This is a genomic window from Paenibacillus sp. J22P277, assembly GCF_059383675.1.
In genome coordinates this window covers 171,478-228,889 of sequence record NZ_JBXENS010000010.1, presented here as the reverse complement: position 1 = coordinate 228,889, position 57,412 = coordinate 171,478, and the positions used below count along the sequence as shown (strand labels likewise).

At 60.9% G+C, this 57,412-nt stretch carries 51 protein-coding genes, 1 other RNA gene and 1 riboswitch (1 of these 53 cut by a window edge); of the genes, 15 read left to right on the top strand and 37 right to left on the bottom strand.

Translation table 11 applies throughout. The annotated features are described in order from the left end of the window. Positions 1–11: 11 nt before the first annotated feature. The 13 genes from recR to rpoE all read right to left on the bottom strand — a co-directional run bounded on the left by recR (position 12) and on the right by rpoE (position 12,466). Positions 12–611: a recombination mediator RecR gene (recR, locus tag AC50YL_RS32050; RefSeq protein WP_494837428.1), complete on the bottom strand. Its 600-nt coding sequence runs from the start codon at positions 609–611 to the stop codon at positions 12–14. A 29-nt stretch (positions 612–640) separates the two neighbouring features. Next, positions 641–952 (bottom strand): YbaB/EbfC family nucleoid-associated protein, encoded by a 312-nt coding sequence (locus AC50YL_RS32045; RefSeq protein WP_161746056.1) that lies wholly within the window; start codon positions 950–952, stop codon positions 641–643. A 45-nt stretch (positions 953–997) separates the two neighbouring features. Continuing rightward, positions 998–2,782 carry a DNA polymerase III subunit gamma/tau gene (gene dnaX, locus AC50YL_RS32040; RefSeq protein WP_494837426.1) on the bottom strand — a complete coding sequence of 595 codons (1,785 nt, stop codon included), beginning with the start codon at positions 2,780–2,782 and terminating at the stop codon, positions 998–1,000. 235 nt (positions 2,783–3,017) lie between these two features. Next, an RNA gene (ffs, locus tag AC50YL_RS32035) (signal recognition particle sRNA large type) lies at positions 3,018–3,282 on the bottom strand. 61 nt (positions 3,283–3,343) lie between these two features. Further along, positions 3,344–3,733: a hypothetical protein gene (locus AC50YL_RS32030; protein WP_494837425.1), complete on the bottom strand. Its 390-nt coding sequence runs from the start codon at positions 3,731–3,733 to the stop codon at positions 3,344–3,346. Positions 3,734–3,816: 83 nt separating this feature from the next. Continuing rightward, a complete protein-coding gene (gene rpmE / locus AC50YL_RS32025) occupies positions 3,817–4,014 on the bottom strand; it encodes a 50S ribosomal protein L31 (RefSeq protein ID WP_161746059.1) in 198 nt (65 codons plus the stop codon). A gap of 131 nt (positions 4,015–4,145) precedes the next feature. Continuing rightward, positions 4,146–5,405, bottom strand: coding sequence for a radical SAM family protein (locus tag AC50YL_RS32020; protein WP_494837423.1), 1,260 nt, complete (start codon positions 5,403–5,405; stop codon positions 4,146–4,148). A 38-nt stretch (positions 5,406–5,443) separates the two neighbouring features. Next, positions 5,444–6,805, bottom strand: coding sequence for a transcription termination factor Rho (gene rho, locus AC50YL_RS32015; protein WP_494837422.1), 1,362 nt, complete (start codon positions 6,803–6,805; stop codon positions 5,444–5,446). 208 nt (positions 6,806–7,013) lie between these two features. After that, positions 7,014–8,261, bottom strand: coding sequence for a UDP-N-acetylglucosamine 1-carboxyvinyltransferase (gene murA, locus AC50YL_RS32010; protein WP_494837420.1), 1,248 nt, complete (start codon positions 8,259–8,261; stop codon positions 7,014–7,016). 166 nt (positions 8,262–8,427) lie between these two features. After that, complete coding sequence (fba, locus tag AC50YL_RS32005) at positions 8,428–9,282, bottom strand: class II fructose-1,6-bisphosphate aldolase (protein WP_494837419.1); 855 nt, start codon at positions 9,280–9,282, stop codon at positions 8,428–8,430. A 252-nt stretch (positions 9,283–9,534) separates the two neighbouring features. After that, positions 9,535–9,933: a response regulator gene (locus AC50YL_RS32000; protein ID WP_161746064.1), complete on the bottom strand. Its 399-nt coding sequence runs from the start codon at positions 9,931–9,933 to the stop codon at positions 9,535–9,537. Between the two features lie 131 nt (positions 9,934–10,064). Continuing rightward, complete coding sequence (gene pyrG / locus AC50YL_RS31995; RefSeq protein ID WP_161746065.1) at positions 10,065–11,669, bottom strand: CTP synthase; 1,605 nt, start codon at positions 11,667–11,669, stop codon at positions 10,065–10,067. A gap of 215 nt (positions 11,670–11,884) precedes the next feature. Further along, complete coding sequence (gene rpoE / locus AC50YL_RS31990; protein WP_494837418.1) at positions 11,885–12,466, bottom strand: DNA-directed RNA polymerase subunit delta; 582 nt, start codon at positions 12,464–12,466, stop codon at positions 11,885–11,887. Between the two features lie 384 nt (positions 12,467–12,850). Here rpoE and AC50YL_RS31985 point away from each other — a divergent pair, with 384 nt between their 5' ends. Next, on the top strand, positions 12,851–13,987 hold the full coding sequence (locus AC50YL_RS31985) for a S8 family peptidase (RefSeq protein ID WP_494837416.1): 1,137 nt from the start codon (positions 12,851–12,853) through the stop codon (positions 13,985–13,987). A gap of 106 nt (positions 13,988–14,093) precedes the next feature. Here the strand turns inward: AC50YL_RS31985 and argS are convergent, their stop codons facing one another. From argS to AC50YL_RS31940, 9 genes are all read right to left on the bottom strand, one after another. Then, positions 14,094–15,773, bottom strand: a complete 1,680-nt coding sequence (gene argS / locus AC50YL_RS31980; RefSeq protein ID WP_494837415.1) for an arginine--tRNA ligase — start codon at positions 15,771–15,773, stop codon at positions 14,094–14,096. A 225-nt stretch (positions 15,774–15,998) separates the two neighbouring features. After that, the gene (locus AC50YL_RS31975) at positions 15,999–16,457 is read right to left on the bottom strand and encodes a YwiB family protein (protein WP_494837414.1); all 459 of its coding nucleotides are present in this window, start codon (positions 16,455–16,457) and stop codon (positions 15,999–16,001) included. Between the two features lie 412 nt (positions 16,458–16,869). After that, on the bottom strand, positions 16,870–17,373 hold the full coding sequence (locus AC50YL_RS31970) for a DNA-deoxyinosine glycosylase (RefSeq protein WP_494837413.1): 504 nt from the start codon (positions 17,371–17,373) through the stop codon (positions 16,870–16,872). Positions 17,374–17,534: 161 nt separating this feature from the next. Further along, positions 17,535–17,786 carry a DUF7667 family protein gene (locus AC50YL_RS31965; RefSeq protein WP_201755576.1) on the bottom strand — a complete coding sequence of 84 codons (252 nt, stop codon included), beginning with the start codon at positions 17,784–17,786 and terminating at the stop codon, positions 17,535–17,537. Positions 17,787–18,141: 355 nt separating this feature from the next. Beyond that, a complete protein-coding gene (locus AC50YL_RS31960; protein ID WP_494837410.1) occupies positions 18,142–19,623 on the bottom strand; it encodes a CehA/McbA family metallohydrolase in 1,482 nt (493 codons plus the stop codon). An 8-nt stretch (positions 19,624–19,631) separates the two neighbouring features. Beyond that, entirely contained in the window at positions 19,632–20,501 is an 870-nt protein-coding gene (locus tag AC50YL_RS31955; RefSeq protein ID WP_494837409.1) for a carbohydrate ABC transporter permease, read from the bottom strand. Between the two features lie 5 nt (positions 20,502–20,506). After that, positions 20,507–21,382: an ABC transporter permease subunit gene (locus AC50YL_RS31950; protein WP_494837407.1), complete on the bottom strand. Its 876-nt coding sequence runs from the start codon at positions 21,380–21,382 to the stop codon at positions 20,507–20,509. A gap of 112 nt (positions 21,383–21,494) precedes the next feature. Next, complete coding sequence (locus AC50YL_RS31945) at positions 21,495–22,964, bottom strand: extracellular solute-binding protein (protein ID WP_494837405.1); 1,470 nt, start codon at positions 22,962–22,964, stop codon at positions 21,495–21,497. A gap of 119 nt (positions 22,965–23,083) precedes the next feature. Next, on the bottom strand, positions 23,084–24,118 hold the full coding sequence (locus tag AC50YL_RS31940) for a LacI family DNA-binding transcriptional regulator (protein ID WP_494837403.1): 1,035 nt from the start codon (positions 24,116–24,118) through the stop codon (positions 23,084–23,086). Between the two features lie 281 nt (positions 24,119–24,399). On the opposite strand from AC50YL_RS31940, the gene AC50YL_RS31935 reads away from it, so the two are divergent. Next, on the top strand, positions 24,400–25,200 hold the full coding sequence (locus AC50YL_RS31935; RefSeq protein WP_494837402.1) for a glycerophosphodiester phosphodiesterase: 801 nt from the start codon (positions 24,400–24,402) through the stop codon (positions 25,198–25,200). Positions 25,201–25,288: 88 nt separating this feature from the next. Here AC50YL_RS31935 and speB read toward each other — a convergent pair whose 3' ends face one another. Then, positions 25,289–26,158 carry an agmatinase gene (gene speB, locus AC50YL_RS31930; protein ID WP_494837400.1) on the bottom strand — a complete coding sequence of 290 codons (870 nt, stop codon included), beginning with the start codon at positions 26,156–26,158 and terminating at the stop codon, positions 25,289–25,291. Between the two features lie 83 nt (positions 26,159–26,241). After that, positions 26,242–27,069, bottom strand: a complete 828-nt coding sequence (gene speE / locus AC50YL_RS31925) for a polyamine aminopropyltransferase (RefSeq protein ID WP_494837398.1) — start codon at positions 27,067–27,069, stop codon at positions 26,242–26,244. A 212-nt stretch (positions 27,070–27,281) separates the two neighbouring features. On the opposite strand from speE, the gene AC50YL_RS31920 reads away from it, so the two are divergent. After that, positions 27,282–29,381: a transglycosylase domain-containing protein gene (locus tag AC50YL_RS31920; protein ID WP_494837397.1), complete on the top strand. Its 2,100-nt coding sequence runs from the start codon at positions 27,282–27,284 to the stop codon at positions 29,379–29,381. Between the two features lie 161 nt (positions 29,382–29,542). Here the strand turns inward: AC50YL_RS31920 and AC50YL_RS31915 are convergent, their stop codons facing one another. Both AC50YL_RS31915 and AC50YL_RS31910 read right to left on the bottom strand, forming a co-directional pair. Next, positions 29,543–31,342, bottom strand: a complete 1,800-nt coding sequence (locus AC50YL_RS31915) for an ABC transporter transmembrane domain-containing protein (RefSeq protein ID WP_494837396.1) — start codon at positions 31,340–31,342, stop codon at positions 29,543–29,545. Then, positions 31,339–33,099 carry an ABC transporter ATP-binding protein gene (locus AC50YL_RS31910; protein WP_494837394.1) on the bottom strand — a complete coding sequence of 587 codons (1,761 nt, stop codon included), beginning with the start codon at positions 33,097–33,099 and terminating at the stop codon, positions 31,339–31,341. The genes AC50YL_RS31915 and AC50YL_RS31910 overlap by 4 nt, the downstream gene beginning before the upstream one ends. 278 nt (positions 33,100–33,377) lie before the next feature. Here AC50YL_RS31910 and AC50YL_RS31905 point away from each other — a divergent pair, with 278 nt between their 5' ends. Next, positions 33,378–33,872 (top strand): C40 family peptidase, encoded by a 495-nt coding sequence (locus AC50YL_RS31905; protein WP_494837392.1) that lies wholly within the window; start codon positions 33,378–33,380, stop codon positions 33,870–33,872. A 112-nt stretch (positions 33,873–33,984) separates the two neighbouring features. On the opposite strand, the gene AC50YL_RS31900 is transcribed toward AC50YL_RS31905, so the two are convergent. Together AC50YL_RS31900 and AC50YL_RS31895 are read right to left on the bottom strand one after the other, a co-directional pair. Then, positions 33,985–34,446 (bottom strand): flavodoxin, encoded by a 462-nt coding sequence (locus AC50YL_RS31900; RefSeq protein WP_494837391.1) that lies wholly within the window; start codon positions 34,444–34,446, stop codon positions 33,985–33,987. 224 nt (positions 34,447–34,670) lie between these two features. Beyond that, positions 34,671–35,195: a YwhD family protein gene (locus AC50YL_RS31895; protein WP_494837390.1), complete on the bottom strand. Its 525-nt coding sequence runs from the start codon at positions 35,193–35,195 to the stop codon at positions 34,671–34,673. A 239-nt stretch (positions 35,196–35,434) separates the two neighbouring features. On the opposite strand from AC50YL_RS31895, the gene AC50YL_RS31890 reads away from it, so the two are divergent. From AC50YL_RS31890 to AC50YL_RS31880, 3 genes are all read left to right on the top strand, one after another. Then, positions 35,435–37,432 carry a M1 family metallopeptidase gene (locus AC50YL_RS31890; protein ID WP_494837388.1) on the top strand — a complete coding sequence of 666 codons (1,998 nt, stop codon included), beginning with the start codon at positions 35,435–35,437 and terminating at the stop codon, positions 37,430–37,432. Positions 37,433–37,466: 34 nt separating this feature from the next. After that, entirely contained in the window at positions 37,467–38,285 is an 819-nt protein-coding gene (locus tag AC50YL_RS31885; RefSeq protein WP_494837387.1) for a hypothetical protein, read from the top strand. Between the two features lie 323 nt (positions 38,286–38,608). After that, positions 38,609–38,769, top strand: a riboswitch (cyclic di-AMP (ydaO/yuaA leader). 4 nt (positions 38,770–38,773) lie between these two features. After that, positions 38,774–39,274, top strand: a complete 501-nt coding sequence (locus AC50YL_RS31880; RefSeq protein WP_161746086.1) for a C40 family peptidase — start codon at positions 38,774–38,776, stop codon at positions 39,272–39,274. A 152-nt stretch (positions 39,275–39,426) separates the two neighbouring features. On the opposite strand, the gene AC50YL_RS31875 is transcribed toward AC50YL_RS31880, so the two are convergent. Further along, positions 39,427–39,846: a hypothetical protein gene (locus tag AC50YL_RS31875; RefSeq protein WP_494837386.1), complete on the bottom strand. Its 420-nt coding sequence runs from the start codon at positions 39,844–39,846 to the stop codon at positions 39,427–39,429. Between the two features lie 205 nt (positions 39,847–40,051). Here AC50YL_RS31875 and AC50YL_RS31870 point away from each other — a divergent pair, with 205 nt between their 5' ends. The 3 genes from AC50YL_RS31870 to AC50YL_RS31860 all read left to right on the top strand — a co-directional run bounded on the left by AC50YL_RS31870 (position 40,052) and on the right by AC50YL_RS31860 (position 47,031). Beyond that, entirely contained in the window at positions 40,052–44,662 is a 4,611-nt protein-coding gene (locus AC50YL_RS31870; RefSeq protein WP_494837385.1) for a DEAD/DEAH box helicase, read from the top strand. A gap of 139 nt (positions 44,663–44,801) precedes the next feature. Beyond that, entirely contained in the window at positions 44,802–46,037 is a 1,236-nt protein-coding gene (locus tag AC50YL_RS31865; RefSeq protein ID WP_494837384.1) for an MFS transporter, read from the top strand. Between the two features lie 13 nt (positions 46,038–46,050). Beyond that, complete coding sequence (locus AC50YL_RS31860) at positions 46,051–47,031, top strand: acetylxylan esterase (RefSeq protein WP_494837383.1); 981 nt, start codon at positions 46,051–46,053, stop codon at positions 47,029–47,031. A gap of 151 nt (positions 47,032–47,182) precedes the next feature. On the opposite strand, the gene AC50YL_RS31855 is transcribed toward AC50YL_RS31860, so the two are convergent. Beyond that, on the bottom strand, positions 47,183–48,022 hold the full coding sequence (locus tag AC50YL_RS31855; RefSeq protein WP_494837381.1) for an alpha/beta fold hydrolase: 840 nt from the start codon (positions 48,020–48,022) through the stop codon (positions 47,183–47,185). A gap of 143 nt (positions 48,023–48,165) precedes the next feature. Here AC50YL_RS31855 and AC50YL_RS31850 point away from each other — a divergent pair, with 143 nt between their 5' ends. After that, the gene (locus AC50YL_RS31850) at positions 48,166–49,341 is read left to right on the top strand and encodes a winged helix DNA-binding domain-containing protein (RefSeq protein ID WP_494837380.1); all 1,176 of its coding nucleotides are present in this window, start codon (positions 48,166–48,168) and stop codon (positions 49,339–49,341) included. Positions 49,342–49,362: 21 nt separating this feature from the next. Beyond that, entirely contained in the window at positions 49,363–49,863 is a 501-nt protein-coding gene (locus AC50YL_RS31845; protein WP_494837378.1) for a DUF5946 family protein, read from the top strand. 414 nt (positions 49,864–50,277) lie between these two features. Here AC50YL_RS31845 and AC50YL_RS31840 read toward each other — a convergent pair whose 3' ends face one another. Then, a complete protein-coding gene (locus AC50YL_RS31840) occupies positions 50,278–51,258 on the bottom strand; it encodes an MBL fold metallo-hydrolase (protein WP_494837377.1) in 981 nt (326 codons plus the stop codon). Between the two features lie 199 nt (positions 51,259–51,457). On the opposite strand from AC50YL_RS31840, the gene AC50YL_RS31835 reads away from it, so the two are divergent. Then, a complete protein-coding gene (locus AC50YL_RS31835; RefSeq protein ID WP_494837376.1) occupies positions 51,458–52,237 on the top strand; it encodes an exodeoxyribonuclease III in 780 nt (259 codons plus the stop codon). A gap of 236 nt (positions 52,238–52,473) precedes the next feature. On the opposite strand, the gene AC50YL_RS31830 is transcribed toward AC50YL_RS31835, so the two are convergent. After that, a complete protein-coding gene (locus AC50YL_RS31830) occupies positions 52,474–53,136 on the bottom strand; it encodes an HD domain-containing protein (RefSeq protein ID WP_494837375.1) in 663 nt (220 codons plus the stop codon). A gap of 99 nt (positions 53,137–53,235) precedes the next feature. Continuing rightward, positions 53,236–53,736 (bottom strand): CYTH domain-containing protein, encoded by a 501-nt coding sequence (locus AC50YL_RS31825; protein WP_494837374.1) that lies wholly within the window; start codon positions 53,734–53,736, stop codon positions 53,236–53,238. 248 nt (positions 53,737–53,984) lie between these two features. Here AC50YL_RS31825 and AC50YL_RS31820 point away from each other — a divergent pair, with 248 nt between their 5' ends. Then, on the top strand, positions 53,985–54,683 hold the full coding sequence (locus AC50YL_RS31820; RefSeq protein ID WP_494837373.1) for a hypothetical protein: 699 nt from the start codon (positions 53,985–53,987) through the stop codon (positions 54,681–54,683). Positions 54,684–54,800: 117 nt separating this feature from the next. Here the strand turns inward: AC50YL_RS31820 and AC50YL_RS31815 are convergent, their stop codons facing one another. Next, positions 54,801–55,184, bottom strand: coding sequence for a VOC family protein (locus AC50YL_RS31815; RefSeq protein ID WP_494837371.1), 384 nt, complete (start codon positions 55,182–55,184; stop codon positions 54,801–54,803). 226 nt (positions 55,185–55,410) lie between these two features. Here AC50YL_RS31815 and AC50YL_RS31810 point away from each other — a divergent pair, with 226 nt between their 5' ends. Then, complete coding sequence (locus AC50YL_RS31810) at positions 55,411–55,746, top strand: hypothetical protein (RefSeq protein ID WP_494837370.1); 336 nt, start codon at positions 55,411–55,413, stop codon at positions 55,744–55,746. A gap of 152 nt (positions 55,747–55,898) precedes the next feature. Here the strand turns inward: AC50YL_RS31810 and AC50YL_RS31805 are convergent, their stop codons facing one another. From AC50YL_RS31805 to AC50YL_RS31795, 3 genes are all read right to left on the bottom strand, one after another. Continuing rightward, positions 55,899–56,285: an ankyrin repeat domain-containing protein gene (locus tag AC50YL_RS31805; protein ID WP_494837368.1), complete on the bottom strand. Its 387-nt coding sequence runs from the start codon at positions 56,283–56,285 to the stop codon at positions 55,899–55,901. Positions 56,286–56,310: 25 nt separating this feature from the next. Continuing rightward, a complete protein-coding gene (locus AC50YL_RS31800) occupies positions 56,311–57,168 on the bottom strand; it encodes an ankyrin repeat domain-containing protein (RefSeq protein WP_494837367.1) in 858 nt (285 codons plus the stop codon). Between the two features lie 201 nt (positions 57,169–57,369). After that, a protein-coding gene (locus tag AC50YL_RS31795) for a universal stress protein (RefSeq protein WP_494837365.1) crosses the window boundary here: on the bottom strand, positions 57,370–57,412 show its end. It continues 389 nt past the right edge of the window; the window shows 43 of its 432 coding nt (coding positions 390–432); the start codon falls outside the window, past its right edge; the stop codon is at positions 57,370–57,372.

The following is a 57,412-nucleotide window of genomic DNA, read 5'->3' as shown; positions in this document are numbered from 1 at the left end:
TATTGTTCACGTTAACCTAGTTCTCTGCGACCTTCCAGCGCTTTGGACAAAGTGACCTCGTCCGCGTACTCCAGGTCGCCGCCAACCGGCAATCCATGGGCGATCCGCGTCACCTTGATGCCGAACGGCTTCACGAGCCGCGATAAATACATCGCGGTCGCTTCGCCTTCGATATTCGGATTGGTCGCCAGAATCAGCTCTTGAACGGTCTCATCGCTTAAACGGCGCAGCAGCTCGGCAATCCGGATCTCGTCAGGACCGACGCCCTCCATGGGAGATATCGCACCTTGCAGCACGTGATACTGGCCTTCGAACTCTTTCGTCCGCTCCATCGCGACCAAATCCCTCGACTCCTGAACGACGCAGATGATGGACTGATCCCTGCTCTTGTCCTGGCAAATCCGGCACGGATCGGTGTCGGTGATATTGCAGCATACCGAGCAATAATGAAGATTGCGCTTGACGCTGACGAGCGCCTTCGCGAAATCGATGACGTCGTCTTCCTTCATCTTGAGGGTATGAAAGGCCAATCTGGCCGCCGTCTTCGGACCGATGCCAGGCAATCGGCTGAAGGCATCTATAAGTTTGGCTATCGGTTCGGGATAATACAAAGCGCAGCTCCTCTACTCTTGGAACAAATTTAGAACAAGCCCGGGATTTTCATACCGCCCGTAAATTTGCCCATGTCTTTGTTTGCCAGCTCGTCGGCTTTGTTCAGCGCGTCGTTGACGGCCGTCATCACGAGATCCTGCAGCATCTCGATGTCGTCGGGATCTACCGCTTCCGGCTTGATCACGATGCTTTGCACGTTCTTATGGCCGTTAATGATAACCGTCACAACGCCGCCGCCTGCCGTGCCTTCGATCGTTTTAGTGCCGAGTTCTTCTTGCGCCTTCAGCATTTGCTCCTGCATCTTCTTCACTTGCTTCATCATTTGGTTCATGTTATTCATTGTCCTCATCACTCCTTGAGTTAGTTAATGTCATTCATAATAAGCCTAGTTATCCTCGATAACGACCAATTCCTCGCCGAAAAGCTTCACGGCTTCCTCGACCCATTCCGGCTCCGGCGGCGGTCCGCCTCCCTCGTCTTCTTGAAGAAGCGTCAGCTCCGCGGCCGGCGCCGGCCCGTTCTCGGCGGCTGCTTGCCATTCCTTGAGCATCACCGTCGCGAGCCGCACGGGGCGATTGTAAGCTTCGTTCAGCACCCGTTCGATCACGTCGCGGTTCGCCGGCTTCTCGGTCGTCTCGCGGTGGATGGAGTTCTTGAACGCCACCAAAATGGTGTTGTCCGCCGCAGCCACAGGTTCGCCGTTGACGAACCAAGCATGCGTCGAAATGTTGTTCCCCTTCACCCGCTGCAAGATGTCGGCCCATTTCATACGCACCTGGGTTGTCGCCTGACTCTCCGCCGCAGCCAGAAACGGATCGAGCTTCACGCGGGCTATCGAGCCTCCCGTGCCTCCTGTACCGCTTCTTCCGAAGTTGTTCGCGCCGCGATTGGCGCCGGCACGCGCCTGATCCGGAGAGACCGCGGCTCCGCCTTCCGGACGAACGCCGGATTGGAGCAGTTGTTCGATCTTGCGTTCCAACGCCTCGATGCGCTGCTGCAGTCTCTGCACTTCGCCGACGGAGGTCGCGGAGTCCGATGGTCTGGACGAAGCAGAAGCTTCGACAACGCTCGGCGCTCCCGCTTCCTGCAGCGTGCATATCTTCATCAGCGCGACTTCGAAGATCGTTTGCGGCAGCGAGGCATGGCGAATCTCCAGCTGGTATTGATTCAGCACGTCGATCATGCGGAACAATAATTCCGCGCTGAAGGACGAAGCCATGCTCCTGTATTTGTCCTGGTCGACGATTCGCTCAGTCGCGGCCGCCTTGCCCTGGGGAGCAAGCTTCAACACGAGCAAATCCCTGAAATAGTAAACAAGATTCTCTAGGCACTTGTCCGCACTCTTGCCGGCCTGCATCAATCCTTCGACCAGCGGCAGGATAGCGCCGGCATTTCTATCGCGCACCGCTTCGGCCAATTGCTCGAACTGCTCCGCGGCCAGACCGCCCGTGACGTCCACGGCGTCGTTCAACGTGATATACTCGCCGCCGTATGCCGAGACTTGTTCCAGCAGGCTGATGGCATCGCGCATCCCGCCGTCCGAGAGCCTCGCGATGTAAGCAAGCGCGTCCTCGTCCGCCGAAATGCCTTCTTCGGCGCAAATCTGCCGCAGCCGTTCCGTCTGCTCCGGCAACGACACCTGCCTGAAATCAAAGCGCTGGCAGCGCGAAATGATCGTTGCCGGCAGCTTATGCGGCTCCGTCGTCGCCAAGATAAAAATGACGTGCGCGGGCGGTTCCTCCAACGTCTTCAACAGCGCGTTGAACGCCTCGGACGTGAGCATGTGGACCTCATCTATAATATACACTTTATAGCGAACTTCCGACGGGGCGTAACGGACTTTGTCGCGAATGTCCCTGATCTCGTCGATGCCGCGGTTCGAAGCGGCGTCGATCTCCACGACGTCCATGACGGTACCCGCCGTGATTCCGCGGCACGCGTCGCAGACATTGCACGGCTCCGGCGAAGGACCGCGTTCGCAGTTGATCGCTTTCGCCAGCACTTTGGCCGTCGTCGTCTTGCCTGTCCCCCGGGGTCCGTTGAACAAATACGCATGGGAGACCCGATCCTCGCGAATCGCGTTCTGAAGCGTTTGAATGATATGCTGTTGGCCGACCATATCCTGGAACGTCTGCGGACGCCAAGCACGGTATAAGGCTATATGTGACATCGTCAAGTCCGTTCCTTTCGGCTGTATGACGTACTTGTCGGCGGCTAGCGCCAGTCTGTCTCTCTATTATACACGATGCCGTCAGCCAAAAAAACCGTTGGTTGCACGAGTTCGGCAACGTTTTCGTCGGGGGAATCCATATGTCGCGCCGTTCGCCGATATTCTAGCGAAAACGAAAAAACACCCTGCATGACTTAAGAAGTCAATTCGGATGTTATCATCTTATAAATCAGGACCGTGCACCTATCCTCGATTTAAGCGACATGAGCGGAAAGCTCACTCCCAGCTCTGGTCAAGCACTCCTCCGGCACATGAACTAACTTACTTATGGCTGCTTCCTTCCGGACCTGACCCGTTCACAAGCGTCCATTGCGGAGGACCCGGCCGTCAACACTGTTCATGAACACCAGCCCCACACTGCAAAAACCTACGAAAGGAATTCAACCCCGCTACAGCGGATTGCGAGTTACAGGGCACCGCTACCTCCCCGTCTAGCACGGCAGAGATAAGTATAGCTCGTTCAAACCAAAAGTGCAAGCCGATTCGCCGAAAGCCGGTCGATCAACGGGACATATTGACATGAACGTTGTAACGAGGCATGTTCGAGCGCAGCACGGCAATCGCTTTTGCTTTAACCTGCGCGCTGTCATAGCCTTTCTTGGGGGTCACCGTGACGAACATATCCGGCGCCTGAAAGATGATTCTCGCCTTATTCACGCCCGGGACTTGCCTAAGCTTCTCCTGCGCGAAATCGCCGTCCGAATCTTGATTCAAAAATTGTCCGTTGCGGTTCGGCAAATGCGGATTGCTGTTGGATAACCCCATATAGCCATCGTGTCCGTACGACTTGGCATTATAATTATTGGTGGCGTCCTTATTGCCTGCGCAGCCGGCAAGCGAAATGACAGCCGCAAGCACGAAGGTGCCGAGCACTATACGTTGGCTTGACATAAAAAAACCTCCCTTTAACCATTAGGATGGCTGAGGGAGGTTCTTGTATTCTGCTAATTTCCGGCAAAAGCGGACGTATAGGCTTAGATACCGTATTTCTTTTTGAATTTGTCGACGCGGCCGCCGGCATCCAGGAACTTTTGCTTACCCGTGAAGAATGGGTGGCAGTTGGAGCAAATCTCAACGCGCAGGTTCTGTTTGATCGAACCAGACTCGAAGCTATTGCCGCAAGCGCAAGTTACCGTCGTGACGTGGTATGTCGGATGAATACCTTGTTTCATCTCGTTCACCTTCTTTCTGCCCTGGATCAACAGGCGGACCCAGAGTTCTATAACAGACAAATTCGATTATAGCACGCCTATACCCGGGACGCAATGCTTTTCCGATTCGGGAATGGCTGGTTCGCCCACCGTCAAAAAGGCTGCTTCATCGGCGCCGGCGGCACGTGGGTGTAGGATCCGATGACGACATCGGGAAGCTCGTCCGCGAAAATCTCCAGCATTTGCTTCATGCCGTATATCTCGCCCTGCGCTTTCGGAATCAGCTCCAAATAGCTCTCGGGGTCGATATTCAGGTTGCGCATCTGGATCAGCTTGAGCCCCGTCCGCTTCACGAACCCGAGCATCGCTTCGATCTCCTCCTCGCGGTCGGTCACGCCCGGAAAGATCAAGTAGTTGATCGAGGTATAAACGCCTTTGTCCGCCGCGTAGCGAAGCGATTTCTCGACATTGGCCAGCGTATAGCCGCGCGGTTTGTAATACGCGTTGTAGTGATCGTCCAGCGCGCTGATCGTGCTCACGCGCATCAGATTGAGACCGGCGTCCACGATGCCGCGGATATGGTCGGTCAGGCCCGCGTTGGTATTGATGTTGATGTAGCCAAGCTGCGTGCGGCTGCGCACTTCGCGCATCGCGTCGATGATGATTCTGGCTTGCGTGGACGGCTCGCCCTCGCAGCCCTGGCCGAAGCTGATGATGGAATCCGGCGCGTTCAGATGCTCCAGCATGATGTCGACGAGTTCTTGCACCGTCGGCTTGAAATTCATGCGCGTCTGCGGCGCCGGAAACCCGCTGTCGTCCGGTTGTTCGGAGATACAGCCGTAACACCCGGCATTGCAGGAGAAGGAAACCGGGACGGCTCCTTCCCAGCGCTGTAAAAAGGTATTCGACGCGGTCAGGCATTCGTACCCGAGCGCGCAATTCGATAAGTGCTGATAAAGCCGATTCTCCGGGTACTTCGCCAGCAGCCGCTCGACGCCGACGTTCAGTTCGGTCGGGTCGCAATTGAGCGGGTTCCAACGTTCCGGATCATCGCTTTTCTGCGCGGCGACGTAAAAACCGCCGTCTTTCCAAACGACCGCGGAATAGCCGAACAGCGGAAGCTTCTGCGCCTTGTCCGTCTTCATGTAGCCCGGAATGCACAAGCGGGTGAAGCCCTGCGGCAGCAATGCGCCGACGGCTTGATAGTTGCCGGGAAGCGGCCGCATCTCGCCCGAAGCGGCATGAATGCCGATCGGCCGCGTATGCGGCAAACCCACCATCGTGGCGCCGTCCGGCAGCGGAATAAGCTCGTCTTCCATGAGCTCCACGACCATGTCGCCGCTGCGGCCGAGCCCGATCCAATCGGGGTGATCGAACAAGTTGCCTTGTTCGTCTGCATATACGAGATTCATGATGTACCTCCTAAAAGCCAAACTGCTTAACCTTCAAATTAAGTGACCGGCGTCGAACGCGTCGTCGGACGTCTGGATGCGCCCGTCGCACTGCCGCTGCCCGAACCGCTGCCGGAGCTTGCGTTCTGCCTGCGCGGCGAGGGAGTCGAAACCTCCGATGTATCCAGGGAAGCCAGGAATTCCTCGTTATCCTTTGTATTCGCCAGCTTCTTCAGGAAGCCGTCGACGAATTCCATGGAATCGTTCATGTTTTTGCGGATCGCCCATACTTTGTCCAGCTGTTCCTTGGTCAGCAGCATCTCTTCGCGGCGCGTACCCGAACGCCGGATATCGAGCGCAGGGAAAATACGGCGTTCCGCGAGCTTCCGGTCGAGGTGAAGCTCCATATTGCCGGTACCTTTAAACTCTTCATAAATGATGTCGTCCATACGGGAACCCGTCTCGATAAGCGCCGTAGCCAGAATCGTCAAGCTTCCGCCTTCTTCCACGTTGCGCGCGGAGCCGAAGAAACGCTTCGGACGATGAAAAGCAGCCGGATCGATACCGCCGCTCAGCGTCCGTCCGGATGCCGGGACGACAAGATTGTACGCGCGGGCTAGCCGCGTGATGCTGTCCAGCAGAATGACGACGTCCTTCTTGTGCTCGACCAGGCGCAGCGCGCGCTCCAGCACCAATTCCGCCACTTTGATATGATTTTCGGGCAGCTCGTCGAACGTGGATGCTACGACTTCGCCCTTGACCGAGCGCGACATATCCGTCACTTCCTCGGGACGTTCGTCGATCAGCAGCACGAACAGCTCGATCTCCGGGTTGTTGGTCGAAATGCTATTGGCGATTTCCTTGAGCAGCAGCGTTTTGCCTGCTTTCGGCGGCGCCACGATCAATCCGCGCTGACCGAGACCGACGGGCGCAAGCACATCCATAATACGCGTTGAGAGTTTGGACTGGGCGGTTTCGAGAACGAGTTTCTTCTCGGGGTAGAGAGGAGTCAAGGCTGGAAAATGAAGACGTTCTGCAGCATGTTCGGGGCTTTCTCCGTTGACGGCATTGACCTGAAGGAGTCCAAAATAGCGTTCGTTTTCTTTGGGAGCCCGGCACTTGCCGGATACCAGATCACCGGTGCGAAGGTCGAACTTGCGAATCTGCGAGGCTGAAATGTAGATATCCTCGGTGCTCGGCAAGTAGTTGATCGGTCTAAGAAACCCGAAGCCTTCCGGTAAAATTTCCAATACGCCTTGCATGAACATGAGACCGCTTTGTTCCGCTTGCGCGCGTAAAATCGCAAAAATCAATTCCCTCTTCTTCAGTTGGCCATAGCCCTGAATCTGGTGCTGTTTGGCCAGCTTGTAAAGCTCCGTGAGCTTCATCACTTCAAGATCCGTGATCTGAAGTTCAGACATAGTATCACCACTTCTTATCAAGGTTCAAGAAGAACCGGCTATCGCCGTCCTGCGGCGGAGCGCGCCTCTTCCCATGGAATTATAAGCAATGAATGCCGATAAATCCGATTCTTTCGCAGATTCCGTAAAATGCGGAGCTTCTTCCATCATTGCCGGAATCGGTCCGCTCTATTCGAAGACCGACTCCAAATTTAATAGAGAACTAGAACTACTCGCGCCAGACGTCCGCGCCGAGCATGCGCAGATTCTCGACCAGGTTGTCGTACCCGCGGTCGATGTATTCCACGCCGGTGATTTCCGTTACGCCTTCATCGACGGTGAGCGCGGCCACGACGAGCGCGGCACCCGCGCGCAGGTCGGAGGCGCGGACTTTCGCGGCGTTCAACTTGCCGCCTTCGATGATGGCCGATCGACCTTCGACCCGAATATTGGCGCCCATCCGCGTCAATTCCGGGACATGCTTAAAGCGGCTGCTATAGACGTAGTCGCTCAAAATGCTGACGCCCGCCGTTTGCGTGAGCAGGCTGGTCATGGGAGATTGCAGATCCGTGGCGAAACCGGGATACACGAGGGCTTTGACGTCAATGGCTTCGTAAGCGGGCTGGCCGACAATGCGGATGGACTCATCCATTTCGTAGACGTGGACACCCATCTCCTGCAGCTTGGCCGTGATCGCTTCCATGTGTTTCGGAATGACGTTGTCGATCAGCATGTCGCCGCGCGTCGCCGCTGCCGCGATCATATAGGTACCCGCCTGAATCCGGTCGGGAATGATGGAGTGTCGGCAGCCGTGCATCCGCTCGACGCCCTCGATCCGGATAGTCTCCGTCCCGGCTCCTTTGATTTTCGCGCCCATGGCGTTAAGGAGCGTAGCTACATCTATGATTTCAGGCTCTTTCGCCGCATTTTCGATAATCGTGAAGCCCTTGGCCCGCGAGGCCGCGAGCATGATATTAATCGTCGCCCCAACGCTGACGACGTCGAGATAAATTTTGGCGCCGCGGAGTTCTTTCGCAACGATGCGAATGGATCCGTGATCGTTCGTGACCGTTGCGCCCAGCGCTTCAAAGCCTTTGATATGCTGATCAATGGGACGCGGTTCGAAATTGCAGCCGCCCGGCATGCCGATCGTCGCTTCGCCGAAGCGTCCGAGCATGGCCCCCATCAAGTAGTAGGACGCGCGGAGCAGTTTTACTTTGCCGTTCGGCATCGGCTTGGATGCCATGGCGGACGGATCGATGACGATCGAGTCGCCGCTCCATTCCACGATGCCGCCTAGCTCTTCCAGGATTTCACTATAGACCGCCACGTCGCTCAGATGAGGCAGATTATCCAGCGTCACCGTTGATTCCGCCAGGATCGAAGCGGGCAGAAGCGCAACGGCGCTGTTCTTCGCACCGCTGATTTGCACGGTGCCGCGCAGCGGGCGACCGCCGCGAATCATCAATTTTTCCATCGGAATTCGTTATCCTCCCATCCGGTGAGAGCAAGGGAACAAACAGCCGCGGCAAGCCCTGAATGCCAGAAAACAAGCGCTCCATCTTTCAAAGCGATCTTGAAGGACGGGGCGCCTGCTTCCCTTTCGCGCTGCGCGGCTGTTCGATTCCTTTGACTATCGGAAGTTAAGCTTGGTTGCTGCTGCCGAACAAACGGATTTTCTCTTGAACTACGGCTTGCATCGCGGCACGCGCAGGTACCAGGTATTTACGAGGATCGTACACGGAATCGTTGGCTGCGAGCACTTCGCGGATCGCGTTCGTGCAAGCGACTTGGTTCTCCGTGTTGACGTTGATCTTGCCGACGCCTGCCGCTACGGACAAACGGATGGCTTCGTCCGGCACGCCCGAACCGCCGTGCAATACGACAGGAACCGGAATCGCGTCGGTTACTTTTTGAATGATATCGTAATGGATCTTAGGTACGCCTTTATACATGCCGTGCGCCGTGCCTACCGCGATCGCCAGGCAGTCTACGCCCGTTTCTTCGAAGAAACGGATCGCTTCTTCCGGTTTCGCCAGGGAAGCATGCTCCTCGTCAACGCTCAGGTCGTCTTCGACGCCGCCGATCGTGCCGAGCTCGCCTTCAACGGATACGCCCATCGCGTGAGCCGCTTTTACGACTTCTTTCGTGATCGCGATGTTCTCTTCCAGCGAGTAGTGGGAACCGTCGAACATAACGGACGAGAAGCCCGCGCGGATGCACTTCATGGCAACTTCGAAGCTGCTGCCGTGGTCCAGGTGAAGCGCGATCGGCAAGCCGGATTTCTTGGCTGCCGCTTCTGCGATGGCAACCGTGTATTCGATACCCATATATTTCAGGGCGCCTTCGGATACGCCGAAAATAAACGGCGATTTCTCTGCGATGGCAGCGTCGGTGATCGCTTGCGCGAACTCCAGGTTGTTCATGTTGAATTGACCGACCGCGAATTTGCCTGCTTTGGCTTTCGGCAGAAATTCATTCATTGAAACGAGTGGCATGGTTCTCTACTCCTCCTAAGGTGGTATGGCGTCGACGAACGGCTCCATACATTGTCTGTGATATGCGACGCTTCGCCCACCACCTCTGCCGAGCGGCAGACGGCTGGTTTGGAAGACATGCGCCTGACTGATCTTGCATCACGCCTCTGAATATCGCACCCGGTCATTATATCACATCCATCCGGGCTTTGGTACAAGTCTTGCCATCCCCCGGCTCGAGGCCCCGAAACAAAAAAAGCGGGATCCCTTGTGCTAGGATCCCACTGCGTACCAGCCGCCCGATTCGCCGCCGCGAAGCTGCAAGTTGACCGCCATCCGCATCTCGTCGATGTCGAACGGCTTCGTGAAGTGCATCAGCGCGCCGTGATCGGTCGCTTCTTTGATCATGTCGAGCTCGCCGTACGCCGTCATCATGATGACTTTGATGTCTTTATTGATCGCTTTGACATGCTTCAAAATCTCAAGCCCGTCCATGCCCGGAATCTTCATGTCGAGCAACACCAGGTCCGGAGACTCGTTTCGAACGATCTCCAGCGCCAGCTTGCCGTTCGGCGCCTGAAACGTCATGTAGCCTTCGCTGCTGAATACTTCCATCAATAAAATACGAATGCCATTCTGGTCGTCGACGATCAAGACTTTCTTGTTTTCCAACTTGAACCCTCCCAGGAATGCACGATGTTCCGCGATTTGGATTAGAATCCCATTATGGGTTAATGATTTCGCGTCCAAACATCCATTTTCCTGCTTGAGCTGGAAAAAAACTTTAGTGTTGACAGTGCGTGTTAGCTCTCCGCCAATTGCAGCGCGGCGCGGACGAATCCGCGGAAAAGCGGCTGCGGCCGGTTCGGACGCGACGTGAATTCCGGATGGAATTGCACCGCGAGGAACCACGGATGTTCCGGAAGTTCCACCATTTCGACCAGACGGCCGTCCGGCGAGGTTCCCGTGATGCGCAGACCCGCGGATTCGATCGTTTCGCGGAATTCATTGTTGAACTCATACCGGTGACGGTGCCGCTCGTACACGAGCTCGTCGTTATATTCGCGCTCGGCCAGGGAGCCCGGCGTTAATTTGCACGGATAGAGACCCAGGCGCATCGTGCCGCCCATGTCTTCGATGTCCTTTTGTTCCGGCAGCAAATCGATGACCGGATAAGGCGTAAGCGGATTGATCTCGGAGCTGTTCGCGTCCTTGAGCCCGGTCACGTGGCGCGCATACTCGATGACCGCCACCTGCATGCCGAGGCAAATGCCGAAGAACGGCACGTTATGCTCGCGCGCATGGCGAATCGCCACGATCTTGCCTTCGATGCCGCGGTCGCCGAACCCGCCCGGCACGAGAATGCCGTGGACGCCTTGGAGTTTGTCCGCGACGTTCTGCGGCGTCAATTCTTCCGCGTTCACCCAGCGCACCTTCACGTCCGCGTCGGCGTCGAAGCCGGCGTGGCTGAGCGATTCCACGATGCTGAGGTAGGCGTCGTGAAGCGCGACGTATTTGCCGACGATGGCGATCTCCGTCGTCCGGCTGAGCTGCTTCACGCGGCGAACGAGGTCTTCCCACGCCGTCATGTCCGGCGGATTCGTCGTCAGCTTCAGATGATTGACGACGATCTCGTCCAATCCCTCGTCGCGCAGATTGAGAGGAACCTCGTAGAGCGTGGACGCATCGCGGCATTCCACGACCGCGTTCTCGTCGATGTCGCAAAACAGGGCGATTTTGCGCTTCAAATCTTCGGCAAGCGGGTATTCCGTACGGCATACGATGACGTTCGGCTGGATGCCGATGCTTCTCAGCTCTTTCACGCTGTGCTGCGTCGGCTTCGTTTTCACTTCTCCCGCCGCTTTGATATAAGGAATCAGCGTGACGTGAATGTACATTACGTTCTCGCGGCCGATGTCGCTCTTGATCTGGCGGATCGCTTCGAGGAACGGAAGGCTCTCGATATCGCCGACGGTGCCGCCGATCTCGGTGATGACGACGTCCGACCCGGTTTCTTTGCCCGCGCGGAAGACGCGTTCTTTGATCTCGTTGGTGATATGGGGAATGACTTGCACGGTTCCGCCCAGGTATTCGCCGCGGCGTTCCTTGGTAATGACGGTCGAATAGATCTTGCCCGTCGTGACGTTGCTGTTCTTCGACAGGTTAATATCGATGAAACGCTCGTAGTGACCCAAATCCAAATCCGTTTCCGCGCCGTCGTCCGTTACGAAGACCTCGCCGTGCTGGTAAGGGCTCATCGTTCCCGGGTCGACGTTGATGTACGGATCGAATTTCTGAATGGTCACCTTAAGACCGCGGTTCTTGAGCAAGCGCCCGAGCGATGCTGCCGTAATGCCCTTGCCAAGCGATGAAACGACACCGCCTGTTACGAAAATGTACTTAGTCACTGATGATACCCTCCACGCCTGTATGGTTATGATATAGGTTCTCCCAATTCCCTAAGAAAAACGGTCCATAAAAAAGAAAAAAGTGACACCCGTAACCACGGGGCACTTTCTAATTTTGGCTTATACCTTATGTCCGAACTTGAAGCCCAAACAATAGTTTACTCTGCCGCGGCTTCGCCTGTCAAGGGAACATAGACAGGCGAGTGCGGTCTATTTTACTTCCCGTCTTCTTCCTCTTCTTCGTCCTCGTCGTCTTCCTCTTCGCTGTCTTCGTCGGTGTCGGCATCCTCGCCTTCGGCGTCCCCCGCGATGTCTTCTTCTTCGATTTCCTCGTCGTCGATCAGCACTTCCTCATCGACTTCCGCTTCTTCCTCGGCTTCGTCGAAGATCTCTTGATCCTCGTCGTAGGAATCGAAATCGTCGTCCTCGGCCGCGTACGTATCCTCTTCCTCGTCCGTGTACGTGTCGTCGTCGTCGTCCTCGTCGTTGATGATCCGCGAACGCTTGGCGTTGCCGACCGGATCTTCGTTGCGTTCGACCGGGTACCAGCGCTTCAGTCCCCACATGTTGCTGCCGACGCACGCGAAGCGCCCGTCAATGTTGATTTCCGTATATACTTGCGCAATCACTTGGTTGATTTGATCTTGGGACAGGCCCCGGATTTTGGCAATTTCATTCATGATGTCGCGATAGTAAAACGGCGTATTGGCCGCTTTAAGCAATTCAAATGCCAGATCGACCATCGGCATTTCCTTGATGCGTTCCGGATCGATCTTCAAGACGATCTCGCTGCTCAAATTCGGACACTTCCTCTCATGTCAAATTGCCTGCCGATTGCAAGCAATCCATTATCAAACTATAGTAAAACCTATTTTTTATCAAAAAGCAAGCATGCCCTGCCCGCGGGTTCGGAGAAAGCGGAAACTATGTATGTCTCGCGTTTTCAAAAAGAAAAAGCGAAGGTGGCCCTCCGCCTCGACTGTATCCTTCCGGACCGGGCGACGGGCGCCTTTGCCGGTAACAAGAGCCTGCTAAGGGCTCTTGGTCTATACTATGTCCCCGTACGGCGAATGACACGGTTTGCAGCCTAATTATGCGAAAAAAGGCAAGTTGCTCATACAGCTTGTTGCTCCCCTTCATACAATAGTTCAGCATGATTCGCCATGGAGGGGAAGCCAAATTTGGACAGATCCGCAATTCTCCGCCTGTTGCACAGCGCGTCGACCCTTCCTTCACCCGCCGCAAAGCGGCGAATCGTCCGCTTCCGGCAGCAAGGCGACTATGAGCGCTTCCTGCTCGAATGGTCGAACTTCGACATGCCGGACGGGGGCGCATCGGCAGCCGTTCGGCATTTACCCTTCATAAAGGCCTTCTCTCTCCCCGTTTCGAGCGAATTGCTGGCCGCCGCCCCCGCCAGCGGATTATGGATCGAGAACGACCCCCAGGTGACGGTGCACGCCACCGTGACCAAACCGTCCGCCCGCGACAAGGGCATTCCATGGGGCGTGCAGGAAATCAAGGCTCCGCTCGCCTGGAGCTCGACGACCGGCCACCGCGTCAAAGTCGGGGTCATCGACACCGGCGTCGACTTCAGCCATCCCGACCTGAAGCAATCCCTCGGGCGCGGCATCAATTTATTGAACCGCGGCACGCTGCCGCATGACGATAACGGCCACGGCACGCACATCGCCGGCACGATCGCGGCCGCGAACCAGGTTCACGGCATGATCGGCGTCGCCCCCCGCGCCATGGTCTATCCGGTCAAAGCGTTCGACCACAACGGCAGCGCCTTCGTGTCCGACATCGTGCTCGGCATCGACTGGTGCGTACGCAGCGGCATGAATATCGTCAACATGAGCTTCGGCATGAAAACGCGCAGCAAATCGCTGCTGACCGCCGTCAACAACGCCTTCAACGCCGGCGTCATCATCGTGGCGTCCTCCGGCAACGACGGCAAGCGCAAGTCGATCGACTATCCCGCGCGTTATCCGCAGACGATCGCGGTCGGCGCGACGAACAGGCTGCGCCGCATCGCGCCGTTCAGCAACCGCGGCATGTATATCGACGTCTACGCGCCGGGCGACAAAATCTTATCCTCCTGGCTGCGCGGCAAATACAACGAAATGAGCGGCACGTCGATGGCCACCTCGCATGTCAGCGGCGCCATCGCGCTGCTGCTGGCGTATCGTCCCGGCTTGACGCCGACGGATATCAAGGCCGTCGTCAAGCGGTCCATGCTGCCCTTAAGAGGCACGAAAGCCCCCCGATTGACCGGGGAGCTGGATGTCATGCGCATGCTGCAGGCCGTGGAACGGTAGGTTCCCGGCCCTTTTTGCGTTAGCGCTTGCCGTGGCCCGGGCTTGCGGGCCGGCGGCGAAGCGGGGGCGAGGCTGCCCCGCGTTCGGGCGCTGCCGGCAAGGCTGCCTACATGCGCTCCGGCGCGGAAACGCCGACGAGCTTCAGCACGTTCGCGATCGCGACGCGGGCGGCGCCGAGCAGCGCGAAGCGGGCTTGGGTCTGCGCCGGATCCTCGGTGATGACGCGATCCGCGCGGTAGTAGCTGTGGAACAGCGACGCGAGCTCGTATACATAGCGGATCAGGCGATGCGGCGCGTACTGCGACGCGGCTTCCGCGATCTCGAGCGGCAGCTCGCCGATCTTGCGGAGCAGGTCGAATTCATGCTCGGTCGTCAATTGGCCGAGGTCCACTTCGCCAAGCGGCAGCACGGCAATGCCTTGTTCTTCCGCTTGGCGGAAGATGCTGCAGATGCGCGCGTGGGCGTACTGCACGTAAAACACCGGGTTCTCGTTCGAGGTCGAGATGGCCAAGTCCATATCGAAATCGAGGTGGGAATCCATGCTGCGCATCGTGAAGAAGTAGCGGATCGCATCCGTGCCGACCTCTTCCGTCAAGTCTTCCATCGTGACCGCTTTGCCGGTACGTTTGGACATCTTGACCTTCTCGCCGTTCTGGAACAGGCTGACCATCTGCGCGATCAGCACGACCAGCTTCTGCGGATCGTTGCCGAGCGCCTCCATCGCCGCCTTCACGCGCGGGATGTAACCATGGTGGTCGGCGCCCCAGATGTTGATCATTTTGTCGAAGCCGCGTCCGTATTTGTCGCGGTGGTACGCGATGTCCGGCGTCAAATACGTGTACGATCCGTCATTCTTCACGAGCACGCGGTTCTTGTCGTCGCCGTAAGGCATCGTGTTCAGCCAAGTCGCGCCTTCTTCTTCGTAGATCTGGCCGCGGGCGCGCAGCGCCTCGAGCGCCTGCTCGACTTGGCCCGTCTTGTAGAGCGCGGTCTCGCTGAACCAGACGTCGAAGTTGACGCGGAATTCGGCGAGGTCGCGTTGGATCTTGGCCAGCTCGCGCTCCAGGCCGTAATCGCGGAAAAAGGCGAAGCGTTCTTGTTCGGGCAGCGAGAGCAAGCGATCGCCCTCGGTCTCGGCCAGCGCCTTCGCGAAGCCGATGATATCCTCGCCGTGGTAGCCATCCTCCGGCATGGCGGCATCGTGGCCGAGCGCCTGCTTATAGCGCGCTTCGATCGAGAGCGCCAGGTTCGCCACCTGATTGCCGGCATCGTTGATGTAGTATTCGCGCGTCACGCCGTAGCCCGCAAAATCAAGCAGGTTGCAGAGCGCATCGCCGACGGCAGCGCCGCGGGCATGACCGAGGTGAAGGCTGCCGGTCGGATTGGCGCTGACGAACTCGACCTGCACGCGCTGGCCTTCCCCGATGCCGATACGGCCGTAATCGGCGCCTTGCTCGACCGTTTGCGCGATGACCGGGTACAGGTAGCTGCGGTCCATGCGGAAATTAATGAAGCCGGGGCCGGCGATCTCGGCGCTCTGAATCGAGGCTTTGGCCGCGTCCAGATTGGCAATGATCGCTTCCGCGATTTGGCGCGGGTTCTTCTTGGCCAGCTTCGTCAGCTGCATGGCGGCATTCGTGGCGAGGTCGCCGTGCGCCTTCTCCTTCGGCACTTCCAGCACGAAGACCGGCAATTCTTCGCGCGCGGCCAGACCCGCGGCAACGACCGCGTCGGCTATGGCTTCTTGGACTTGCTGATAAAGCAGTTCAATGACGTTAGGTTTCATGAATTTTGACCTCCTAAAAGTTTTGCGATGGCGAAGCCTACGAAGCCGGTGATCCCGGCAAGAAATGCAAAACTGCTTCGTAAGCATAAGCTAAGTTTTGCGATGGCGAAGCCTACGAAGCCGGTGATTCGGCGAGAAAAGCAAAACTGCTTCGTAAGCATAAGTTAAGTTTTGCGAGGCAAGGCCTCGATGCCGGTGATTCGGCTCGAACGCGTGCCCGGTTTTCTACTTGCCGCCGTCCGCTTCCGCGCGGAGGCGAATGACGAAGTCGCCGATCTGCTCGTCGTCGACCAGCAGCTTGTAATGCCACTCCAGCAGCAGCGGCAGGTTCGGCAGCAGCCGGTCCTCGCTCGGGTCGGGCTTCAACAGGTCGCCGAACTGAACCCACAGGAAGCTCGTTTCCGTCTCCAACGCGAACGACGCGTGCCGGGACGCATACTGCCCGCTTCGTCGCGCGCCGGCGACGAACGTCTGCTGCGATTCGACGTCCCCCCGCCGGGTGACGCTCAGCTCGCCGTCACGCCATCGCACCAGGGTGCGCACCTCGCTGCCTTCCTCGGTCTCTTCGTATCGCAGGAAAAACGTGCTTCCTTTGCGGTACCACTCGCCGCCGAGGCTGTTTTGCTGCAATTCGCCGTCGATGTCGCTCTCGAGCATGATGTTCACTTTCGCCTTATCGTTCATGTCGCGGTCTCCCGTCTTGTTCGTTCTCCTGTTCCCACTATAATCGGCTTCGGTCCGGACAACAAGAAAACCCCCGTCTCTATAAAGAGACGGAGGTTGATTTCCGCGGTACCACTCTTCTGGCTCCGCAACCGGCCGGCTCCCTCTCACGAAGGAAACGCGAACGCTGCGAGCGCCTCTCGAACACGATAACGGGGTGACCGGATCGACCTATGGCGGCGGCTCGCGAGGCGAATGCCTGCCGGATTCAGTGGATCAACTCCCGGGTGCGCTTCCCTTGCACCGCTGCGCCGGCTCCCACCTCCCCGGCTCGCTGCTGTCAGCGTCTTGCAAGCTACTGTCCCGTTCATCGTATGTGGCTGTTATTTCCCCTATTATATGCGACCTTGCGAAAATTGCAAGCGGCAAACGTTCAATTCAAGTACGGCATCAACGCGCGCCAGGCTTCGATGCGGTCCGCGGTCGTGCGCATCGTCCTCGTGGGGATGGGACTGGTCGACGGCAGCTTCAGCTTGGCCAGACCCGCCAGCCCGGGATGGTCCTTGAAATATTTCATGAACGTGTCATGCGACTTCGCGCCGTTGAAAATCAACCCGCGCACGCCGGGATAGTCCGCGAGCAATCCCGGCAAATCGTTCGGAGCCTCGTCGCGGATGTTGGCATCCAGGCTGCCTTCGCGTTCGCAGGAGGCAATGACGTCCCACATGGCAATCCCGTGCGAGGAGACAAACGCGAGCCGGTCCTCGTAAGCCTCGTCCGGCTCCCGTCCGAACAAGCCGTAAAGCACCCGCCACATATGGTTGCGCGGATTGCCGTAGTATTGGTCCGCCGCAAGGGAAGCGGCACCGGGCATGCTGCCCAGCACAAGCACCTTCGCTCCCTCGCGAATCATCGGCGGAAAAGAATGCACGCGCATGGCGAATCGCCTCCTTTATCCTCCGAGCATACCCGGAGAGGGGGAACGTTTGCAAGCGATGCGCCGGATACGGCGTCCGCGGCGGGCTTGTCCCGGCCGAAAAGCGGCCGAGCGCGAATTGCTATTCCAGTCGGGCTTTAACACGACGCCCTATGTGAAGGCTATATTTGGGGCGAGCCCGGCGGCAGTCCGCTCAGCTTCTCCAGCCTGCGGCAAATCTCGTGCTGCCACTCGACGTCCCCGGCCATCGAAGCGGCCAACGATAGATTGTGCAGGTTGGCGAGTTGTCTGACATGCATGGCATTGACCGCCAAGCAGTGTTCGAAATCCGCCTGCTCTTCCCCGGTCAGATGCCGTCCCCCGCGAATGGTCCACAGCTCCGCAAGCCGTTCATGTATCGGCAAAATGGTCATGCTTCGCGCCTCCCTCAATCGTCTCACACTACTAGCCAGTATGACCAAAAAAGAAAGCTTCCAAGCGGAGGTCGAGCGATTTTCCGAATAACCGCGGAAATCTCCGCGCCGAAATCGATCGTTCTGCTACTAGTTTACAGCGGGGGCGCGCACTCGGTACCTTGACCGCGAAAATAGAACCGAGCCGGGAAAAGGAGGCACGGCAAAAAGGCCGTCCCTCGCCCGGCGGCGGAGAAGACAGCCTATATGCATGCCGGCGCAAGCCGGTGTGACGGCAGACGGGACAGACGCGGAAGACGGACCGATCCTCGGTCGGCCGTTCCGCCGGCTTAGATCGCGTTCTAAACCGCGCGTCCTACGCCCGTTCGATGTACACGGGATTCGTCATGCAGGTCATGACGGATTGCTTCAGCCCTTCAACGGCGCGGCGCGCCTCCAGCCGGTAGAACAGCCGGTCCCCCGAGCCTTGGAAGCGCAGGCGAACCTGACCGCTCTCCGTCTCAACAAGTTGCGGCGCGATGCCCGACTCTGCGGAAGCCCCGGCCGGGATCGCGGGCACGCCGCCCTGATCTTCCCGTGCATCGAAGGCCAAGATCGCGGCGATCTCCCGCTGCACGGTCCAGCCGCCGGCCTCCGCGGCTTCCGTCTCCCAGTCTCCCGCCTCGGCGGAGGCGGATGGAACGATAATGTCCCATACGGCTTCGATGCCGCGATCGGACCATAACGCGACGCGGTCTCCCTTGGCGCTGCAAATGTCGATGGTCAGCGGAACGCCGCCCTGCTCCCCGACGGCATGCCGCGGAATCGTGTCGCCGATGCCGTACTCGCCCGAGGCGAGCGCCATGCAGGTTTCGTCGGGATCGAACTGCAGCACGACGCGGCCTTGACGGATGCCCGCCAGCACGCCCTGCGCCGTATCGGCTTCCGTCCAAACGGAAGCCGTCGGACGCCCGTGCTTCACGAACCGGTCTTCCCGGTGCGCGTCGCTGCCGCCCAAGGCGATCACCCGGCGGCCCTGCGCAAGCTGCTCCTGCCACCAGGCCAGCGCGCGTTCGTTGAGCGCGCGCCACGGTCCGTTCCATACCTCGATCGCGTCGTACGGCACGTCAAAGCCGAGCTCCCACGGACAGGACGGACAGAACGGATGATTCAGCGACACGAAGCCGCCCCGCTCCCGCGCTTCCCCGAGCGCCTCGCCCGCTTGCTCCGGCGTCGTCACGCGAAAATCGCGCAGCGCATCCGGAACGCCGAGCACGTTGGCATGGCCGAAATAGCTCGTCAACTCCACGCCGGGAATCAGCAGCAGCAGCTCGTCCGGGGCAAGCGCCGCGGCATTCTGCGACGCCGTATTGTGATCCGTCAGCGCCATGAATTCCAGCCCGCGCGCCTTGCAGGAATCCTTCGCCTGCTCGATCGTATAACTTCCGTCGCTGTGCACGCTGTGCATATGAAGGTCGCCTTTCATCCAGCGTCCGTGCGGCCGGGCGAATTCCACCTCGACGATCACTTCCGCGCCGTCTTCGGGGATCTTGTACGCTCCGAGCAGCACGGCCCATTCGCCCTCGGCGACCGGACCCGCCAGATAGCCCGGGGTCGCTTTCTCCATACCGACGAAGAACGCTTCGCGGGCGCCTCCGCTCCAGCCGACGATCCGCTCGGGCGAACGAAGTCCGATGTCGACGACCGTCCCCGACGCTCCTCCGCGTTCGTAACGGTACGCGATATCGATGCGCTCCACCGGACCTTCCACCGTGAAAGCAACCTCCAGGTATGACCGTTCCTCGTGCTTGCCGATCGGCCGGCGCAGCACGAGCCGTTCTTTCATCGTCTCCATCATGCGTCCTCCTATTCTTTGCTGGCGCCGAGCAGGATGCCTTTCATGAAATACTTCTGCACGAACGGATACACCGCGATCAGCGGAAGGATGCTGATGACGATACCCGCCATCCGCACGTTCGTGGTCACCATATAGGTGCCGGAATTGCTGCTCGTATCGATAATCATCGCTTTCAGCGCCACCTGCAGCGTGTATTTCATGGAATCGTTGATGAACATGACCGGCGCCGTGAACATGTTCCACCGCCCGACGAACTCGAACAGCGTCACGGTCGCGAGGCCGGCGGCCGCCAGCCGCAGGTACATCGTCAGGAAAATGCGGAATTCGCCGGCGCCGTCGATCTTGGCCGATTCCGACATCTCGTACGGCACGTTCAGGAAAAAGCTGCGCATGAGCAGGATCGAGAAACCGGACACGAGGCCCGACAGCACGAGAGAGCTCAGCGTATTAATGAGATGCAGGTCTTTGTTGACCACGTAGAGCGGAATCATGATCGCTTCCTGCGGCACCATCATCGTAATCAGGATAAACGTCATCATCAGTTTCTTGCCCGGCAGGCGGGGATAAATGAATACATAGCCGGCCAAGCTGGACAGCAGCACATGCAGCGTCGTGCCGATGACGGTCACGATGACGCTGTTGAGCAGCGGACGCCAAATATCGAGGCTTTTCCACACGATCTGGTAGCCTTCCGCGCTGAACTGCTTCGGCCACAGCACGATTTCCGGCCGCATGGACGCGATGCCCGAAGAGAAGGAAAGCGCCAGCACGTTAATAAACGGAATGATCATGGTCAGCATGAGCGCCAGCAGAAAAAGGGCGTTCAGCATGTCGAATGCTTTATTTTTCCAGCCAAGCCGTTCGAATCGATCGGACATTGTCGTTACACCTCATCAAATCTTGTCATTCGCCGCACGACGAGCGTCAGCGCGAGCGTCAATACCAGGACGAAGAAGCTGGCCGCCGCCGCGGGACCGAGCTGGATTTCGAGAATCCCCTTCTGGAACGTATACATCATGAGCACGTCCACCTTCGAGGCAATCGTGGGATTGCGCAGGATGAACACTTGATCGAATATCCGCAGGATGCCGAGCGTATTCAGCAGGAAGACGACTTTCATCGTGTTGCTGAGCTGCGGCAGCGTCACGTACGTCAACTGCTGCCAGCGCGTCGCGCCGTCCATGCGCGCCGCCTCGTAGAGCGACGGATTGATCGACACGATCCCCGCCAGGAACAAGATGCAGGTGTAGCCCATCTCCTTCCATGTCGAGAGCAGAATCATGATCCAGCGCGCATAGCCGGAATCCGCCAGAAAATTGATCGGCGCCCGGTGAAACACATGGACCAGGATCATATTCACGATCCCGCTGTCCGGCGACAGCATGAAAATCCAGATCCCGCCGACCACGACCCAGGAGAGCAGATGCGGCACGTAGAGGATCATTTGCGCCATCTTCTTGAACCAGGTCCGCAGCACTTCGTTCAGCGACAACGCGATGGCGAGCGGCGCGACGAAGCTGAAGAGGAGAATGCCTCCCCCGATGACGAGCGTATTGACCATCGCTTCCCAGAACAGCGAATCATGCAGCACCGCGTCGTAGTTCGCGAACCCGACGTACGGCCGGTCGCCCATCAGCTTGTAATCCTGAAAACTGGTCTGCAGCCCTTTCACGAGCGGGTAATAGGCAAATACGAGAAAATAGGCGATCACCGGCACCATCATGACGTAAAGCGCGCCGTATTTCTTCAACAATCTCATGCTTTTATCCACGTCCTTATCTGGTAAACGGTACCATTATCGGGCTGAAATGAACGCAAGCAGGGGATCCGTGCTCCCCTGCCTGCTTGTCGTTCGAATGCGCGCGAACGGCTTACTCGTCGATCAGTTTCTTGCCAAGCAGCTCTTCGTGCATCTTCTTCACGGCTTCCGCGGCATCCATCTGGCCGGACATCGCTTTGAGCGCGTAATTTTTGACGATCTTCTCGGCGTCCGGCCAGCCCGGCAGCGATAACTCGAGCGTCGCGTCCTTCGTCGCGAGATCCTGCGCTTCCTGAACGCCCGGCAGCTTGCCGAACGGATATTTTACGTTCTGGTTGTACCAGAACGGCACCCCGTGATCCATGTTGTGCTCCGTGCCGGTCGGCGTCAGCTTGTACGCGTCGCCTTCCTTGGTGAAATCCTCGTTCTCGATGCCCAGGCTTCCGAGCATGATGCCCGGTTCCGTATGCCAGAACTCCAGGAATTTCTTCGCGGCGTCCGGGTGCTCGGCGTTGGCCGGAATGATCCAGAAATCCGGATCCCCTCGGCGCATCAGAATCTTGCCGTCCGCGCCGGGAATGCCTTCAAGCGCTTCCGCTTGGAATGTCGTGTTCGGATCCGCTTGTTTGCGCGTGTTGTTGAACATGCCGACCCACGCATCCCAATACGTGACCATGCCGACGCGGTCCGAGAGGAACAGGTTGCGCATCTTGCCCGTGTCGTTCGTCACGAAGTTCGGATCCATGATGCCTTCCTTCACGAGCTTCGCGAACCATTCGTACATTGGAACGGCGGCTTCCGTCGCATACGGAATCGTGCGTTTGCCGTCCTTCATCACGTAATGCGCCTTAATGCCGGCCGCGCTCATGAAGCCTTGAATATCATAGAGGTCGGAGGTGCTGAGGCCGTACGTATCGTTCTTGCCGTTGCCGTCGGGATCTTTCTCTTTAAACGCCTTGAGTACGTTGTAGTATTCGTCCAGCGTCTTCGGCTCCTGCAGGCCGAGCTTGTCGAGCCAGTCCTTGCGCACGATCGGCATCGTACCGCCTTGGAATTTGCTGAACACGGCGACGATCTTGCCGTCCTTGTCCTTCAGTTGATCCCATTCGGCCGTTGGAACGACGGCCGGGTCGGACAGCACCGTGGATTTGGTAACGAAATCGGTCAAATCCGTAACGACGCCTTGGTCTACGAAGGTAGCGAGCTTGCCCAGGTCGCTGAGTTCGATCAGGTCGTATTTCTCGCCGGAGCCGAGCGCCGTGAGCACCTTCTGGTCGTAATCGCTCGCCGGTTTCTCGATGGAAGCGTCGATGCCGGTCAGGCGTTTGATTTCCGCTTCGAACTTCGTGTTCTCTTCCGGCGTCTTGCCGCCGACGTTGGCGTCGAGGATGCGCAGCTTCATGTCGCCGGCCGGCGCGTTCGCAGGAGCGTTGGCAGGGGCATCGGCAGGAGCGTTGGCGTTATTGCCTGCCGCCGCGTTCGAGTTGGCCGCATCGTTTGTTCCGCTATCCGAACCACAGCCGGACAACAGCATCGTACTCGCGACGGCAACCGTCGACATTGTCAACCATACTTTTTTCATTCGTTTGAAACCTCCTGAAGTATAATCGCGATTCGAAATCTTGATCGGAGCGTTAAATCGACTGTCAACCTGTGCGCAAGCTTATAACAACTATGAAAAGGACCGGCTTCTTTGCCGCCTTACTGGCCTCGCGCGCCCGGAGCCGCGCAAGAGCCGCGAATGACGAGCTCCGTCGGAACAAGCACGCGTTTGGCGCTTTTCTGAGCCGCGTTCAGCTGTTCGAGCAGCAGCTTCAGCGCTTCGACGCCCAGCCGGTCGGCATGGAGCCGAACGCCGGTGAGCGGCGGCGAGAATTCCGGCGAAAGCACGGTGTCGTCGCTGAACGCGAAGACCGACAGCTGTTCCGGAATGCGCAGGCCAAGCCGCTCCGCCGCCTTGTAGACGCCTAGCGCCATCATGTCCGTATCGGCGATGACCGCCGTTATCTCCGGCGAGGCCGTCAGCTTGGCGAGCGCCGACTCGTAGCCGAAGGCATGCGCCGATTCGCCCTTCAGCGGCTTGTGCAGCATCAGATCGGGCTTCGGCTGCAGGCCGGCTTGCTTGAACGCGCTCCTGTATCCTTCGGCGCGGTCCGCCGAAACGGTCCTCGAGACCGGCGCGTTCAGAAACAGGATTTCCGTATGCCCCAGCCCGATCAGGTAGCGGGCGACCTGGGCGGCCATGCCGACATTATCGTTATCGACGTAGCTGACCTGCGCCTCGTAGGGCGCCGGCGGGCGGCCGATAATGACGATGGGCATGCCGCTCTGAAGCCGATCCTCGATCCTGCCGTCCGATGCGATGGGATCCAGTAAGATCTCGCCATCCACGGGATCCGAAGAGATGTTCTCGACTTGACTGAGGTAAGTTGGCGACAGCGCATTGACCAGAAGGCGGTAGCCGTTCTCGTAACAGACGCGCAGCACTCCGTTAAGCAAGGAGTGATGAAACTGACCGAATTCGAGCGATTCGCCCCGGATATTCAGTCCGAGTATGCGGGTGGAGCGGCTTACGAGACTTCGTGCCCAATAATTCGGTTTGTAGTGCAGCGACTTGGCAGCAGCGAGCACGCGCTCGGTCACTTCTTTGCTGATGGGTCGTTTTTTGCTGAATACGCTCGAAACGGTACCCTTGGATACGCCGGATGCCTTCGCGACGTCGTCGATGGTAGCCAAGACTCGTTGAACCTCGCTTTCTCCCATGTGATCCGATGTGGGAACGGTACCGGATTCGTTTATAAGCTTAAACCGGTTTTGTAAATTCCGTTTCAATTCAATGATTAGTTATTGTAAAAATCGATATTTTCTTTAAAAATCGCAAATTTCAGTGGGTATTTAGGCATAAATTACCACTAATTAGGAATAAAGTAGCATTAAACCGCTTTAACAAAACCTTATCTTTCAAATTGAAACCACGATGTTACAATGAAAGCCATCTTGTTTCGGAAAGGATGCGCATGATGATGATAGGAACGATATTCAGCGGCATGAACGGCATAGCCGTCGGCGCGCACCGGGGCGCTTCGGCTTATGCGCCGGAAAATACGATGGCCGCCTTCGAGCGGGCAGCGGCTTGCGGGGCCGAACTGATCGAGCTCGACGTGCAGTTGACGAAGGACGGGGAGATCGTGGTCTTCCACGATCTAAAGGTAGATAAAACGACGAACGGGCATGGTCCGTTAAGCGACTATACGCTGGCGGAACTGCGAGAGCTGGATGCCGGCTCGTGGTTCTCGGACGCCTTTGCCGGCGCGCGCGTCCCGACGTTGGCGGAGACGCTCGCCTGGGCGCGGGATCGAATCTGGCTCAGCATCGAGATGAAGCAGGCGCAGGAATGCGAAGAGGTCGAGTTGGCCCGCCGAACGGCCAGGCTCGTGGCCGAGCACGGCATGGACGGCCAGGTACAGCTGATGTCGTTTCAGCACCGGCTCGTAAAGGCGGTGCGCGATGTGAACGCGGACGTGCTGACGGCACCGATCTGCGCACGATGGGTGGAAGATCCGATCGAGCTGCTGCAGTCCTTGCAGGCCCAGATCATCAATACCCCCTTGCAGCATCTATCCCGGGAACGGGTTGACCGGCTGCATGAGCATGGCTTCTACGTCTATGGCAGCATGTCCGACGATCCGGACGTGTTCGCCAGGCTGCAGGCCATGGGCGTCGACGCCATGGACACCAACATCCCGGACGTGATGCTCGGGCTGCGGGATCAAGCCCCGAACGTAACAGATCAAGAAGCCAATAACGCGCGTTCTTAAGCTTCAGGTTGGAACCCGGCATTAGGATTATGCAAAAAAAAGAACCGCCGCAGCCGTGCAGGATCGCACGATTGCGGCGGTTCTTCGTTTATTCGATGAAGCCGAGCAGCATTTCGCGGATGACTTTCGCCGCGACGATCTGCGTTTGCTCGGTCGGGTCGTACGCCGGCGCGACCTCGACGAGGTCGCAGCCGATCACGTTCACGCCGGAGCGGGCGATGGCGTGGACCGCGTCGATCAATTCCTTCGACGTGATGCCGCCGGCTTCCGCCGTTCCCGTGCCCGGCGCCGCCGACGGATCCAGCACGTCGATGTCGATCGTCAGGTAGACCGGACGGCCGGCCAGCTCAGGCAATACTTTCTTGAGCGGCTCGAGCACCTCGAACGGATGGAAGTTGATGTTCTCGCGGGCAAACTGCCACTCTTCGCGAGAGCCGGAACGAATGCCGAATTGGTAGACGTTCTTGCCGCCGATGAGGTTAGCCGCTTTGCGCAGCGGCGTGGAATGCGAGAGCGGCTCGCCTTCGTACGACTCGCGCAGGTCGGCATGGGCGTCGAAATGAATGATCGCCATGTCCGGATACTTCTTGTACACCTCTTGGAAAATCGGCCACGAGCACAAATGCTCGCCGCCGAGGCCGACCGGCATCTTGCCGTCTTCCAGCACGCCGGCCACGAATTCGCCGATGATGTCGAGCGAGCGCGCCGCGTTGCCGAACGGCAGGAGCAGGTCGCCGGCATCGAAATACGCGATGTCCTCCAGACTGCGGTCGAGGTACGGGCTGTACTCCTCCAGGCCGATCGACACCTCGCGGATGCGCGGCGGGCCGAAGCGCGAGCCCGGGCGGAACGAGACGGTGAAGTCCATCGGCATGCCGTAAATGACCGCCTTGGATGCGCTATAGTCTTCCGAGCTTAGAATGAACACGTTGCCGGAATATTTCTGATCGAGTTTCATGGTCGCTGTGGTTCCTCTCTTATTCGAACAGACTTGTTTCCAAGTCTTATCTTATCACCGAGACTTGTTTTCCAAGTCTTATCTTACTTCACGAGATCTTCGACGAATTTCGGCAGCACGAACGCCGCTTTGTGCAGGCGCGGAGAGTAATACTTCGTGTCGATCTCCGGAATGCCGGACTCGTCGACTTCAAGCGGATCGTATTTCTTGCTGCCCATCGTGAACGTCCACAGGCCGCTCGGGTACGTCGGCACGTTCGCCCAGAACACGCGCACGATCGGGAATACTTCCTTCACGTCGCGGTTGACGCTCGAGATCAGGTCCGGCGTGAACCATGGGTTGTCCGTCTGCGCCACGAAGATGCCGTCTTCCTTCAGCGAATCGTAGATACCTTGGTAGAAACCGCGCGTGAACAGGTTGACCGCAGGGCCGACCGGCTCGGTGGAGTCGACCATGACGACGTCGTATTCGTTCTTGTGGTCGTGGATGTGCATGAAACCGTCGTTCACGATGACTTCGACGCGCGGGTCGTCCAGGCCGCAGGCGATGTTCGGCAGGTATTTCTTGGAGTATTCGATGACCTTGCCGTCGATGTCGACGAGGACCGCTTTTTCCACGCTCGGGTGCTTCAGGATTTCGCGGATGACGCCGCCGTCGCCGCCGCCCACCACGAGCACTTTCTTCGCGTTCGGATGCGTGTAGAGCACGGGATGCGCAACCATTTCATGATAGACGAACTCGTCCTTGTCGGTCGTCATGACCATGCCGTCCAAGACGAGCATCGTGCCGAATTCTTCGGTTTCGATCATGTCGAGCTTCTGAAACTCCGTCTGCTCGCTCACGTACGTTTCTTTGATTTTGGCCGTGATGCCGTAAGTCGGGGTTTGCTTCTCCGTGTACCACAATTCCATCGGTCGATCCCTGCTTTCGTGTATGTATGGTCAATCCTTGATTCATGAGGTCCAATGTTCCAATCTGTATTATAAGTTAACGCGGGGAAAATGCAACCTTCTGCGAATCCTACACAAAAATTTCATACCCCCTTTCGCCTCGCTTGAATAGCCCGACCCAATGTTTTCCATACTAGTTGGATAGCGATGGTTAACGTTAGGGGGCATCAAGAATGAGCTGGTATCGTTTCAAGCAGGGCGGCGGGAAGCGCCGATTGCCGATTGCCGTTCGGATCGAGCGGTGGATGCCGCTGCTGCGCCGGCTGCGCAAGGCACTGCTCTATGCGGGCGGAACGCTGCTCGTGCTGTTCATGGCCGCGTTCGGCTTCTTATATTATTTGCGGATGCAGGCGCTTCCGGCTTCGTCCGTCAGCCAGACGTCGCAAATGCTGGATCTGCAGGGGCATATCATGGATACGTTCCATGCCGGGGAGAACCGGCAGTCCGTGCCGCTGAAGGACATCTCGCCGTACCTCGTCGAGGCGACGCTCGCGATCGAGGATCAGCGCTTCTACGACCACCTCGGCTTCGACTTGAAGGGCATGGCCCGGGCGGCCGTGGTGAACATCGAGCATCTCTCCCGGGAGCAGGGCGCGAGCACGTTGACGCAGCAGCTCGCGCGGAACCTGTATCTGACGCATGAACGGACCTGGTCGCGGAAGCTCAAGGAAGCGATGTACACCGTCCAGCTGGAGATGCATTACTCCAAGGACGACATCCTGTCCATGTACCTGAACCAAATCTATTACGGCCATGGCGCCTACGGGGCGGAAGCCGCCTCCGAGCTCTACTTCGGCAAGCACGCCTCCGAATTGACGCTCGCGGAAAGCGCCATGCTGGCGGGCGTACCGAAAGGGCCCAAATACTATTCGCCCTACATGGACATGAAGAACGCGAAGGACCGGCAGCGGACCATTTTGCAGACGATGGCGGACCAAGGGATCATCCAGCAGGTCGACGCCAAAGCGGCAGGCGCGGAGCTGCTCAATTTCGTTCCGCTCGGCACCAGCAAGCAGGCCGGCATCGCGCCGTATTTCCGCGATTACGTCCGCTATCTCGCGGTCGATAAGCTCGGCATCGACGAGCGGCTGCTGAGCGAAGGCGGCATCCGCATCTATACGACGCTCGATCCCGAGGCGCAGCGCGCGGCAGAAGAAGCCGTCGCCGCCGGCTTTCCGGCTACCTCCGAGCAGCAAGCGGCGCTCGTGTCCATCGACCCGCGCACGGGCTACATCAAGGCGATGGTCGGCGGACGCAATTACAAGACCAACCAGTACAACCGCGCGTTCGCCACGACGCGCCAGCCGGGATCGTCGTTCAAGCCGATCCTGTATCTGACGGCGCTGCAGCAAGGCTCGCTGACGCCGGTCTCCCAGTTCACGAGCGCGCCGACGGTCTTCACATACGATGACGGCCGCAAGACGTACGCCCCGAGCAACTACAACGATAAATACGCGAACGGCCCCATCGACATGCGGACGGCGATCGCCACCTCCGACAACATCTATGCGGTCAATTCCATCATGAAGGTCGGTCCCGCGAACGTCATCGACATGGCGCGCAAGCTCGGCATCGACAGCCCGATGCAGCCGGTCCCGTCGCTCGCGCTCGGCACGTTCCCCGTCAGTCCGTTCGAGATGGCCTCGGCCTTCGGCACGTTCGCGAACGGCGGCGTCCGGGTCGAGCCGACGGCGATCCTGCGCATCGAGGACAGCAAAGGCGAGGTGCTGTACGAGGCCAAGCCGGCTTCCACCCCCGTCGTCGACGCGGCGCATGCCTACGTGTTAACGAGCCTGATGGAGAGCGTGTTCGACGCGGGCGGCACGGGCAACCGCGTATCCGCCACGATCAAGCGCCCCGTCGCCGGCAAGACCGGCACGACCGCGACCGACGCCTGGCTCGTCGGCTATACGCCGGAGCTGGCCACGGCCGTCTGGGTCGGCTACGACAAGGGGCGCAAGCTGACGCCTGCCGAGGCGCACCGCGCGGCGCCGATCTTCGCCGCCTACACGGAGAAGGCGCTCTCGGCGGTGCCGCCGAAAATCTTCCCGCTGCCGGACGGGGTCGTCTCCGTCTACGTCGATCCCGAGACCGGCAAGCTGGCCGGCAAAACCTGCAAGACGCGGCGGCTGGAAACGTTCGTCAGCGGCACGCAGCCGGTCGAAGTCTGCGGCGCGCACGGCGATACGGCCGCATCCGCCGGCGGCGACGGCGACGCGAAAGCGGAGCAGACGAAGGGCTGGTGGAAACAGCTCAAGCGTTGGTGGAATTAGTCGGCGTTGCGAATGAGTTGAAGCGATTAAGAACGAACGGTTATGTTATTCCAGGGGCTTGACGGATAAACCGAATGCAGCCCAAATGCGAGAAATGCCCTGCCATATCTTTGGATACGGCAGGGCATTTCTGCGTATATACCCGCTCGGGAGGCGTGCATTCACGCCTCTCTCGGCGAGCCGTCCTTCGTTCGCTCGTCCCCGTACCACAGCTCCTGGAACGTCTCGCTCTTGGCCAGCAGCTGATCGACGGTGCCTTCGGTCTCGATCCGGCCTTCCTTCATGACGATGATATGATCGGCATGCGCGAGCGCGGCGCGGCGATGGGAGACGACGAGGCAGGTGGCGCTCCCCCTGCTCTCGAAAAGCCGCTCCCACAGCTTCGACTCCGTCTCGACGTCGAGTGCGCTCGACACGTCGTCGAACACGTACAATTCCGCCTCGCGCACGAGCATCCGCGCCGCGGCCGCCCGCTGCATTTGGCCGCCGGACAGCTTGACGCCGCGGGGACCGACCACCGTCTCGAGCCCCTGCTGCAGATGGGCGATGTCGTATTCCATGACCGAATCATGGACCGCCCGCTCAAGCGCGCCCTCGTCATCCCGGTGACCGAGCAAGATGTTGTTGCGCAGCGTGTCGCTGTACATGCGGGGAATCTGCGCCGAGTACGCGCTATTGACCGGCGTGAAGAAGGTGCCGGGATCCTCGACCGGCTTGCCGTTCCACGTGATCGTCCCTTCTTCCTTCGGCAGCAGGCCGAGCAGCGTCCGGACCAGCGTCGTCTTGCCGGAGCCGATGGCGCCCGTCACGACCGTGAACGAGCCGCCCTTCAGCCGCAGCCGCACGTCCTCGATGCCCCGGCCGGTGTCGGGAAACCGGTAGGTTAAGCCCGACACCTCCAAGCTTTGCAGCGGCTCGCGGTAAGCGGCACGATCCGAAGGCCCCGCCGCAGGATGGCTGCCCTTGCCCTTGCGGAGCAGCAGCGTTCCCTTCATCGTCAGAATCCGCGCAGAGGCGCCCTGAAGCAGCTCCAGCATCCGTTCCAGCGCAACGCTCATCTGCTTGAAATACGTCATGAATTTGCCGACGTTCGAGATGACCTGCGTAACGAACGTCAAATAGTAGACGAACAGCGAGAAATCCCCGACCGTGAAGCTGCCGCCCCGCATCTTCGTCCCCGCGAGCAGCAGGATCAGTCCGATCCCCAGGTTCACGGAGTTCGTGAACACGGCATCCAGCGCTTCGCCGAGCAGCTTATCCTTCAGCATCGTCTTGCGGCGGTCGTCATTGAACCGACGGAACCGGCCGATCACGCGGTCTTCCGCGCCGGCGACCTGGATGGCCTGCACGTTGCTGAACATCTCGCTGATCGCGCCGGTCACGCGCGCCGTCGATTCCCGGCTGGCCGCCCGGTATTTCTGCAGCCGCGACGTGGCAAGCTGGGCGATCGTCACGACGAGCACGAGCGGAACGAATACGAGCAGCGTCATCTGGACGTCGATTTTGAGCAGGATGTAGCTCGACACCACCGCGAAGCAGGTCAAGCCGAACACGTCCACCGACCAGCTGACGGCTTCCTCGGTCTGGTCCACGTCGTCGCGGAAATAGCTGATCGCCTCGCCCGGCGAGACCGGGATCGCCCGCGCGCCGGGCTGCTTCAGCACATGGCCCAGCAGGTTGCGGCGCAGGATCATGGCCACCCGGAAGCGGAACTGCACGTCGGTGATGCAGCCGACGTAGATCATGACGACGCGCGCCAGCGCGGCGGCGAGCAGCAGGGCGATGATGCCCCATGTGCCGATCTTCAAGGTGTCCTCGCCGGTCAACGAATCGAAGAATTGCTGCGTGATCAGTCCGGGCACGATCGGGATCAGGTAGATGATGGTCCAGGCCAACGCGTTCGCCGTATACAGCAAAGGCCGGAACGTGATCAGCCGGACCAGGAATTGAAACGTCGTCATGCGAGCACCTCCTCGAGACCCGTGGCCAGCATGGCGCTGAACCGCGACTTCGGATCGGCCGCGAGCTCGGCGCGGCGCCCGGATTCGATGACGACGCCGTTCTCGAGAATGGCGATCCGGTCCGCGCGCTGCACCGTCGCGAGCCGATGCGCGATGATGATGCAGGAGCGGTCCGACAACAGCCGGCCGATCGCTTCTTCGATCCGCTGCTCGGTCAGCGGATCCAGGCGCGACGAAGCTTCGTCCATGATGATGAGGCCCGGATCGGTCAAGAACACGCGGGCGAAAGCCAATAGCTGCGCTTCCCCGGCGGACAGGCTGCCGCCCCCGGATGCCAGCATCGTGTCCAGTCCCTCCGGCATGGAAGCATACCAGCTTCCGAGTCCAAGCTGCTCCAAAACCTCGACGATGCGCGCGTCGGGCACGGACTCGTCGTAGAACGTCAAATTATCGCGGATCGTGCCTTCCATGATCTCGATGTTTTGCGTGACCATCGCGACCCGATTGCGCAGCCCGCTCAGCCTGCAGTCCCGAATGTCGGTGCCGCCGAGCCGGATGGCGCCTTCCTGCGGGTCGTAGAAGCGCAGCAGCAGGCGCGCGATCGTCGATTTGCCGCTGCCGGTCCGGCCCAGCAACCCCAAGACCTCGCCGGGTTCCAGCTGCAGCCGAAGCCCGCTCAGCGTCGGTTTACCGCCGTTGTCGTCGTACGAGAACGTCACGTCGTCGAAGGCGACCGCGAGCGGTCCGTCCGGAAGCGGCGCGCCGGGACCGTCTTGGATGGAGGAGCGCGTCTCGAACAGCGTCCGGATGCGCGAGATGCTGGCGTCCGCCTTTTGCAAATCCTCCATCTGCGTGCGAATCTTCTCGATCGGCTTGGCGAGCAGCTCCGAATAGAAGAAAATCAGATAAACCGTGCCGAGCGAGATCGCGTCCGTCTTCCATAGATAGGCGCTGATGCCGAACGCCATCGCATTGCCGAGCGTGAAGACGATAATCGTCGTGTTCCACATGGAGGCGAAGCCGATAAATGCCCGCAGCCGTACCCGCAGCATGCGCTTCAGCATGCCGTAGAAGCGGCCCATGACGAAGCCCGACGCGCCGTTGGCCCGGATATCCTCCGTGCCTTCCAGCTGTTCGCCGATGAAGCCGTAGAGCTCCGCGCTCGCCTGCCGCCAATCCTTCCAGAACGGCCCGTTGAACTTGCGGATCTGCTGGATGACGAACACCGCCACGATCACGAAGACCGTCATGCCGGCTCCGATCATCCAGCTCTCCCTGAACAGCAGCGCGATAATGCCGACCATGAGCAGGAAATTGCCGAGCAGATGAATGATCATGCTGGAGAAAAAATTCGCCAGCGCGTTCACGTCGCCGTCGACGCGTTCGATGATGGCGCCGGACGTCTGCGATTTGTGAAACGGCATATCCAGCGACAGGCAGTGCGCCGCCAAGTCGCTTCGCAGCGCGTTGGTCGTCTTCCAGCCGAGATTCTCGCTGAAATACGTGGCCAGCACGGTGACGCCGCCCTGCAGCACCGAGAAGCCGATGAAGAGAAGCGCGGCGATCAGAAGCGGTTCGAGGGTGCTCCCGGATTGTGCCGAATCGATGAAATAGCGGATAATCTGCGGATTGGCGAGCTGGAGGCCGATCGTCACGACGAGCAGCGCCGCGAGCACCCATAACGTATGTTTTTGAGGCAGCAAATAACGCCGGAGCAGGTCGGCGTATTGCGAGCGGCCTTTCGTTTGGCGGTTCATTCCATATCCTCCTGATTTTAGAACATGCGTTCCTGTCCAACGACTATACCACAGATGCCGGGCGCTCGAACAGGGGTTCACGGCTTAATTTGCGTCACCGGGCGGAGCCTCTTTCCACAACGGCAGTATCGGCAGAACGCGTTTAGCGCGCAAGCGCTCGATGCTTCGTTTCCTCCAAGCCGAATGCACCTATTATTTTCTCGGTTTGGGAAATTTAAAACATCCTATACTAAGGATGACGGACATTTCAATCCCCCAAAGCGAAGGAGTTCATCCGGATGATCAAGCAATTCGCCGCCATGTCCCTAGTCGTCCTCCATCTGACCGGCACCGCCTCGGACGTCCGGCTGCCCGGAACCGGACAAGCCGAATCCGTATCCGCGGAAGAAGCCAAGCACGCCGTCTTGAAAGAAACCCTCGTTCAGGACGCCTATTCCTACATCGGGATTCCGTACGTCTGGGGCGGCTCCACGCCGTCCGGCTTCGACTGCTCGGGCTTCGTCTATTATATGTACCACAAATTCGGCATTCAGCAGGTCCGCACCAACACCGTCAATTTGTACGCGCAGGGCGTTGCCGTGGACCAACCGATGCTGCGCCGGGGCGACCTGGTCTTCTTCCGCATCGCGGGCGGGGAGAACGTCGACCATGTCGGCATTTATATCGGGAACGGCTCCTTCATCTCCGCGATCAGCTCCAAAGGCATCTATGTCCAGCAGCTGGAGAACCCGTATTGGGGACCGCGGTACGCGGGCGCGCGGCGGATCTATTAGCCTGCAAGAAGCCCGTTGAACGGCCGTGAAAAAAGCCGCGCCCGTGCCCTCCAATAAAGGAAGGAACCCACGGGCGCAGCTTTTTTGCCTTTGCTCTAGGCGGCCGCGCTCGCTACGCGCCCGCCTCTTGCTTGATGAAGGCGGCGAATTCGGCGCCGAGCAGCTTGCAAGCCTCAAGCTCCTTCCTGCCCGGACAACCGTCGGCCTTCACGGTTTGCTGCAGGACGAGCGCGCCCCGATTCTCCAGGCATTCCTGCAAAATGTCGCCGGCGACGGCAAAATAACGGTACGCGGTGTCCCCGCACCCGAACACCGCCGCCCGCTTGCCGGATAGATCCTTGGCCCGCAGATCGTCGTAGAAATCGAGGAACTCATCCGGCAGATCGCCGTCCCCCCAGGTATAGACCCCAAATAAAAAATTATCGTAGGCGTCCAGATCGGCCGCGGTCGCATCCGTCACTTCCTTGACCTCCACGGCGACGAAGTGCTCCAACAACCCCTCCACGACGCTGTCCGCCATGTCGCGCGTATTGCCGGTCATGCTGGCATAGACCAACAATGCCTTCTGATCCAAGTCGCTCACTCCCACAGGCAATGGCTGCCCTTTATTGGTTGATACTGATAATCATTATCAGTATATTGAGAATGATTGTCAATCACAATTCGTAAGCAGCCATCAAAAAAAACGCGCCCGCCTTCCGGCAAACGCGTTCCTCTTCCAAACGGCGACTTCCGCACCGCCGCTATCGTCTTCCCCCATGCGGGTTCCATGATCGCGGCGGGCATAGCGCCGTGCGGTTATACGTTCAAGGCTTCCTTCAATTTATCCGGCGAGCGTTCCCACCAGTCCGGATTGTTGGTCACGAGCAGACTCTTGAGCGCCCGCTTGTCTTGCTCCCCAAGCTCATCCAACACGAAACGGCGCTTGATGGCGTAATCGAGGTTGTTCACGTGCTGCGCGAGAATCTTCCATCCGCGTCGCGCCTCCGTATCGATCAGCATCGGGCAAGCCGTCGCGCCCGCGTAATACGAGCCTTCCTCGTTGCGGTCGACCGCGACCCACACGATCCAGCACGGCCGCCCGTTCGGCACGTCCTCCTTGTTCGGACTGAACTTGATGCCCTTCTCGATCTTGCTCTTGGCGTGCATCGCGCCCACGTCGATGTAAGCCTCGCCTTTATCGATCATGACGCAGGCCACGTCGCTCAGATCGATCGTCCCCGCGCCGAAGCCTCTATGTTCTTTATTGCTCACCACGTTGAGAGAAAGCGACCTTTTCTCTTTCTTCTCCGGCGGCTGCTGTCCGTTATCCTGTTCGCTCACGTACCGATCAACTCCCGTCCCAAGCCTTCATAAAAAACCTTGAATTCCGCTTCCGGCGCGGTTTCCCCGCCATGAAGCCCCGCTTATTACGTCAGAAAAAAAACGCGCCGCGCCGCTGCGAAAAGGGCCGCCGGCGTTTCTTCCAACCTGTCCGCACTTTAATTCCATTTTAGCTAATAATCTCGGAAAAGCAAACATATACATGCCTTAGAAGCTTGTCAACGGGAGGGAATCATGGAATGAATCCACGCCGCGCCAAACGTATTCTGCTCTTCGTTCTCGCCGCCGCGCTGATCGGGGTCACGGCCAAGGAAGGGTTCGGAGATGCCTGGGTTTCGCAATATACGTTCGCTTCCGCCCCCGCGAAGAAAGACGCCGCGCCCAAACCGGCCGCGCCGCCGACGCAGCAGCCGGACAGCGTCATGCAGCCGACGCCCGTCTCGCTCAGCAAACGCGTCACGGAGTACCACATCGACGTGAACCTGCAGGAGGACGCGCACATGCTTCAAGGGGAGCAGTCCGTCACGTGGACAAACCCCGGCAAACAACCGGTGTCCGAGATGTATTTCCACCTCTACCCCAACGCCTTCCGCTCCAAGAACACGACGTTCATGCGCGAATCCGGGGGGCAGCTGCGGGAGGACAAGGCCACCTCGGACAGCACCGGCTACATGAACCTGCTGACGCTCGAAACGACGGAGGGCTACAGCCTCCTGCCGCGCCTGCATTACGTGCAGCCCGACGACGGCAATCCGAACGACCTCACGCTGGCCAAGCTTAAGCTGCCGACGCCCGTGGCCCCCGGCAAGAGCGTCACGCTGCGGATGAAGTTCGAGGTCAAGCTGCCCGAGGTGTTCGCCCGCATGGGCTACTCCGGCGACTTCGTCATGGCGGGGCAGTGGTTTCCGAAGCTCGCCGCTTACGAGACCGCGGGCACGAGGGGCCGGGCCACGGAAGGCTGGAACGCGCACCAGTATCACGGCAACTCCGAATTTTACAGCGACTTCGGCATCTACAGCGTGAAGATCAACGTGCCTTCCACCTATAAAGTAGCCGCTACCGGCTTCCAGGCGAAGGCGTCCATCGTGGACGGGGGCCGCAGGACGTACCAGTTCTACGCCGACGACGTGCATGATTTCGGCTGGTCGGCCTCGCCCGATTTCGTCTATTCCGAGGAGCCCTTCTCCACCGAAGGCGTGCCGGGCGTGCGCATCAAGCTGTACCTCGATCCGCTGCACGCCAAGTACAAGGACCGCTACCTGCACGCCGCCAAGTCCGCGCTCGCCAAGTACGCGCAGTGGTACGGCGCCTATCCGTACACGACGCTCTCCGTCGTCGTCCCGCCCAAAGGCGGCAACGGCGCGGGCGGCATGGAATATCCGACGCTCGTCACCGCGTTCTCGGCGGAGAACGACAACCCCGGGTACGACCTGGAGCGCACCGTCGTGCACGAGATCGGCCATCAATACTGGTACGGCATGGTCGCCTCGAACGAATTCGAGGAAGCGTGGCTGGACGAGGGCTTCACCTCCTACGCGGAAGACAAAGTGATGGAAAGCGAGTACGGCGTCGCGCCCAACCTGCCCGTGGAAGCGAGCTACATGACGGACCCCGCCCCGCTCAAGCAGCTGTCCTGGTCGTATCAAGACAACAGCCACTACGCCGAGAACGTCTACATCCGCGCCAAGCTGGTGCTGGTCGGGATCGAGAAGCAGGTGGGCGAGGCGACGATGCGCAAGATCATGCGGACGTATTTCCAGAAGTACAAGTTCAAGCATCCGTCGACCGCGGATTTCCAGCGGGTCGTGGAGACGGTCACCAAGACGAAGTGGAACGATTATTTCAGCCACTTCGTGTACGGGGACGAGATGGCGGACTACTCCGTATCCTCCATTCACGTGACGCCCGTCAAGCAAGGCGGCAAGACGGAGTACGAGAACGTCGTGCTCGTCAAGAAAACCGGCGGCAGCGTCGGCCCCGTGACGGTCATCCTCCATTTCGCCGACGGCACGGTCATGCCGAAGGTATGGGACGGGCAGGACAGCCACGTGCAATACAAAATCGTTCACGGCTCCAAGCTGCTCTGGGCCGCGGTCGACCCGCAGAACGACAACGTGCTGGACAACAAGCACATCAACAATTTCCTGAAAGCCGACCTGGCCGAGAAAACCCGTACGCGCTGGAGCGTCGGCCTGACGAAGCTGGCCGAGACGATCTTCTCCTCGCTCGCCTGGTAACGCCCGCCGTATGAATAAAGGAGGTGATTTGCGGATGAGAACGCATATCAAGCAAGGCTGGCGGCTGACGTCGAAGCATTTGTACATCATCATCCTGCTGTTTCTGTACGAACTGATCTGGGGCTTCTTCCTCTACCGGACCATCGAGAACATCGCGGTCCCGCTGCTCAAGCGGTTCCCCGACGCCTACGCGGCCAACAGCGGCGCGATCTCGCTCTTCTTGACCGAATCGCAGTTTCAGCTCATGAAGACCGACCTGATCCGGCCTTACGCCCTGCTGTTCTGCGGACTGCTGGCCGGCCGGATGCTCGTCACGCCGTTCCTGAACGCCGGCCTGTTCCACTCCCTGCATCACGTGTCCGAGGAGAAAGGCACGAAATTCCTAAGCGGTATCCGCAAAGCCTGGAAACCGGTCGCCCTGCTCTACCTGCTCGAGACGGCGCTCACGCTCGCGCCCGCCTGCTGGCTCCTGCCGAAGGCGCTCAAGCTGCTGCTCTCGAGCGGCACCCTGACGGAATTCGCGAAGCAAGCCGGGCCGTGGGCGGGCGGCTGGCTCCTGTGGGCGGTCCTGCTGCACCTGCTCTTCCTCGCGATGCAGTTCGGCGCCGTGACCGGCAGCGGCTCCATGCGGGCGCTCTGGAGCGGGATCGCCAACTTTCTCCCTTTCGCCGGGGTGTCGCTCGCGATGTGGGGCATCGGCGCCGTGCTCAGCATGACGATCGCCTCCGTGTCGATGCTGTGGGCCGGCCTGCTCGCGCTCGTCCTGCACCAAGGCTACCAGCTGCTGCGAACGATCATGAAGGTGTGGACGGTAGCCGCCCAGTACGACGCCTGGCAGTCGAAGCAATCCTAGCTGCATGTCTTCGCGCCCTTGCCTGCACATGAGATAGAGACGAAAGACCCGTCAATTCATTCGAAAAGCATAGGACTTAAGTTTCGCCCCATCGACCCGCGATGGGGCTTTTTGGCATATGCACGCGGCTGCGGGGCAGACAAGCTTTGCGGGATAAATCCGATTTTCCGACAACGGCCAAAAAACGCCGTTCCCACCCGGAAAACGGCGCCGCTATACGAAAATGAGAGGCAAAAAGTTTCACTCTAATAATTTTAATTTGTGAACAAAACGTGAACTCGGAAGGAGAAGCGACAAAATGATCGAATAACTTTCCCTGAGAAATGAAAATTTTGCCGAATTCCCATCTTGGGAAACGGGGGAACCATTCTGGGTGAATTGATCCCGACAGCCGTTCGTGCGCATATGCGGCTGCCAGAGGCGATCATAGGGGACCTTCAACCGAACCCCACAGCTAACCTCGTAGGCACTGGAAGGAGTTTCCCGTTTTGAAGAAGTTCTCTGCTCTGGTGATCGGACTTGCGATGCTCTTCATCTTTCAGGCCGGCAGCGTGTTCGCCGACTCGAAAATGGACGGCGTCATCAAAGATCTGATCGGAACACCTTATGTTTACACCGGCACGACCACGAAAGGGTTCGACTGCTCCGGATTCACGATGTACGTGTTCAAGAAACTCGGCGTCGACATTCCGCACGCATCCCGTTCGCAGGCTGGGCTGGGCAAGAAAATCGCCAAGGGCGATCTGATCCCTGGGGATCTCGTATTCTTCAATACGACGGGAAATGGCATCTCGCATGTAGGCATCTATGTTGGCGACGGCAAGTTTGCGCACGCTTCTTCCAGCAAAGGCGTCACGATCAGCGGACTTAGCGAGTCCTATTACGCGAAGCGCTATGTAACGGCTCGCCGCGTAATGAGCCCGCAGACGTTCGAGAAATATGCCGACGATCCATCCGACGAACCAGGCGACAACGATTCCGACGAATAATTCGGGCAACATGCATGAATAATGCCGGTCCGGTCAGGGGTGCGACCCTGCCCTTCGGGATTGCGGACAAAGCCGTCGCTGCTTCTCCTTCGGGACAAGCAGCCGCGGCTTTGTTTGTTTATATCAGGTGCACGGGCATGCCGCCTGCCGATTCAGGCGCGCTCGTACCGGACCCACCAGAAGGTCGGTCCGACCTGGACGTTCAGCGCTTTGGCATGCGGCGTGAACAGATCGCGCAGCTGCGCGGGCGTCTCGCATCCTTCGCCGCGGCGGTCGGCCAGCACGACGGTCGCGCCCGATTCGAGCCGCTCGTGCCAGAGCCGCAGAAACGCCCGCCGCTCCTCCCCGGAGAGCTCGCCGAGACAGAAGCAGGCCAAGCCCGCCTGGAACTTCTCCTCCACCGCGTTCAGCTCGGCCTGCTTGACCGCCACCGACACCGGCGTCGTGAGCCGCGGCGTGCGCGGCCCCGCGACGCGAAGCACGCGCTTGCCGGCCAGCGTGTCTTCCACCTCGTATTCCAGCCGCCTCCATTCCGCGAAGCGCTTCTCCAAGCTGTCCCGCCATTTCGCCATCCTCCCGATACCTCCCGCTGCCCGTACGCCGACGCTGTTGTCGTAAAACTATATGTATGCGCGCAAGCTTGCTTATTGAACCGCCTTTTTGGCTCCGCTGGGCTCGTCCGACGTCTGAAAAGGAATGGTTTGACGCATGATGAATACTAGAATGATAGACTGTACGTAAAACGATCTTCTACTGAGATGAAGGAGCTGCTGCCGCATGTCCTCGACTCCCTCCGCGCTTGCGGAGTTCCATCCGACGCTGGCCGGGTGGTTCCGCCAAACGTTCGGCGAACCCACGCCCGTGCAGCATGACGCCTGGGCGTCCATCGCCGCCGGCAACCATACGCTCATCGCCGCGCCGACCGGTTCCGGCAAGACGCTCGCGGCGCTGCTGCCCTGCCTCAGCCGCCTCGCGCTGGCCAAAACGCTGGCCATGGCGCAGGGAACGGGCTGGAAGCCCGGCGTGCGCATAGTCTACATTACCCCGCTCAAGGCGCTTAATAACGACATTCAGCATCATTTGGTCGGATTTCTCGAAGAAATCGAAGCCTACGGCCGCGAGGCCGCGAACGAAGCCTGGCCGGGCCTCCGTACCGCGGTGCGCACCGGAGACACGCCGCCGGGCGAGCGGGCGCGCATGGCGGTCCGGCCGCCCGACGTGCTGGTCACGACGCCGGAATCGCTGTACCTGCTGCTGACATCGGACAAGGGCCGCCATATGCTGCAAACCGCGGAGGCGGTCATCGTGGACGAGATCCATAGCCTTGCCGGCGACAAGCGCGGGGCGCATCTGTCGCTCTCGCTGGAACGGCTTGCGGCGCTCTCCGAGCAGGCCGTGCAGCGCATCGGCGTATCGGCGACGCAGAAGCCGCTTTCGCGGGTCGCCCGATTTCTGGGCGGCTGGGCGCCGGCCGGTACGGGCGGCATGGACGCGGCCCTGAATAGCGACGGCGGCATGAACGGGGACGCCCATCCGCTCGGTTATTCGCCGCGGGCGGTCGTCATCGTGGAAAGCGCCATGATCAAATCGATCCAGGTCCGCGTGACGATGCCGGACCTGAGCCGGCCCGCGCGCACGCGCGAAGGCGTCTGGCAGCCGATCGTCGAGCGGCTCATGGCGCTCATGGCAGGCGCGCGCTCCGTGCTGCTCTTCGTGAACAGCCGCCGGCTGTGCGAACGGCTCGTGCTGCGGCTCAACGAGCAGGCCGGGCACGAGCTGGCGCGCGCCCACCACGGCAGCCTGGCGCGCGAGCGGCGGCTCGAGGTCGAGCGCATGCTGAAGGCGGGCGAGCTGCGCTGCCTCGTCGCGACCTCGTCGCTCGAGCTCGGCATCGACGTCGGCCACGTCGACCTCGTCATTCAGGTCGACTCGCCCAAGGCCGCCGCCGCGGGCATTCAGCGCATCGGCCGCGCCGGCCATGCCGTGGGCGACGTCAGCCGCGGCTATATCGTCGCGCGCCAGCGCGGCGAGCTGCCGGAAGCGGCCGTGCTGTGCCGCAGCATCGCGCGGCGGGAGATCGAAGCGATCACGCTGCCGCACGAGCCTTTGGACGTGCTGTCGCAGCAAATGGTGTCCATGACGGCCGCCGCGGATATGACCGTGGACGCGCTGCACGGGCTTATCGCGCGGAGCGAGTGCTACCGGGGCTTTCCGCGCGAACGGCTGGAGGCTGCGCTGAAGGTGCTGTCCGGCTTCTATCCTTTCGCCCGTCCGCTGATCGACTGGGACCGGGAGACGGATACGCTGCGCAAGCGCGCCAACACGGCGATGGCGTCCGTGACCGGCGCGGGCACGATTCCGTCCAGCTCCGCCTACCCCGTCCACCACGCCGACAGCCGCGTCCATCTGGGCGAGCTGGATGAGGAATACATCGCGGAAAGCCGCGTCGGCGACGTCTTCCAGCTGGGCACGAGCTCGTGGATGATCAGCCGGATCGAGAACGACCGCGTGTACGTGCAGGAAGCGCCCAACCGCTTCAGCGAGATTCCGTTCTGGCGCGCGGAGACGGGCAGCCGCAGCGTGGAGGTGGGCGTGCGGCTGGGCGGTTTTCTCGCGCAGCTGGCCGATCGCCTCCGGCTGGACGCCTCTTCACCGGGCGACGAAGCATCGGACAAGACGCTCGAGGATGCGGCGATCGCCTGGCTGGACGACGAATACGGGCTCGACCATTATTCGGCTTCGGAGCTGATCGACCTCGTGCGGGCGCAGCACCGGGCGCTCGGGCTGCCGACCGATCGGCGGATCATCGTCGAGCATTACCGCGATCTGATGAACCAGACGCGCATTATCATCCATAACCCGTTCGGACGGCGCGTCAACCGCACGTGGCTGCTGGCGATCCAGCGGCAGTTCCAGCGCATGCTGCCCTATTCGATGTACGGCAACGCCAAGGATAACGGCATCGAGCTCGTCGTGCCGGATTGGGATGCGTCCTGGCTGCAAACGCTGTGGCAGATCACGGCTGCGAGCGCGGAATCGCTGCTGACGGAGGCGATCACGGGGTCGCCCCTGCTTGCCGTCTCGTTCCGCCGGATCGCGGAGACGTCCCTGCTGCTCTCGCGCAGCTTCACGCGCACGCCGATGTGGCAGAAGCGGCTGCGCAGCGAAGAGCTGCTGAAGCAGGCGCTGCCGTACGCGGAGCATTTTCCGTATCTGCAGGAGGCGATGCGGGAGTGCCTGCACGAGTACCTGGACACGGACGGACTCAAAACGCTGCTGCAGGCGATTGCCGCCGGCGATATCGACGTGCGCGTCAAGGAGACGCAGGCGCCTTCGCCGTTCGCCGTGCAATTCATCGCGGATTATGCCAATACGATGCTGTACGAGGGCGACGGGCTGAGCGAAGCGACGCAGCTGCAGCTGCTCGGCGTCAGCAAGACGCTGGCCGGGCAGCTGTTCGGCGAAGAGGCCGTGCGGCGGGCCGTCGATCCCGCCATCGCCCGCGAGGAAGAAGCGCGGCTGGAAGCGGGTCCGCTCGTGCCCGCGAGCGCGGAGGAGCTGTTCGCGCTGCTGAAGCGCCGCGGGGATTCGTCCGGCACGGAGCTCGCCGCCGCGGCCGGCAAGGACGCGGACGCCTGGCTGACGGCGCTCGCCGCGGCCGGACGCGTAATGGAGCTCGACTTCGGCGATGGGCGGACGCGCTGGATCTGCGCGGAGGAACGCGAACTGTACGCGGCATTCCCGGGCGGCGAAGCCGCCATCGCGTTCGTCGCCGGCCGGTTCGCGGATAACCGGCTGTCCTTCACCGAGGAGGAGCTCCGGGAGCGGTACCCGCGGCTGACCGCTGCCGATGCCGCGCATATCGCGGACGTGCTGCTTGCGCTCGACCGAACGGAGCTTGCGCCGTTCGCCGAAGAGACGGAGCGGATCTGGACGAGCCGCGGCGTCGCCAGACGGCTCGTCCGGCTCACGCTCGAGCAGGCGCGCAAGCAGGCGGAAGCCATCGATCCCGTGGACTGGCTGGCGCATATGTCGCGGCTCCAGCATGTCCTCTCGGGCACGCAGCTGAGCGGCATCGACGGGCTGCGCCTGGTCATCGAACGGCTGCAAGGCTTCTTCCTGCCCGCCTCGCACTGGGAATCGCTGATCTTCCCGGCGCGCGTGACGGGCTATCGCAAGGAGGATCTGGATCTGCTCTGCGCCTCCGGCGAGGTCATTTGGCTCGGGCGCAAGGGCGAGACCGAGAAAGAAGGCCGGGTCGCCTTCTTCCTCGCGGACGCGAAGCCGCTCTATGCGCCGGTCTTGCGGGCGGCCGCCCAAGCCGCGGCCGCGGCGCCGTCCAAGCATCCGGAGCTGCTCGGCCTGCTGCGGGCGGGCGGCGCGAGCTTCCTCACCAAGCTGAGCCGCGAGTACGGCAAGGTGCCGTCCGATCTGCTCGCCGACCTGCTCGACCTCGTATGGGAGGGCGCCGTCTCCAACGACCAGTTCGCGCCGCTGCGCCTGCAGCTCGCGACCAGAGGCAGGCAGCTCGCCCGCACGGGCTCCGGCCTCGGGCGCTGGTATTGGACGGGCTCGCTGGCCGAAGCCGAGGACGCCGCGCCGCCGGCCGGCGGGCTGCCGAATCGAGCTGCCCCGATCCGCTCGGAAATTGAGGGAGCGACCATGGGCCAAGACGCTTCCGCCGACCATAGCGGCACGGCCGACCGCGAGCTCGGCGCGGAGGCCCTTCGCGCCGTGAGCTCCGACCTGTCCGAATCGGCGCTGCACTGGACGCAGCATCTGCTGGACAGCTTCGGCATCGTATCCCGGGAGCTCGCGCAGCAGCTGTCGCCGTTCGGCTGGGACGAGCTGTTCCCCGTGCTGAAGCAGCTGGAGCAATGGGGCGCCGTGACGCGCGGCCTGCTCGTGGAGGGCGTCGGCACGCTGCAGTTCGCGCGGCGCGAAGGCCTCGAAGCCGTGCGGCATTCCGTGCCCGGCGGCGACGCCGTCACGGTGCTGGCCGCGACGGACCCGGCCAACCCGTTCGGCCTCGCGGCCGACTGGCCCGCCGCGCGCGGGTCCGGCTTCTCGCGCAAAAGCGGCAGCTTCCTCGTGCTCCGGCACGGCAAATGGCGCTTCTGGCTGGAGAACAACGGCCGCCATATCGTCGATCTGGCGACGGCGTCGGAACCTGCAGCCGAGGTCCCGGACGCGGAGCTTCCCGCCATGCTCGCGGAAATCTTCCGCACGCTGCTGCGCCAGCAGAAGCTGAGCAAGATCAAGATCGATCGGTGGAACGGCATCCCGGTCCTGGAATCCCCCGCGGCCGAAGCGCTGCTGAAGCTGGGCGCGGAGCGCGATAACCGCTCGCTCGTGATCTGGCCGAGCGACCTGAGGCAGCCGAATTGAGCGATCGGCATCGCCGCCGGCGTTCGCGGCCCGACTGCAGTCCGCTCTATTCCTCCCCTTAGATGAAACAATTTTTTTCCCTACTGCCGGCTTCCGGTTTGTGTTAAGGTGAAGAAAGTTCATTTACGGAGGTAGTTTCATGTCCAGGCTCATCGTATTAGGCTGCATCGCGTATCTCGTCGTCGGCTTGGGTCAGCTCGCCATCGGCGCCGTCATGGAACCGATGGTCCATGCGTACGGCATTCTTTACGGAGACGGCGGCCAGCTCGTCATGCATCAGTTCCTCGGAGGCATGGTCGGCATTTTGTGCGCGCCGTGGCTCATGAACAAATTCGGCAAAAAGCCCGTGCTGATGGCGGCGATCGGCGTCATGACCGCAGCCGAGCTTCTCTATACGCTGCTCCCGCCTTGGAGCGTCATGCTGACGATCGCGCCTTTCGCGGGCGTCGGGCTCGGCATGACGGAGGCGGTCGTCGGTTCCTTCGTCATCGGCGCTGCCGGCGAGAAGGCCAACATCTATATGAGCCGCGTGGAGACGTTCTTCGGCGTCGGCGCGCTCATCATTCCGTTCGCCGGCGCGGGGCTGATCGAAGCCGGACAATGGAAGCTCTCGTTCGGCATCGTCGGCGCGATGTCCGCCGCGACTTTCGTGCTCTGGCTCGTCTGGTGGCCGTCCGTGCTGGATCGGCCCGCCCGGGCGGGCGACCACGCCGGAGAGCCCCACGCCGCGCACGGCCGGGGCGCCGACGCGCCCACGCCCCGCACCCGCAGGCAGGGCGGCTTGATTTTGACGGCCTGCGCCCTGTTCTTCGTCGTCTATGTCGGGCTGGAGATGAGCTTCATCCATTACCTGCCCTCCCTGCTCGTCGCCAGCAACGGCATGACGGAAGCTTCCGCCACGCTGGTCCTCAGCCTGTTCTGGGGCGCCATGGTCATCGGGCGGCTCGTGTCCGGCCAATTGGCCGACCGGATCGGCGGAGCCGCGTATCTGCTCGCGACCTGCTCCGCGGCGGCCGTGCTATTCGTGCTCATGACGTTCTTCACGGGCACCGCGCCCGCCTTCGTCCTGACGTTCGTCGTCGGCTTGATGATGTCCGGCATGTTCGCCATCGCCATCGTCTTCGCCAATCGCGCCTTTCCCGGCGTGACGGAACGCACGACGAGCCTGCTGATGGCCTGCGGCGGCATCGGCGGCGCGCTGCTGCCCGAGGGCGCAGGCTGGTTTCTGGACGTCCATGGCCCGGGCGCCACGCGCTGGCTGTTTGCCGCGACCGCAATCGCGCTGCTGGCCGTCATGGCATGGGCGGCCGCGGCCGCGCGCCAGACCGGACGCATCGGCCGGGTCGTCGCCGTAGAACAATCCCACTCGGCATAGGAGGAATCACTTCATGAATCATGCCATCGCAAGGCGCAAACGCGAGCTTGAAGCCTATTCCGCCCCGCCCACGATCGATCCGGCCGAACTGGACGCGTATTGGCATGCCGCCCTGAAGGCTTATGCCGATAAGCCGCCGGAAGTGCGGCGCGAGCGGGCGGAGTCGCCTTTTCCGGGCGTAACGGTCGACCGCCTCACCTATACGGGCTTCGACGATACGCCGATTCACGGTTGGTTCATGGTGCCGGACGCCCGCCGGAACGCGGATGACGCCTGCGCCGACGCCGGCCGTTACCCTTGCATCGTCACGTTCCCCGGCTATACGGAAGACCGCGGCTATCCCGAGCGGTACGCCAGCTGGCTGCTGCAGGGATATGCAGTGCTGGCCGTCGACGTGCGGGGCCAAGGCGGCGAGACCGGCAATGCGATGACGCTGCGGTCCGGCGCCGTCAAAGGCTGGGTATCCGGCAACGTGCTCGAGCCCATGGCTTCGTACTACCATGCCATTACGATGGATGCGGTCCGCGCGGTCGAGGCCGCGGCGGCGCAGCCGGAAACGGATCCGTCGCGGCTTGCGGCCGTCGGCGCCAGCCAAGGCGGCGGTCTGGCGCTCATCTCCGCGGCGCTGTGCCCCAAAGTCACCGCGGTCGTCGCGGACATTCCGAACTTATGCCATATGGACTTCGGCGTGCTGCACTCCAGCAGCTCTTTGACGGAGCTCGCCCAGTATGCGAAGCGCTACCCGGACCGGCTCGAAGCCGTGCTGCATGCGATCGCCCATTACGACATGCTGAACCTTGCCCCGCGGATCGCGGTCCCCGTGCTGCTGTCCGTCGGCTGGAAGGATCCCGTCTGCATGCCGGAGACGATCTACGCGGCGTACAACCGGATCACGGCGGACAAAACGATCCGCGATTACCCGTTCGGCGGCCATGAAGTCAGCGAAGCGCAGCACCGGGAACGGATTCTTTTCCTCCGCGCGCGGTTTCGCTAATTTCCGCCAAAAATAGCGATGGACGCTCTTGTCCGATGAGCTATAATGAAAAGTATTCAAGCCCCAGACAACCAGAAGAACCTCCGGCTTCCGCTGCGCGCGCAGCAGATTTCCGAGGTTCTTTGCCGCTTGAAAGGACCTTGCCGTCGCCTCATGGCCCGCAAAACGCCTTCAGCCGCTCCGCGATCTCGCGTTGGTTGAACAGATCGGGCGCGTTATGCCCCAGGCCTTCCAGCAGCATCAGGCTTGCCTCCGGGATGGCTTCCGCCGCCGCGCGGGCGCCTTGCAGCAGGAACGCCGGGCTGTCGCCGCCGGCCATGACGAGCGTGCTCGCCGTGATCGCGGCGTAGGCGGAAACCGTGGAATCGAGCCGGAACACTTCCTCCATCTCCTTGATCAGCGTCGGAAGCTTATCCTTCAGCTTTCGGCCCTCCCGGAACAGCAGGGACGGGAGCAGGAGCAGCTTCAGCAGCCAGGCCGGCATGCGCGAGACCCGCCGCGAGACGGCGACGCCTTTCAGAAAATGCACGAACGCCGACAGCTCCCGGCCCCGCTCCATGGCCCGCTTGTAGGCGGGCAGCCAATCGGACGGAAAAGCGCCGCCGACGGAGATCGCCGGTTCGTAAACCGCGATTCTCGCGAAAACGTCCGGATGGCTCCTGGCCAGCTCCAACGCGATCAGCCCGCCGTAGCTGTGGCCGAACAGAAGGGTCGCGCCCGTCGCAAGCCGCACCGCCATCACGTCCTCGCATTCCTTTGCGATGCTGTACCGCTCGCCCTGCGGCCCGCTGTAGCGCCGCCCGCGGCGGTCGATGTTGTATACGGTGAACGCATCCGCCAGCTCCGCGGCCAATTTCTCGTATTCGTGGCCGGAGACGAACGCGCCGTGAACGAGGATCAATCCGGGCCCGCTGCCGAGCCGGCGATACCCGATCATCGTGCCGTCCGCGGAGACGGCGTGATCCAGACTGTAGGCTTGCTTGGCTATCATGAAGCATCCCTCCTTTCCCGCCGCGCTGCCGCCCGGCTTTCGTTCGCTGTCTGAAGCATTCGACTCCCCCGTGAGCGGGTCATGAGCCGCGGTCCTCCGCTTCGGGTCAAGAAAATACCATCAAGAGAGGAAGTGATCGCGGCGTGGAAGAACCATTCGACGCTCCTCCTAAACGCCGGGCGAGAGCCGCCCAGGACGAGGCGCCCGTGCTCGGCCGCCGAGCGCTCAACCGGGCGCTGCTCGCGCGCCAGCTGCTGCTGAAGCGGGCGGCCATATCGCCGATCGCGGCCATCGAGCATCTGGTCGGCATGCAATCGCAGGCGCCGACCGCCCCTTATGCCGGACTCTGGTCGCGGCTTGCGCGGTTCCGGACGGACGACCTGTCGCGGCTGATGGCCGAGCGCGAGGCGGTTCGCATCGCGCTGATGCGTTCCACCATCCACCTCGTCTCCGCCCGGGACTGCCAGCGGCTGCGCCCGCTCCTCCAGCCCGTGCACGAACGGGCGCTGAAGGGCAATTTCGGCCGCAAGCTCGCCGGGCTCGACCCGGCGGAGCTTGCCGCAGCCGGGCGGGCCCTCGTCGAGGAGCGCCCGCTCACGTTCGCGGAGCTCGGCGCCCTGCTCCGCGACCGGCATTGGCCGGATCGCGAGGCACCCGCGCTCGCGAACGCGGTGCGCACATATGTCCCGCTCGTGCAGGTGACGCCCCGCGGCATGTGGGGCGCGAGCGCCCAAGCCGCCCATACGTCGGCCGAAGCCTGGCTTGCGGACCTGCCGTCCGAGGCCGAATCCACTACCTCTGATCTTCTGCTGCGCTATCTCGCGGCCTTCGGTCCCGCTTCGGTCAAGGACATGGCCGCCTGGTCGGGCTTGACGGGGCTGCGCGACGTCGTGGAGGCGCTCCGTCCGCGGCTCCGCGTCTTCCGCGACGAGCGCGGGACGGAATTATTCGATGCGCCGGGCGCCCCGCTTCCCGATGAGCATGCGGCCGCGCCGGTACGCTTCCTCGCGGAGTTCGATAACATCCTGCTGTCGCATGCCGACCGCTCGCGCATCCTCGCGGAAGAGCTCCGACCGCTCGTCTTTACCGATAACGGCTTGATTCGGTCCGCGTTCCTCGTGGACGGATTCGTCGCCGGCCTATGGAGGATCGAGCGCGCGAAGGATACCGCCAAGCTGATCCTGACGCCGTTCGGGCCGCTGGAAGAACCCGATCGCGCGGCGCTTCTCGCCGAAGGCGGGGAGCTGCTCGCTTTCGCCGCTGCCGACGCCGCGCAGCGCTGCATTGCTTTCGCCGATGACCTGCCCCTTACGCAATAAAACGACCTGGAGGTGCTTGCCATGAAATCATCCATCGTGAAATGCCCCGGCTGCGGATTGATGCTGCCGAACCAATCGTACGCCGAACCACCGCGGTTTCACGCGTCCGGCGAATGCATGGAGCTGTATAACGAGCTGTCTCTCTATACCGCGTCCCGCGGACACGAACTATTCATTCACCAGCTGGCGCTCGACGCTTACGGCGCGCAGCATTCCGGCGGCGGGACGCGCCCGATCACGACGGCTTTCTCGCTGATCGGCCTCTATCTGGTCGTGGAGCACGGCTTTACGGGCAGGCAGGTGCAGCAGGCCCATATGGAGCTGGGCAGGCGAAAATCCGACTGGCCGGAGCTGACGCCGCCCCCGACGTCCGCGGGCATGAACGTACAGGATGTCCTTCGAGCCGAGGCCGGTCCGAGCCGCGATGCCGCGATTCAGGACTGGGTCCGCTCCGTATGGGCAAGTTGGGGGCATGTCCACGATTGGGTGAAAGAAGCGGCCAAGCCGGTCGTGCAGGCGTAAGCGGCAGCCCTGCCGCATAGCCGCGCGTCAAGCGCGGCATGCCATGAGCGGGAAGCGGCATCTTAGAGATGCGTACAGCAACAGGGTAAGCTCCGGCTCTGACAGTTCCGCGCCGATAGGCTGCGCCAATCGGCCGGCACGCGCAGGTTCCCTGCGGTTTCTTATGATTTCCCGCGCTGGCACCGCATCTTTACCGGCAGGTCCCCTCGGGCGCGTTTCCCCGCGTTCGGCGGGGCCTTTTTGCATGCCCGTCTCCTCGCGCTCAGCGCTCGAAGCAACCGCTCGCCGCCGTTTCCCATAATGTTCCTTCCTGGTAGTATCGTATAATCGCCCGGCTTGTATGCAGGGCCGCGCATCCTCGGGCAACGCAAAAAAACCGCATCCTCCGCAGGAGAATCCGGTTGTGCTTCGCTGCTATTCCCGCCACCAGGCCGACTGCGGGTAACCCTCCTCCGACACCTCGACGGTCTCTCCGATCCGCGGCGTGGCGATGCGGACGCCTTGGGCGCGGGCGGCCTTGACCGCGCGCTCGACGGGCTCGTCCCACGCATGGAAGCCGAGCGTGAACGCCGCCCAATGAATCGGCACGAGCAACCCGCCGCGCACGTCGCGATGCGCCTGCACCGTCTGCTCCGGCATCATGTGGATGTTCGCCCAGCGTTCGTCGTACTGTCCGCACTCCATCATCGTCAGGTCGAACGGGCCGTATTTGTCCCCGATGTCCTTGAAATGCGGCGCATAGCCGCTGTCCCCGCTGAAGAACACCCGGCTGTTCGGTCCGTGAATAACCCACGAGCACCACAGCGAGCCGTTGCGGTCGCTCAGCCCTCTTCCGGAGAAATGGCGCGCGGGCGTGCAGGCCAGCTTCAAACCCGCCAACTCCAGCTCGTCCCACCAGCCGTGCTCCGTGACCCGTTCCGGCGGCACGCCCCATTTGATCAGGAGGCCCCGCACGCCGAGGGGCACGACGAAACGTTCCGTTTTGTCCCGCAGCTTGCGAATGGACGGCTTGTCCAAATGGTCGAAGTGATTATGCGAGAGAATGATGGCATCCAGCTTCGGAAAGTCCTCCGGCGCGAGCGGCAGCGTCCCGCTGTAGCGTTTGCCGCCGAAGATCGGCACGGGCGACGGCGAAGCCGAGAACATCGGGTCGAACAGCAGGCGCCGGCCTTCCAGCTCCAGCAGAAACGCGGAATGCCCGAACCAGGTCACCCGGATTCCCTCCGGCCGCGCTTGCGGGGACAGCGACAGCGGAACGACCGGAATCGGCTTCGCCGGCCGGCGCCGCGGGTCGCTCCGGAACTGATCCCGGAGCATGCCGGCAAGCGACCGCAGATTGACGCCCATGGAGGTCGGCACCAGATTTTCGTACTTCTTTCCTCGCTTGGCTGACATACCGTCCAATCCCCCGTCTACCATGGAATGTTTACTCCAAATTAGTATAGTTGAGCCGGATCGGAGAAGTCAAAACGCCTCGGTGCGAGCGGCTGCCGTCATCGGGCCTGCCGGAACGCGCCGACGGCCGGACAGGTTGACACCTCCGGCGATTCCCGGGTACAGTAAACCCAACATGGGATAGAGGAGCTGTACGGCAATGAAGCTGGTATCATGGAACGTCAACGGGCTGCGGGCCTGCGTGACCAAAGGGTTCATGGATTATTTCGAAGCGGTGGACGCGGATATATTCTGCGTGCAGGAGACGAAGCTGCAGGAGGGGCAAATCCAGCTGGAGCTCGGCGATGGCTATCGATCGTATTGGAACTACGCGGAGAAGAAAGGCTACTCCGGCACGGCGGTCTTCACGAAGGCCGAGCCGCTTTCCGTTCGCTACGGCATCGAGGAGGTTTACGAGCCGGAGGGCCGGATGCTGACGCTGGAGTTCGAATCGTTCTACCTCGTGAACGTCTACACGCCGAACGCCAAGCGCGATCTCGCGCGGCTGGACTACCGGTTGGACTGGGAAGACCGCTTCCGGAACTACTTGCTGGAGCTGGACGCCAAGAAGCCCGTGATCGTCTGCGGCGACTTGAACGTCGCGCACGAGGAGATCGACCTGAAGCATCCGAAGCCGAACATGGGCAACTCCGGCTTCACGCTGGAGGAACGCGGCAAGATGACCTCGCTCCTCGAAGCCGGCTTCGTCGATTCCTTCAGGCATTTCTACCCCGACCGCGGAGACGTTTATTCTTGGTGGTCCTACATGCCGAAAGTCCGGGAACGGAACGTGGGGTGGCGGATCGACTATTTCCTCGTGTCCGCGCGGCTCGCGCCTTCGCTCGTCGACGCCGAGATTCACTGCGAGGTGATGGGCAGCGACCACTGCCCGGTGGCGCTGGTGCTGGAGCCGGGAGAATCTGCCGAGCAGGCGCAATAGGGTTGGCGATATGGAAAAGGCTTGCCTGCCGCGAACGGTGCGTTCGCGGGCCGGGCAAGCCTTTTTTGCGTTACGGAAGGCGGAATCGAAAGCGGCTTCTGCGGGCGAGTGTTCTCACCTTGCATCGCGGACACCACCCGGTCCGATTACTGCGCCATACGTGTGCGCGGCTGCCATACGCAAGCAAGCCTGCTTCCTATGCGATGAACGGCAATGAACACCATGTGCGCAGCGCCTTAGTCCCCGATCCCGTCCCACTCGTCCATGAACCGCTCCACGTACGCCTTCATATACTCATGCCGCTCCTCGGCGATCGCCTTGGCGCTCGGCGTGTTGATGCGGTCCTTCAGCTTCAGCAGCTTCTCGTGAAAATGATTGATCGCCGTGCTCTTGCCCGTGCGGTACTCGGCGGCCGTCATCGCATCCCGCGGCTTCAGCGCCGGATCGTAGATCGGATCGCCCTTCCAGCCGGCGTACAGGAACGCCCGCGCGATCGCGATCGCGCCGATGGCGTCGAGGCGGTCGGCATCCTGCACGACCCGGCCCTCCGGCGTGCGCATCGGCGGGTTGGCGCCGCCGTTATAGGACATGTTCGCGATAATCTCGATGACATGCGTCCGGTCGGCTTCGGCTATCGGCTGGTCCGCGAGCCAGTCCTCCACCTTGAGCAGCCCGCTCTCCTTGGAATCGTTCAATTTCTCGTCGGCCACGTCATGGAGCAGCGCTGCGAGCGAGCAGATGAAGACGTCCGCTCCCTCCCGCTCCGCCAAATGCCGCGCCATGCGGACGACGCGGTGAATATGCCACCAATCATGCCCGGTGACGTCGCCGCCAAGCTCCGCCCGGGCGTATGCCTCCGCCGCCGCTAGCACGCGGTCGTTCGCGGTCGTTGTCATCATGGTCACTTCCTTGTTCTTCTTTCGTCGCCGGTCCGAGCGACTGGCGTTTCTGTTCCGGCGATTGTGCGCCGTTTGCTTGCTATTAAGGCCCGTCGTTCGTTATAAACTGCCGCTCTGGAGCTCGCGCCACACCGTCTTATTGCTGTACTGCCGCTCGGAGCTGATATCCCGTCCGAACCAATCCGGCGGCATGAAGCCTTCGGCCTCCTCGACGGAGTCGAATTCCACTTCCAGCACGGTCAATCGGATCTGATCGTACCGATCGATCTCCACCTTCCGGCCGTTCCACTGCGCCGTGACGCGGTCCTTCGTCAGCGGAACGAACCCGCGGCCATCGGTGAGCTGCCCGTAAATGCCTTCCGTAATCCCGTATTCGATCTCTTCGCGGGATAGCCCGTTTCCGGCCTTGAACGTCTGGGTGTAGAACACTTCGCCCGACGATGCGTCCGTAATCCGGCGTACGCGCAGCTCCTGCGTCTCGTCGATCGCCAAGTACGTCTGCTCGATTCGCTGCTCGGACACCACGTTAAGCAAGCCTTCCTTGATTTGCCGTTCCGGAAATTCCGCCGGCAGAAACTTCCGTTCGATTTCCAATGCCATGCTGCATGACCCCTTTGTCAAATTCAGACTTCATCTATTATAACACCGCGGCAGGCAGCGCAACCAACCGTCCTTGGCGAACGCAGCCGGACCGGTTTACAGAAACCACTGCCATCCGTTGCCGTCTCCTAGATATTCGATGCTTATCTTGGCGGCACGATCCGGGACCTTATCGGCGTTTCCGGTGACATGTACCCCTTTCGGCCGGCATATGCTTTCATGAATGATCCTGAAAACGGGGGATGAGGATGAACCAGAATGTAAACTATGCGGTATCGGTCGTGCGGAACTTCATTCCGTACGGCGCGGAGCTGGCCGTGCTGACGCGGCACGGAAGCATGCCGGCGGTGCTTTTCGCCGATCTCGATTACGACTTCAACGTGGAGCTGGTCGCGCTTTACCGTTACCAAGGCGAACAGAACCTGATCGTGCTCAAGAACAACGGCGGCAGCTGGCAGATGTTCGCGCATGCCAGCGGCAAAGGCGTGTACGTGGCGGACCTGACGGCGGCTCCCGTTGCCCGGGCCGGCCAGAACAGCCTGCTCGTCGGCTGGCAGCACGAGGACGGCCGGGTGGAGCTCGACATCCTGCAATGGACGGGGGCGGGGCTGACGCGCATCGTGCCAAGCGGCATCGCCTACGACTGGCTGGAGATCGAGGATATGCCGGGCATCGACGGACCGGACGGCAAGTGCGAGCTGGCGCTGTGGCTGCAGGATTCGGAGCAGTCGTACCGGATCGAAGCCTACCGCTGGGAAGCGGATGCGAACGGTCTGGTGCCGGCGGTCGACGCGTATCCGTATTACTTCGGCAAAGTCGCCCATTTCTACGAGCAAATGGCCGACCAACAGCCCGAGGTTCCGATGTACCGCAGCGTGCTGCACGAGGCGCTGCAGAAGACGAACGTCGCCCGGCTGGTCGGCGAGCCCGCGAGCGGGGAAGACTGAATGCAGCGATAACTTCGGCAGCGAAAAAAACCGGGAGACCCTCTTGCAGGGGGCTCCCGGTTTTTACGTTAAGCCGGCGTTGCGGCCCATGCCGGGCAATCGTTTGCCCGGAGCGATCTAGTGCTCGCGCAAGCTCAGCTGCCACGATACGCCGAACCTGTCCTGCACCCAGCCGAACAGCCGGCTGGAAGGAATCGGCTCGAGCGGCATGAGCGCGGCCCCGCCCTCCGACAGCCTGGCGAATACCGTCCGCAGCTCCTCTTCCGAGCCGAACGGCACGAACTGCGAGATCGCGGGCGTGAACGGATGGTCGCCCTGCATGTTATCGATCGCCATGAAGCTTTGCCCCCTTAGCGTGAACGCCGCATGGAGCACCTTGCCGTCCGGGTGACGGTAAATATGCGCAACCTCGGAACCGTCGAACAACGATACATAGAATTCCATCGCTTCTTCCGCCTGGCCGTTGAACATGAAGAACGTCGAGATAGCCTGCTCGCTCATGATATCGCCTTCCCTTTCCGAATTGGACAATCGTTCCCATCATAATCGATTAATTGCCGTTTTCCTAGACGCGGCGGGGCTTTGCCGCGGGGAGCGTCCCCTATCGCGTTCCCGGTCCGGATGGTACACTTAACTTAATTTAACTAAATATGGATTGTCTGTTCAAATTTATACCCGTTCCGGCATCTTACCTTACGAGGACGAATCGATTACGCGGAGGGCAGCGATGAACATGTACAAAACGGATGAACGCGGCCGTCCGGACCGAATGGGCAGCCGAAGCGCCGAGAACGAGGAAACGGATCGCCGCGACCTGGCCGAGCGCGCGAAGCAGGGCGACACGGAGGCTTTCGGCGAGCTGATCGCCGAGCAAAGCGGCATGGCGGCGCACCGCATCTGGTCGCGTTATCTTGCGGAGCTGAACGATGTGCATGTGAGCGGCTTCTATGTCAGCGAGAAATGGAACGCCTCCCGCCAACTGGTCAACGAGGATATCCATCGTATGATTGTCGAAGGCACGGATGTCGCGCAAACGCTGAAATCGTGGACGCGCTTCGCCTAAAACCCGGCTCATCGTGCGTTTATCCCGCTTGCTCCTATCAGCGCCGCCGCTCGATTGACCTAAGAATAAAGGAGCTGTCCCCGGTTCGCGCGCGCGAATCCCGGGACAGCTCCTTGCCGTTCATTCGGCGCCGATACCGGCCCTGCGCTTGCTTACTGCAGGAACGCGATCACGGCCGAAGCCTCTTCGCCGCCTGCCTGCGCATGCGCGACGAGCGGGATGCCGTGCGGACCGAGGGCGTCCTTGAGCGACGATTGCTCCGCGATCATCGCCTTCACGACCTCCAGCTTGCCGAGCATGGCGGCCGCGAACAGATCGAGGCGCGCTCCCCGCTCGAGCAGGAACAGCGCAATATCCCGCCGGCCCATATGCGCCGCTGCGCCAAGCGCGGTCTCCCAATCGCCGCCGCCCCAATCCCAGGCCGCGTTCAGCAGCCCCGGCTCCTGCTCCAACAGCTCCCGCACGCGGGTCAAATCCCCGTGCGCATGGCCGACGAACTCCTTGACCAGCTCCGGCGCGATGCTTTGTTTAGGCTCCATGTGCATCTTCTCCCTTATCGATGGATTAAGCTTGCAATAACGCGGCCGTCTCCGCATGTTCCCTCATGACGGCCAGCTCGGCGGCGGTCTGCCCGGCATCGGTGCGCGCGGCGCGGTCCGCACCCGCTTCCAGCAGCAGCGGTATCATCCCGCTCCGGCCGAAATACGCCGCGATATGCAGCGCCGTGAAGCCCCGCCGCCACGTTCCCTCGCAGACCGCGCGCACGTCCGCTCCCCGCGCGAGCAGCAGCTTGACGATAGGCTCGTAGTTCCCCGCGATCGCCGCATGGATCGCCATGTTGTCCAACTGGCCGTCGCGGCTCCGCGCGTTCACGTCCGCCCCTTGATCGAGCAGATACCGCGCCGTCTCTTCGCAGCCGAAATGCGCGGCCAGTCCGAGCAGCGTATAGCCGTCGCCGCTGCGGCTCCCGAGCAATTCGGGAGACTGCGCCAGCCATTCCGCGACGCGCGCCGTGCTGCCGACGGCGGCGGCCTCGTAGACGCCGAGCTCCGCGCCATGGTCGAGCAGCATTTCCTTGATGGCCGACGAGCGATAATAAGCCGCCATGAGCACCGCCGTTTCGCCGCTGTCGTTGCGCGCGTTCGCAAGCTCGGGATCCCGGTCCAGCAGCGCGGATACCTTCTCCGCCTGGCCCGCCTTGACCGCTTCGACCATCTCGCTCCGCAGCTGCTTCACCTGGTTCGCCAGCGACCGCGCTTTGCGAAGCAGGTCTTCCGATACGCCGATGCCGGCGCTCAGCAAATGGGTCGCCGCCCTGGACCGGTTCGATTCCAGCCCGGATTCCACCAGCAGATCGATAGCCTCGAGCGCCGTCTCGTCCAACCGAATGGACAGCACCATGCTTTTCTTCTTGGGTGACATCGCCGTTCTCCTGTTTGAATGCCGTTTTTGTATTTTTTATTACAAAGTTACAATATCATAAAGTTGCTATAGATTCCAGTGAAATCCACATTGCCATGCAATCCTCAAAACGCAAACGACCCGCAAGCCCGTGCCGTACGGCATCGCTGCTTGCGGGTCGCCTTTTATGAGCCGGACATATCGCGTCCGGGCGAACGGGCATTATTTGATGACGAGCAGCGGCACTTCCGTATGCTGCAGCACA

Coding starts and splice junctions, on each gene's coding strand:
- AC50YL_RS31950 (WP_494837407.1), bottom strand. CDS start 21,382: ATGAGATTGTTGAAGAAATACGGCGCGCTTTACGTCATGATGGTGCCG.
- AC50YL_RS31875 (WP_494837386.1), bottom strand. CDS start 39,846: ATGGCGAAATGGCGGGACAGCTTGGAGAAGCGCTTCGCGGAATGGAGG.
- speE (WP_494837398.1), bottom strand. CDS start 27,069: ATGGAATTGTGGTACACGGAGAAGCAAACCCCGACTTACGGCATCACG.
- speB (WP_494837400.1), bottom strand. CDS start 26,158: ATGAAACTCGATCAGAAATATTCCGGCAACGTGTTCATTCTAAGCTCG.
- AC50YL_RS31935 (WP_494837402.1), top strand. CDS start 24,400: ATGATGATGATAGGAACGATATTCAGCGGCATGAACGGCATAGCCGTC.
- AC50YL_RS31945 (WP_494837405.1), bottom strand. CDS start 22,964: ATGAAAAAAGTATGGTTGACAATGTCGACGGTTGCCGTCGCGAGTACG.
- AC50YL_RS31820 (WP_494837373.1), top strand. CDS start 53,985: ATGAACCAGAATGTAAACTATGCGGTATCGGTCGTGCGGAACTTCATT.
- rho (WP_494837422.1), bottom strand. CDS start 6,805: ATGTCTGAACTTCAGATCACGGATCTTGAAGTGATGAAGCTCACGGAG.
- AC50YL_RS31855 (WP_494837381.1), bottom strand. CDS start 48,022: ATGATAGCCAAGCAAGCCTACAGTCTGGATCACGCCGTCTCCGCGGAC.
- AC50YL_RS31860 (WP_494837383.1), top strand. CDS start 46,051: ATGAATCATGCCATCGCAAGGCGCAAACGCGAGCTTGAAGCCTATTCC.
- AC50YL_RS31810 (WP_494837370.1), top strand. CDS start 55,411: ATGAACATGTACAAAACGGATGAACGCGGCCGTCCGGACCGAATGGGC.
- AC50YL_RS31825 (WP_494837374.1), bottom strand. CDS start 53,736: ATGGCATTGGAAATCGAACGGAAGTTTCTGCCGGCGGAATTTCCGGAA.
- AC50YL_RS31805 (WP_494837368.1), bottom strand. CDS start 56,285: ATGGAGCCTAAACAAAGCATCGCGCCGGAGCTGGTCAAGGAGTTCGTC.
- argS (WP_494837415.1), bottom strand. CDS start 15,773: ATGAAACCTAACGTCATTGAACTGCTTTATCAGCAAGTCCAAGAAGCC.
- AC50YL_RS31885 (WP_494837387.1), top strand. CDS start 37,467: ATGAGAACGCATATCAAGCAAGGCTGGCGGCTGACGTCGAAGCATTTG.
- AC50YL_RS31920 (WP_494837397.1), top strand. CDS start 27,282: ATGAGCTGGTATCGTTTCAAGCAGGGCGGCGGGAAGCGCCGATTGCCG.
- AC50YL_RS32045 (WP_161746056.1), bottom strand. CDS start 952: ATGAATAACATGAACCAAATGATGAAGCAAGTGAAGAAGATGCAGGAG.
- AC50YL_RS31975 (WP_494837414.1), bottom strand. CDS start 16,457: ATGAACGATAAGGCGAAAGTGAACATCATGCTCGAGAGCGACATCGAC.
- AC50YL_RS31905 (WP_494837392.1), top strand. CDS start 33,378: ATGATCAAGCAATTCGCCGCCATGTCCCTAGTCGTCCTCCATCTGACC.
- AC50YL_RS31915 (WP_494837396.1), bottom strand. CDS start 31,342: ATGACGACGTTTCAATTCCTGGTCCGGCTGATCACGTTCCGGCCTTTG.
- AC50YL_RS31955 (WP_494837409.1), bottom strand. CDS start 20,501: ATGTCCGATCGATTCGAACGGCTTGGCTGGAAAAATAAAGCATTCGAC.
- AC50YL_RS31910 (WP_494837394.1), bottom strand. CDS start 33,099: ATGAACCGCCAAACGAAAGGCCGCTCGCAATACGCCGACCTGCTCCGG.
- AC50YL_RS32020 (WP_494837423.1), bottom strand. CDS start 5,405: ATGAATCTCGTATATGCAGACGAACAAGGCAACTTGTTCGATCACCCC.
- AC50YL_RS31870 (WP_494837385.1), top strand. CDS start 40,052: ATGTCCTCGACTCCCTCCGCGCTTGCGGAGTTCCATCCGACGCTGGCC.
- rpmE (WP_161746059.1), bottom strand. CDS start 4,014: ATGAAACAAGGTATTCATCCGACATACCACGTCACGACGGTAACTTGC.
- AC50YL_RS31865 (WP_494837384.1), top strand. CDS start 44,802: ATGTCCAGGCTCATCGTATTAGGCTGCATCGCGTATCTCGTCGTCGGC.
- AC50YL_RS31830 (WP_494837375.1), bottom strand. CDS start 53,136: ATGATGACAACGACCGCGAACGACCGCGTGCTAGCGGCGGCGGAGGCA.
- fba (WP_494837419.1), bottom strand. CDS start 9,282: ATGCCACTCGTTTCAATGAATGAATTTCTGCCGAAAGCCAAAGCAGGC.
- AC50YL_RS31970 (WP_494837413.1), bottom strand. CDS start 17,373: ATGCGCGTGCATTCTTTTCCGCCGATGATTCGCGAGGGAGCGAAGGTG.
- AC50YL_RS31965 (WP_201755576.1), bottom strand. CDS start 17,786: ATGACCATTTTGCCGATACATGAACGGCTTGCGGAGCTGTGGACCATT.
- AC50YL_RS31815 (WP_494837371.1), bottom strand. CDS start 55,184: ATGAGCGAGCAGGCTATCTCGACGTTCTTCATGTTCAACGGCCAGGCG.
- AC50YL_RS31890 (WP_494837388.1), top strand. CDS start 35,435: ATGAATCCACGCCGCGCCAAACGTATTCTGCTCTTCGTTCTCGCCGCC.
- AC50YL_RS32030 (WP_494837425.1), bottom strand. CDS start 3,733: ATGTCAAGCCAACGTATAGTGCTCGGCACCTTCGTGCTTGCGGCTGTC.
- AC50YL_RS31960 (WP_494837410.1), bottom strand. CDS start 19,623: ATGATGGAGACGATGAAAGAACGGCTCGTGCTGCGCCGGCCGATCGGC.
- AC50YL_RS31845 (WP_494837378.1), top strand. CDS start 49,363: ATGAAATCATCCATCGTGAAATGCCCCGGCTGCGGATTGATGCTGCCG.
- AC50YL_RS31835 (WP_494837376.1), top strand. CDS start 51,458: ATGAAGCTGGTATCATGGAACGTCAACGGGCTGCGGGCCTGCGTGACC.
- murA (WP_494837420.1), bottom strand. CDS start 8,261: ATGGAAAAATTGATGATTCGCGGCGGTCGCCCGCTGCGCGGCACCGTG.
- AC50YL_RS31840 (WP_494837377.1), bottom strand. CDS start 51,258: ATGTCAGCCAAGCGAGGAAAGAAGTACGAAAATCTGGTGCCGACCTCC.
- AC50YL_RS31800 (WP_494837367.1), bottom strand. CDS start 57,168: ATGTCACCCAAGAAGAAAAGCATGGTGCTGTCCATTCGGTTGGACGAG.
- dnaX (WP_494837426.1), bottom strand. CDS start 2,782: ATGTCACATATAGCCTTATACCGTGCTTGGCGTCCGCAGACGTTCCAG.